This window comes from Micromonospora sp. LZ34 (assembly GCF_052981855.1).
In genome coordinates this window covers 1-55149 of record NZ_JBRIQN010000041.1, presented here as the reverse complement: position 1 = coordinate 55149, position 55149 = coordinate 1, and the positions used below count along the sequence as shown (strand labels likewise).

The 55149-nt window shown below is 70.4% G+C and carries 42 protein-coding genes and 3 pseudogenes; 21 read left to right on the top strand and 24 right to left on the bottom strand.

Annotation, left to right across the window (positions count from 1 at the left end):
* Window positions 1–90: 90 nt before the first annotated feature.
* From ACVCAH_RS29950 to ACVCAH_RS29935, 4 genes are all read right to left on the bottom strand, one after another.
* Window positions 91–1659, bottom strand: coding sequence for a hypothetical protein (locus ACVCAH_RS29950; RefSeq protein WP_447139585.1), 1569 nt, complete (start codon window positions 1657–1659; stop codon window positions 91–93).
* A gap of 168 nt (window positions 1660–1827) precedes the next feature.
* Window positions 1828–5439 carry an alpha-glucuronidase family glycosyl hydrolase gene (locus ACVCAH_RS29945; protein WP_447139584.1) on the bottom strand — a complete coding sequence of 1204 codons (3612 nt, stop codon included), beginning with the start codon at window positions 5437–5439 and terminating at the stop codon, window positions 1828–1830.
* A 79-nt stretch (window positions 5440–5518) separates the two neighbouring features.
* Window positions 5519–9199 (bottom strand): alpha-glucuronidase family glycosyl hydrolase, encoded by a 3681-nt coding sequence (locus ACVCAH_RS29940; protein ID WP_447139583.1) that lies wholly within the window; start codon window positions 9197–9199, stop codon window positions 5519–5521.
* A gap of 50 nt (window positions 9200–9249) precedes the next feature.
* A complete protein-coding gene (locus tag ACVCAH_RS29935; RefSeq protein WP_447139582.1) occupies window positions 9250–11016 on the bottom strand; it encodes a glycosyl hydrolase family 28-related protein in 1767 nt (588 codons plus the stop codon).
* Window positions 11017–11304: 288 nt separating this feature from the next.
* Here ACVCAH_RS29935 and ACVCAH_RS29930 point away from each other — a divergent pair, with 288 nt between their 5' ends.
* From ACVCAH_RS29930 to ACVCAH_RS29920, 3 genes are all read left to right on the top strand, one after another.
* The gene (locus ACVCAH_RS29930) at window positions 11305–13590 is read left to right on the top strand and encodes a glycoside hydrolase family 2 protein (RefSeq protein ID WP_447139581.1); all 2286 of its coding nucleotides are present in this window, start codon (window positions 11305–11307) and stop codon (window positions 13588–13590) included.
* A complete protein-coding gene (locus ACVCAH_RS29925; protein WP_447139580.1) occupies window positions 13545–15053 on the top strand; it encodes a beta-xylosidase family glycoside hydrolase in 1509 nt (502 codons plus the stop codon). The genes ACVCAH_RS29930 and ACVCAH_RS29925 overlap by 46 nt, the downstream gene beginning before the upstream one ends.
* 97 nt (window positions 15054–15150) lie before the next feature.
* Entirely contained in the window at window positions 15151–16788 is a 1638-nt protein-coding gene (locus ACVCAH_RS29920) for a hypothetical protein (RefSeq protein ID WP_447139579.1), read from the top strand.
* Between the two features lie 65 nt (window positions 16789–16853).
* Here ACVCAH_RS29920 and ACVCAH_RS29915 read toward each other — a convergent pair whose 3' ends face one another.
* Window positions 16854–17339 (bottom strand): zinc ribbon domain-containing protein, encoded by a 486-nt coding sequence (locus ACVCAH_RS29915; protein ID WP_447139578.1) that lies wholly within the window; start codon window positions 17337–17339, stop codon window positions 16854–16856.
* Window positions 17340–17653: 314 nt separating this feature from the next.
* Window positions 17654–19114, bottom strand: a complete 1461-nt coding sequence (gene uxaC, locus ACVCAH_RS29910; protein ID WP_447139577.1) for a glucuronate isomerase — start codon at window positions 19112–19114, stop codon at window positions 17654–17656.
* Between the two features lie 198 nt (window positions 19115–19312).
* Between uxaC and ACVCAH_RS29905 the strand changes: the two genes are divergently transcribed.
* The 9 genes from ACVCAH_RS29905 (at window position 19313) to ACVCAH_RS29865 (ending at window position 27999) form a co-directional block, all read left to right on the top strand.
* Window positions 19313–20281, top strand: coding sequence for a LacI family DNA-binding transcriptional regulator (locus tag ACVCAH_RS29905; protein ID WP_447139576.1), 969 nt, complete (start codon window positions 19313–19315; stop codon window positions 20279–20281).
* Window positions 20282–20347: 66 nt separating this feature from the next.
* A complete protein-coding gene (locus tag ACVCAH_RS29900; RefSeq protein WP_447139575.1) occupies window positions 20348–21565 on the top strand; it encodes an ABC transporter substrate-binding protein in 1218 nt (405 codons plus the stop codon).
* Window positions 21562–22704 (top strand): ABC transporter ATP-binding protein, encoded by a 1143-nt coding sequence (locus ACVCAH_RS29895; protein ID WP_447139574.1) that lies wholly within the window; start codon window positions 21562–21564, stop codon window positions 22702–22704. The genes ACVCAH_RS29900 and ACVCAH_RS29895 overlap by 4 nt, the downstream gene beginning before the upstream one ends.
* Window positions 22701–23627 (top strand): ABC transporter permease, encoded by a 927-nt coding sequence (locus ACVCAH_RS29890; protein ID WP_447139573.1) that lies wholly within the window; start codon window positions 22701–22703, stop codon window positions 23625–23627. Before ACVCAH_RS29895 ends, ACVCAH_RS29890 begins: the two co-directional genes overlap by 4 nt.
* Window positions 23627–24517: an ABC transporter permease gene (locus ACVCAH_RS29885; protein WP_447139572.1), complete on the top strand. Its 891-nt coding sequence runs from the start codon at window positions 23627–23629 to the stop codon at window positions 24515–24517. The genes ACVCAH_RS29890 and ACVCAH_RS29885 overlap by 1 nt, the downstream gene beginning before the upstream one ends.
* Window positions 24514–25194: a bifunctional 4-hydroxy-2-oxoglutarate aldolase/2-dehydro-3-deoxy-phosphogluconate aldolase gene (locus ACVCAH_RS29880; protein WP_447139571.1), complete on the top strand. Its 681-nt coding sequence runs from the start codon at window positions 24514–24516 to the stop codon at window positions 25192–25194. The genes ACVCAH_RS29885 and ACVCAH_RS29880 overlap by 4 nt, the downstream gene beginning before the upstream one ends.
* Entirely contained in the window at window positions 25191–26399 is a 1209-nt protein-coding gene (manD, locus tag ACVCAH_RS29875) for a D-mannonate dehydratase ManD (protein ID WP_447139570.1), read from the top strand. The genes ACVCAH_RS29880 and manD overlap by 4 nt, the downstream gene beginning before the upstream one ends.
* Window positions 26393–26518, top strand: coding sequence for a hypothetical protein (locus tag ACVCAH_RS29870; RefSeq protein WP_447139569.1), 126 nt, complete (start codon window positions 26393–26395; stop codon window positions 26516–26518). The genes manD and ACVCAH_RS29870 overlap by 7 nt, the downstream gene beginning before the upstream one ends.
* Window positions 26515–27999: a mannitol dehydrogenase family protein gene (locus tag ACVCAH_RS29865; RefSeq protein ID WP_447139568.1), complete on the top strand. Its 1485-nt coding sequence runs from the start codon at window positions 26515–26517 to the stop codon at window positions 27997–27999. The genes ACVCAH_RS29870 and ACVCAH_RS29865 overlap by 4 nt, the downstream gene beginning before the upstream one ends.
* 813 nt (window positions 28000–28812) lie before the next feature.
* On the opposite strand, the gene ACVCAH_RS29860 is transcribed toward ACVCAH_RS29865, so the two are convergent.
* The 8 genes from ACVCAH_RS29860 to ACVCAH_RS29825 form a co-directional block, all read right to left on the bottom strand.
* Window positions 28813–30228, bottom strand: a complete 1416-nt coding sequence (locus tag ACVCAH_RS29860) for an FAD-binding oxidoreductase (protein WP_447139567.1) — start codon at window positions 30226–30228, stop codon at window positions 28813–28815.
* Window positions 30225–31754, bottom strand: coding sequence for a malate dehydrogenase (quinone) (mqo, locus tag ACVCAH_RS29855; protein WP_447139566.1), 1530 nt, complete (start codon window positions 31752–31754; stop codon window positions 30225–30227). Before mqo ends, ACVCAH_RS29860 begins: the two co-directional genes overlap by 4 nt.
* Window positions 31755–31832: 78 nt before the next feature.
* Window positions 31833–32759, bottom strand: a complete 927-nt coding sequence (locus ACVCAH_RS29850) for an AEC family transporter (RefSeq protein WP_447139565.1) — start codon at window positions 32757–32759, stop codon at window positions 31833–31835.
* Between the two features lie 111 nt (window positions 32760–32870).
* A complete protein-coding gene (locus ACVCAH_RS29845; protein WP_447139564.1) occupies window positions 32871–34385 on the bottom strand; it encodes an aldehyde dehydrogenase (NADP(+)) in 1515 nt (504 codons plus the stop codon).
* Between the two features lie 32 nt (window positions 34386–34417).
* On the bottom strand, window positions 34418–35578 hold the full coding sequence (locus ACVCAH_RS29840; protein ID WP_447139563.1) for an L-talarate/galactarate dehydratase: 1161 nt from the start codon (window positions 35576–35578) through the stop codon (window positions 34418–34420).
* Window positions 35579–35609: 31 nt separating this feature from the next.
* Complete coding sequence (locus ACVCAH_RS29835; RefSeq protein ID WP_447139562.1) at window positions 35610–36941, bottom strand: enolase C-terminal domain-like protein; 1332 nt, start codon at window positions 36939–36941, stop codon at window positions 35610–35612.
* A 32-nt stretch (window positions 36942–36973) separates the two neighbouring features.
* On the bottom strand, window positions 36974–37888 hold the full coding sequence (kdgD, locus tag ACVCAH_RS29830) for a 5-dehydro-4-deoxyglucarate dehydratase (protein ID WP_447139561.1): 915 nt from the start codon (window positions 37886–37888) through the stop codon (window positions 36974–36976).
* Between the two features lie 131 nt (window positions 37889–38019).
* Window positions 38020–38913: a LysR family transcriptional regulator gene (locus ACVCAH_RS29825; RefSeq protein WP_447139560.1), complete on the bottom strand. Its 894-nt coding sequence runs from the start codon at window positions 38911–38913 to the stop codon at window positions 38020–38022.
* A 140-nt stretch (window positions 38914–39053) separates the two neighbouring features.
* Here ACVCAH_RS29825 and ACVCAH_RS29820 point away from each other — a divergent pair, with 140 nt between their 5' ends.
* From ACVCAH_RS29820 to ACVCAH_RS29805, 4 genes are all read left to right on the top strand, one after another.
* On the top strand, window positions 39054–40064 hold the full coding sequence (locus ACVCAH_RS29820; RefSeq protein WP_447139559.1) for a Bug family tripartite tricarboxylate transporter substrate binding protein: 1011 nt from the start codon (window positions 39054–39056) through the stop codon (window positions 40062–40064).
* 110 nt (window positions 40065–40174) lie between these two features.
* Window positions 40175–40705 (top strand): tripartite tricarboxylate transporter TctB family protein, encoded by a 531-nt coding sequence (locus ACVCAH_RS29815; protein WP_447139558.1) that lies wholly within the window; start codon window positions 40175–40177, stop codon window positions 40703–40705.
* A gap of 8 nt (window positions 40706–40713) precedes the next feature.
* Complete coding sequence (locus ACVCAH_RS29810) at window positions 40714–42231, top strand: tripartite tricarboxylate transporter permease (RefSeq protein ID WP_447139557.1); 1518 nt, start codon at window positions 40714–40716, stop codon at window positions 42229–42231.
* Complete coding sequence (locus ACVCAH_RS29805) at window positions 42228–42617, top strand: universal stress protein (RefSeq protein WP_447139556.1); 390 nt, start codon at window positions 42228–42230, stop codon at window positions 42615–42617. Before ACVCAH_RS29810 ends, ACVCAH_RS29805 begins: the two co-directional genes overlap by 4 nt.
* Before the next feature lie 228 nt (window positions 42618–42845).
* Here ACVCAH_RS29805 and ACVCAH_RS29800 read toward each other — a convergent pair whose 3' ends face one another.
* From ACVCAH_RS29800 to ACVCAH_RS29790, 3 genes are all read right to left on the bottom strand, one after another.
* On the bottom strand, window positions 42846–43550 hold the full coding sequence (locus ACVCAH_RS29800; protein WP_447139555.1) for a PucR family transcriptional regulator: 705 nt from the start codon (window positions 43548–43550) through the stop codon (window positions 42846–42848).
* A complete protein-coding gene (locus tag ACVCAH_RS29795) occupies window positions 43499–44056 on the bottom strand; it encodes a hypothetical protein (RefSeq protein ID WP_447139554.1) in 558 nt (185 codons plus the stop codon). Before ACVCAH_RS29795 ends, ACVCAH_RS29800 begins: the two co-directional genes overlap by 52 nt.
* A gap of 260 nt (window positions 44057–44316) precedes the next feature.
* Window positions 44317–45207 carry a S41 family peptidase gene (locus ACVCAH_RS29790; protein WP_447139553.1) on the bottom strand — a complete coding sequence of 297 codons (891 nt, stop codon included), beginning with the start codon at window positions 45205–45207 and terminating at the stop codon, window positions 44317–44319.
* 346 nt (window positions 45208–45553) lie between these two features.
* Here ACVCAH_RS29790 and ACVCAH_RS29785 point away from each other — a divergent pair.
* A pseudogene (locus ACVCAH_RS29785) lies at window positions 45554–45691 on the top strand (IS256 family transposase); the annotation flags it as partial.
* A 177-nt stretch (window positions 45692–45868) separates the two neighbouring features.
* Here ACVCAH_RS29785 and ACVCAH_RS29780 read toward each other — a convergent pair.
* From ACVCAH_RS29780 to ACVCAH_RS29755, 6 genes are all read right to left on the bottom strand, one after another.
* Window positions 45869–46369 (bottom strand): inorganic diphosphatase, encoded by a 501-nt coding sequence (locus ACVCAH_RS29780; RefSeq protein WP_447139552.1) that lies wholly within the window; start codon window positions 46367–46369, stop codon window positions 45869–45871.
* A gap of 622 nt (window positions 46370–46991) precedes the next feature.
* Entirely contained in the window at window positions 46992–47525 is a 534-nt protein-coding gene (locus ACVCAH_RS29775) for a DUF5994 family protein (RefSeq protein WP_447139587.1), read from the bottom strand.
* Window positions 47526–47545: 20 nt separating this feature from the next.
* On the bottom strand, window positions 47546–47878 hold the full coding sequence (locus ACVCAH_RS29770) for a lipopolysaccharide assembly protein LapA domain-containing protein (RefSeq protein ID WP_447139551.1): 333 nt from the start codon (window positions 47876–47878) through the stop codon (window positions 47546–47548).
* Window positions 47879–48316: 438 nt separating this feature from the next.
* A complete protein-coding gene (locus ACVCAH_RS29765; RefSeq protein ID WP_447139550.1) occupies window positions 48317–49213 on the bottom strand; it encodes a SigB/SigF/SigG family RNA polymerase sigma factor in 897 nt (298 codons plus the stop codon).
* 167 nt (window positions 49214–49380) lie between these two features.
* Window positions 49381–50109: a GAF and ANTAR domain-containing protein gene (locus tag ACVCAH_RS29760; protein WP_447139586.1), complete on the bottom strand. Its 729-nt coding sequence runs from the start codon at window positions 50107–50109 to the stop codon at window positions 49381–49383.
* A 95-nt stretch (window positions 50110–50204) separates the two neighbouring features.
* On the bottom strand, window positions 50205–50936 hold the full coding sequence (locus ACVCAH_RS29755) for a GAF and ANTAR domain-containing protein (protein WP_447139549.1): 732 nt from the start codon (window positions 50934–50936) through the stop codon (window positions 50205–50207).
* Between the two features lie 560 nt (window positions 50937–51496).
* Here ACVCAH_RS29755 and ACVCAH_RS29750 point away from each other — a divergent pair.
* The 3 genes and pseudogenes from ACVCAH_RS29750 to ACVCAH_RS29740 form a co-directional block, all read left to right on the top strand.
* Window positions 51497–51934: a LapA family protein gene (locus ACVCAH_RS29750; protein WP_447139548.1), complete on the top strand. Its 438-nt coding sequence runs from the start codon at window positions 51497–51499 to the stop codon at window positions 51932–51934.
* Window positions 51935–51937: 3 nt separating this feature from the next.
* Window positions 51938–52297 (top strand): annotated as a pseudogene (locus ACVCAH_RS29745) (DUF5994 family protein); the annotation flags it as partial.
* 30 nt (window positions 52298–52327) lie between these two features.
* A pseudogene (locus tag ACVCAH_RS29740) lies at window positions 52328–52543 on the top strand (SPFH domain-containing protein); the annotation flags it as partial.
* Here the strand turns inward: ACVCAH_RS29740 and ACVCAH_RS29735 are convergent.
* Window positions 52529–53212, bottom strand: a complete 684-nt coding sequence (locus ACVCAH_RS29735; protein WP_447139547.1) for a hypothetical protein — start codon at window positions 53210–53212, stop codon at window positions 52529–52531. The pseudogene ACVCAH_RS29740 and the gene ACVCAH_RS29735 overlap by 15 nt on opposite strands.
* A 517-nt stretch (window positions 53213–53729) precedes the next feature.
* On the opposite strand from ACVCAH_RS29735, the gene ACVCAH_RS29730 reads away from it, so the two are divergent.
* Window positions 53730–54932 carry an Acg family FMN-binding oxidoreductase gene (locus tag ACVCAH_RS29730; protein ID WP_447139546.1) on the top strand — a complete coding sequence of 401 codons (1203 nt, stop codon included), beginning with the start codon at window positions 53730–53732 and terminating at the stop codon, window positions 54930–54932.
* Window positions 54933–55149 lie beyond the last annotated feature (217 nt).

Sequence of the window (55149 nt, the reverse complement as noted above, 5' to 3'; positions counted from 1 at the left end):
CTCGCCGTCCGCTTCCAAGCCGTCCTGACCATCACCATCATCACCGAGTGGCTCTGACCGGCTTATGAAACACGCCTTAGATGCGTCTACTCAATTCGCGAAGGTGACGATCTGGGCGGTGCCGGGCGCGACCGTGACGGCCGATGACCGGTGGTCGACCGCAACTGGCGTCGACTGTGGCGTGCCGGTGGGCATCCCGGTGGGCGATACCGCCTGCTCGCCGAGAGTGATCCGGCTGGCATCCAGTGAGGCGAAGCCTTCGAGGGCCGAGCTGCGCAGCGTCACCGCGCTGGCCGTGCGGTACGACATCGGCAGGTTGAGTGCCACACGTTGGTCGGTGGCGCCCACGGCGGCCGGATCCTGGACGTTGACCAGCACCACGGTCAGCGTTTCCTCGTCGCTCAGCACGCCGTACGCGCGGATCTTGTCGAGGTAGCTGTCGGGGAGATCGAGGTCCACGAACCGTCCGCGGGGAACCTGGCGGAACGCCCAGATGCCGTAGTACAGCGGGGCGGCGGAGAGCTCGTTCGCGGCCAGGGCTGCCTCATCCGCCGCGCAGAAGGCGCCGTAGTACCGGTAGGAGATCGGGTACTCGGCGGAGTCCCGTGCCTTGAAGTCGCCGCACACGGCGGCGGTGTTCGTGTGTAGCTGCAACTTGTGCACACCGCTCTGCGCGGCCTGCAGCAGGTAGTCCAACGACCAGAGGGAGGTGGCGTAGGAGTTGCTCACCTGCGGCATTCCACTGCACGAGGCGCTGTTCGACTCGTTGACGGTGACCGGGACCGTGTCGTGAAGCCGGCGGCTGATCGCCATGATCCCCGCCAGTTTGCTGCGCGTGCTCGTGTGCGTCTCCGGTGACATGAGCTGGTCGATGGTCACCTGCCGGTTGCCGCAGTGGCTCCACGGGTACCAGTGCGAGGCGAGCTCCGCCATGACCTGTTGCGGGTTGGTGGGCGTGTCGGCGAGGGCGGCGGTGACGAACTCGTCCAGCCTGGTGTTCGTCTTCGCGGTGTTCGCCGACGGACCGACCATCTTCATCCGAGCCTGCGGGATTGCGGCGTCAATGGCCACCTGGTACCGCTTGATGGTCTCCCACAGCTGCGGCCCGCTCAGCGTGGTCACGTTGTCGTACTCGTTGCCGACCTCCACGGCCAGCAGGTCGTCGCCGAGCGTTTCGTATGCGGCCTTCACCTCCGCGACGACCTGATCGAGCGTCACCGGGGGCGACGGGTCCCTGGTGGGATTCTTCACCTGAGCCGGATCGATGATCGCCTTGAGCGGGGCGCCGAGCGTGACCTTCCAGCCCGTGTCGTCCAGCAGCTTCTTGAGCTCGTCCAGGTCCTGCTGGTCGACGGTCCCGCCGATGGCCTGCGGCGGCGCCGGTACGTCACTCCACTGGCCGAACGCCGGCCACACCAGGTCCATGGAATAGCCCCCGAGCCGGATCACCCCCTGCGGACCGAGCGTGCGCAGCCGTTGGCTCATCCGCCCGATCGTCAGATAGCCGTGCGCGAAGTCCGCCGACTCGACCGAGAAGCCCTGGAAGTCCGGCCGTAGCTGCGGGTTCTGCCCGTTCACGGTGGCGGTGAGGGTGAGTGAGGTCTGCGCGGTCGCCGGATTGCCGGCGGCGGCGGCCGCGCTGCTGGCAATCGTCGCCAAGCCGGCGACAGCGGCGATGACCGCCCGCCGCAGGATCGCGCCTCGTCTGCTGGTTGCGGTTGTCCGGGAAGGGACGGTGTTGGTCGGCGTGACAGGTGGGGGTGCCGGTTGAGGACTCATGCGAATCGCCTCTCTCTTACGCGACTGCGACCTAGCGATCGCTCTCGTTCACTCGGCGTACGCTTCGACTTCCATGACCCTGCTGTAGCGGTGGTCGTTGGTGTCCAAAACGACCACGCGGAGCGCGCTCGCCGAAGTCGGCGCAAAGGTCGACTCCACGACGCCGGCGAGGTTTCCACGGACTTCTGCCACGATCTGCCACGCGCCGTCGACCTGCAGCTGGACGTCGTAGTCGCGGAGGCCCCAACTCGACGCCGGGTACTGGGGATTGTCCAGCGTGTAGATCTTGACCCGGCCGAGACGCACCGGACGGGCCCAGGTGGCGGTGAGCGAGTCGGGGAATGCTCCGGGTGTGCCGTCGTTCCACCCGCCCGCACCGTTGTTCCAGTGCGCGGAGTCGGTGATTCCGTTGTTGGCCAACGACGGCGAGGAGTTCGGGTGCGTGCTGGCCGCGGACATCGTGGCGACTCGCGCCCAGTTGTCGGTCGCCACGAGCGCCACTGTTGCCGACTCGTCGCCGACCCGGAAGGTCAACGTGCCGTCCTGCGCGTCGCCATCCCGCACCACCGTCACTCGGGCGTCAGCGGTACCGCCGGCCGGCACGGTCACCGGCGGGGACTCGATGGTCGCCCGGTAACCCGGGCCGGCGGCCACCTCAGGCCGTACGACCACACCCGATTCGGTGGTGTTCTGCAGTTGGAACACCACCTGCGTGGGCTGGCCGGGCAGGGTCAACAGCTCCTGCGGGGAGGCGCCGGTCACCACGACGGGTGGCAGAACCGAGTCGGGATCCACCATGGCGAGTGCGTTCAGATGCCAGTACTCGCCGGGGACGCTGGACAGGCGGAGGTCGACGATTTTCCCGGACGGTCCGCCGTCGAGCGTGAAGGTCAACCACTCAAACTCGTTGCCGGCGAGCGAGCGACTGCGGGCGATCTCGACGCCGTCGACGCTGACGATGGTGGGCTGCGAGCGAACAACATCGCCGATGAGCAGGTAGGTGGGGTACGAGCCCGGGGGCACGGCGATGCGCAGGGTGCGGGCCGGGACGTCGGCGCAGAAGTCGCGCCGCAAGGGGTCAAGGGCCGACCCGCGGTCGCGCTGCTGCGGCGGGGTCCCGACCCAACCGATGCCGCGCTGCGCATCCCAGGCGCTCTGCGGGGTCAGCCGCTCGTAGCCTTGCAGCAACGGGCTGGATGGGGACCCGGCGTCGAGGGCGCGTACGCAGCGCCGGGCGATCGGAGCCACCAGCAGGCTGGTGTCCGTACCGCCGAGGACCGGCAGGCCACCCGCCTGCACCTCCGCACTCACGGATACGATCGCTCCGACCGCCGGTGGACTGATGGGCAGGTCGAGAACCTCGAACTCCCGTGTTTCGATCACCCGGTTCGCTGTTCCGGCCATCCAGCCGTCGGGTGTCGTGAGCCGCGCGACAACCTCGATCTGGTCCGGCGAGGCATTACCGATCTCGACCGGGAGGCGGTTCGGCCAGCCTCCGAGGACCAGCGCCACGTCGGGATCGGCGAGTTTGATCTGCACCCACGAGCGCCGTTCGTCGAGCTCCCGGCTGAGAGCGAAGAAGTAGGCGACGATGGTGTCGCGCCAAACCGTGGCATGAGCGACCTGCGCGTCAAAGCGCTCGGCGACCTCCGCGTGCCGCTGGCCGTCCACCCATCGCCCGAGGCCGTCCCAGGTGCGGCGCTCGCCTTCAGCGGCCGCGAGCCCGTCGAAGTGGGTGTCATAGATGTGTTGGATCACCGTTTTGCCCGAATGCAGCCGGTGGGTGTACGGCACCCGGTGCATGAACAGGAGTAGCTCGTCGGGAACGGACTCGAGCGACTCGTAGATTCGTTTCCACGGCTCGTGATAGAGGCCGGTGTACCCGGTGCCCGTCGCGACCGTCCGGTCATAGCCCACGGATGTGCTGTCGGCGTGCTGCCCGCTCTCAGGGCTGGGATCGTAGTGGGCGCCGTTGCCGGCAACCATGTTTCCGATACCGAGTGGCGACGTGTAGTCCTCGAACGTCGCCCACGAACCGAGCAGCATCGCGGTCAGCGGCTTGACGAGCTGCGGGTGGGAACCGAAGGTCATCCGGACCCATTCCTCGCTGATCTGGTCGGCTGAGAGGCTGGGGTCCCAGGCAAGACGCCCGTAGCCGTAGGAATTGGCGGCCGCGAGGTGGTGCCCGGTCCAGTTTCGGTCGTCTCCGAAGTTGGATACCCCGGACATTCCGCCGTGGATCGCGCCGAAGGCAGACGTGTCCACGACACGGGCCACCGTCGTCCCGGCACCCTTTGCGAACGTGTCGAAGTCCAGGACCTTCTTCCACCAGGGCACGAGGTAGCACAGGTGGGTGGAGTGGCCGGTGTGCTCCTGTGTGACCTGCAGCTCCAGGGTCATGTTGGTGCGGGGCATGGCTCCGAAGAGCGGGTGCACGGGTTCCCGGACGTGGAAGTCGACCGGCCCGTACTTGGCCTGTACGACCGCGTTGTCAGCGAAGCGGCCGTCCAGGGGCGTGAAGGTGCGGTACGCGTCGGTGGAGACGTCCCCGTCGCTCAGGTCGTAGACGAATGCCCGCCAGATGACCAGGCCCCCGTGGGGCGCGACGGCTTCCGCGATCACGTTGGCACCGTCGGCGTGCGTACGGCCGTACTCGACCGGGCCCGGCTGACCCTCCGAGTTGGCCTTGACGAGGAAGCCGCCGAAGTCGGGAATCCGGTCGTAGATCTCCGCCGCCTTGTCGCGCCACCACGCCTTGACCCTCGCGTCGAACGGGTCGGCGGTGGGGAGTCGACCGAGGAGGATCGGACTGGCGAAGTTGGCCGACAGCATCAGTGTCACGCCCCACGGCCGCAGCGCGTCGGCCACGGCGGCGACCTGGTCCAGCATCACCGCGGTGAGGAACTGAGGATTGGCGTTGACATTGTTGACGACGGTCCGGTTGATCCCCAGCGATGCCAGGGATCGCGCGTAGTCAGTGACCCGGGGTGACAGCCCGGGCACCGACCACTCGAAGAGGGACCCGCCGGCGTACCCGCGCTCCACGGTGTCGTTGATGTTGTCCCAGTGATTGAGGATGCGCAGAGAGTTCACCGGCCGCTCGCGGACGTCCAGTCGACCGATCCGCTCCTCGGTCTGCAGGAGCCGCAACAGGTGGAAGCTGCCGTACAGCACCCCACGGTCGCCTGCGCTGGCCACCACCAGAAGGTCCTCGCCACCGCGACGCACCTGGCGCAGGACGAAGCCCTCCGGGCCAAGTTCAGCCAGGTCCGCGGCGGGCACGGTCTCCCGTACGACGGTTGAGCTGCTCGGGGTGCCCAGCACGACAGCGCCGGCGCCGGCAGGCTCGGACGCTGTGGGGATCTCATGGTCCAGCAGTCCGGCAAGCCCCCGCGCCAGCTCCGCACCCGCGGATCGCAGCACCGGCGAATCGCCCTGACGTACGACGTGTGTGAAGGTGCGCCGATACTCCGTACGTCTGGCTGGATTGCCGACCCGTCGGTACCGCAGCCACAGCTCGTACCCGTTCTCGGTGGGCATCTCTTGCGGCGCCCGCCCGGGTTGAGCCTGCGCCGACCGCGCCCCCGTGGGCGGCAGCCATGCGCTGGCCGCAACTCCCGCGCTGGCGGTGAGCAGGTTTCGCCTGGTCAGTCCCGACATCGTCTCCCCCAACTCGTCCGAACTGCCGGAACCGGGCTGAGGTTCGCGCCCTGTCCCGGACCTGAGCTGCTGGTCCTCGTCATCGCGCCCTTTGCATCACGAGCGCGACCAGGCGCCAGTACCGGTCGCGTTGGGAGCCGACGAGTTCCAGATCGGCGGTACGGCCTTCGACCCCGCCGTTCAACGAAAACGTGAACCAGCGGAACTGCCCCTGCGGGATGATCTCCGCGCCGGAGGAGCCGAGAACGGTGTCGTTCTCGCGGATGGTCGTGGTGCCCGCGGGCGCGAAGGCGTCGCCCGTCAGGACGTGGACCTGGTGCATGCCAGGTGGCACCGCCACCCTCAGCACGTAGGGTGCGTCGCGGCCCAGCACGAAGTCGCGCCGGAGGTCGTCGAGCAGGTTCCGGTCGCGGACGTCGGGCTTTCCCTCGACCCAGCCGTACCCCCGGGCTGGGTCCCAGGTGTGGTCGGGCGCGAGTCGCCGGTACGTCGCCAGTACGGGGCTCGCCTCGCTGCCGGCGTCCAGCGCGAGCGGTACCTCGTTGCCGGGTGGCACGGCAACCACCGACAGGTCGCGCTCTCCGTCTGCCACCTCGACGTCGGCGGTCACCCGGACGCGCACGGTCGTGATCGTGGGGACCAGAGACGGCGTGGCCCTGACCCGCACGGTCTCCTCCGTCCCTGGCGGCAGCACGTGGGTTACCGGCTCGGTCACCCAGCCGTCCGGCACCTCCAGCTTGATCGTGATCGGGACGGGTTGGTTCCCGGTGTTCGCGACGGAGACGGCGACCTCGGCCGCCCGTCCGCCCAGCCATACCGACTCGGCCTCGACGTCGGTCAGTACGGCTGGCGGCAGGACCGAGTCGGGATCCACGATGACCAGCGCGCAGAGGTGCCAGAACTGATCGGGGACGCTGTCGAAGGTCAGGTCCACGTCACGACCGATGGCGCCGCCGTCCAGCGTGAACCGGACCCAGGCGAAGGAGCCGCCCGGCAGGTGCGGGCTTTCCGCCACCCGCTCTCCGTCCACGGTGATGAATGTGGGGTACGAGTCCGGCCCTCCGTCCCCGACGAGCACCGCGACGTCGTGGCGCCCGGCGGGAACGGCAACCCGGAGGGTGCGCGCGGGGTAGTCGCCGCAGAAGTCGCGTCGCAGGGCGTCCCACGCTCCTCCCCGGTCGCGATCCTGGGGAAGGGCCCCGACCCATCCGAAACCGCGCTTCGGGTCCCAGGCGGTGGCGGGAGTCAGCCGGTCGTAGTCGCGGACCAGGGGACTGCTGGCTGAGCCGGCGTCGAGTGCGAGCAGGCAGCGTCTGCCGGCGGGGGTCACGACGAAGAGCTTGCCGGTGCTTCCGAGGGTGTCCAACTCTGTGGGCTCGAGGGCGAGGTCGAGGGCGAGGATGTCCGAGGTGAGGGGCGGCTGCACCGGCAGTTTCACCGTCGCGAACACCGTCGACGGGATCCTCCGCTCGCCCCGCGACGCGTTCCAGCCATCGTCAGGGACCACGACGCTGGCGCGAACGGTGAGGTCATCGACGGTGGCATTGCCGATCTCGACCGGCAGGCGGTTCGGCCACCCGCCGAACAGCACGGCCGAGGCTCCACCCAGATCCGTCTGCAGCCACGCGCGGCGATCGTCGAGCCGCCTGCTGTAGCGGAAGAAGAACGAGACCACGATGTCGCGCCACAGCCGAGCGTGCGCCAGTTGGGCTGCGAAGGTGCTCAGCACGTCGGCGTGTCGCTGCGCGTCGACGTCGCCGGCGATCCGTTCCCAGGCGTCGCGGTACGTGCGCGCGCGGTCGAGTCCTTCGAAGTGGCTGTCGTAGATGTGCTGGATCACGGTTTTGCCCGACTGAAGCCGGTGCGTGTACGGCACTTTGTGCATGAAGAGCAGCAGTTCGTCCGGGACCGAGTCGAGCGACTCGTAGATGTCGGCCCAGTACTTGTGGTATAGGGCCGTGTATCCGGTCCCGGTGGCCGCCGTGCGGTCGAAGCCGGTGCCGGTCGCGTCGGTGAAGTGTGACAGGTTCAGCGTCGATCGGGGGTCCGGATCGAAGTGCGCGCCCAGCGGGTAGGTGAGGTATCCCATGCCCAGGGGCGAGGTGTAGTCCTCGTAGGTGCGCCAGGAGCGCAGCAGCACCTGGGTGAGGGCCGCGACGACGGGACCGTCTGTGCCGAAGGTCATTTGCACCCACTCCTGCGCGATCTCCCTCGCGCCGAGCGTCGGGTCCCAGGCGAGCCGCGCGTAGCCGTGCGTGTTGGCCGCCCCTAGCTGGTAGCCGGTCCAGTCACGGTCGTCACCGAAGTTCACGACGCCCGCGAAGCCGACGTTCGTCTGGCCGTAGGCGTTGCCCCCGACGATGCGGGCCACCGTGGTGCCGGGGCCTTCCGCGTGGGTGTCGAAGTCGAGGACTTCCTTCCATTGCGGGACGAGGTAGCACAGGTGGGTGGCGTGCCCGGTGTACTCCTGGGTGATCTGCAGTTCGATCATCTGGTTGGTGTTCGGCATGGCCCCGAACAGCGGATTCACCGGCTCGCGGACCTGGAAGTCGATCGGGCCGTTCTTCGTCTGAACCACCGCGTTGGCGGCGAAGTCGCCGTCGAGCGGCGCGAAGACGCGGTGCTGGTACTCGGCCCAGTCACCGAACCCCTCGTGCACGAACGAACGCCAGATAATGATGCCGTTGTGCGGGGCGACGAGGTTGGCGAGCATGTTGGCGCCGTCGGCGTGGGTGCGTCCGTAGTCCAACGGACCGGGCTGGCCCTCGGAGTTCGCCTTGACGAGGAACCCGCCGAAGTCGGGAATGGCCTGGTAAATCTCCGCCACCTTGTCGCGCCACCAGGCTTGGACGCGGGGGTCGAACGGGTCCGCCGTTCTGATCGGATCAGCACCACCGGAGGTGAGGATCATCGGGCTGGCGTAGTTGGCGGACAGGTAGAAGGTGACGCCCCAGTCGCGCAACAGCCCAGCCAGCGCCGCCAGGCCCGGGATGCGTTCCGAGGCGAGGAACTGAGCGTTGGCGTTGACGTTGTTGACGACCGTGCCGTTGATCCCGACCGATGCCAGCGCTCGCGCGTAGTCGGTGTAGCGCGGATCCAACGTCGGCAACTCGTCCCAATTGAAGATCGAGCGCCCCGCGTACCCGCGCTCCACCGACCGATTCAGGTTGTCCCAGTGGTTGACCATGCGCAGCGGGTTCGCTGGCCGCTCCCGGACGTTCAGCTGGATGAGCGGTTGTTCGGTCTGCAGCAGCCGTAGGAGGTGGAAAGCGCCGTACAGCACCCCGCGCTCTTCGACGCTGGCCACGACGATGAGGTCGCGGTCGCGGATGTGCCGCAGGAGGTATCCCTCGGCGCCCAGCTCGGTCAGCTCCCCCGCAGGTATCTCAGACCGGATCAGCGCTGAGCTGGCAGGGGTTCCGAAGACGATCGCCCCAGGCTGGGTCGGCTCCGGCGCTGTCGGCGCATCCCGTTCCAGGAGACCGGCGAGGCCGCGGACCAGCTCGCTCTCCGCCGAGCGCAGCAGCGGGGTGTCGCCCTGCCGGACGAGCTGGGTGAACGCTCGCTCGTACTCGCGTCGGCGTTCGGGATGGGCCACCGGTTGGTACCGCAGCCACAACCGATAGCCGTCTTCCAACGGCAGTCTCTCACCAGGGCTCGCGTACGCCGGCCGCGGCTGTGCTCCCGCCGCCCCGAGGTAGGCGCTGAGGGCGACTCCTCCGCCGGCCTTGAACAGGGTTCGACGCGTCACTTCGGGCATGCGGTCTCTCCGATAGGCAGGGCTGGGATGGGGGCAAGGGAAACGTCCGGCTAGCGCTGTGCCCGCTGCGCGGCGTAGAGGTCGTCAACGGAGGGCGCCGCGCCGTGCTGGGCGAGCAGCGACTCCAGGTCACCGGAGAAGTCGCGGGGCAGTCCGCTGCTGGTGTCGGCAACACCCTGCACGCCGACCGTGGCGCTGCACGGTGCGACGTCCGAAATGGCGATCGCGTATGAGCGGTCGTTGGTGATCCGGACGTTCCAGTGGGCCGTCCGCGCCCCGAACAGGGGGCCGGAGGCGGAGGATCCGCCCACGCGCCCGTTGTTCTCGACGGTGATGTCCGTGCGGACATTCTCGAAGGGCAGCGCCCGATGGGTGTCGAAGGTCCCCTCCGCCATGCGCCCGCGGCGGTAGACGTTTCCGGACGACAGCCCTTCCACGTTGAGTCCGTGGTGGACCGCGTCGGACGGCACCGCGACGGTGAACCGCTCAATCTCGAAGTTCTCGATCAGGTTGTCGTTGGACTGCATCCGGCAGGCGAAGCTGTGATGAGCCGCCCGTCCGCCGACCACGACGTCGGTGATCGTGACCGACTTGGCGGACGTGAGCCCGAAGCCGAGGTCGCAGTTCTCGACGCGTACGTTCCGCGCCCAGCAGTCGTGAACCGCCTGGAAGCAGACGCCGTTCGAGCCGGGATGCTTGTTGTGCGCCGTCTGGGGGATCAACTCGTTTCTCACGGTGAGGCGCTCGACGCCGGCGTCATGGACCGCAGGGCCGATGTCGCGCAGCCGGGCGGGCCACCCGGGCCGAAGGTCGTACTTGAGCGGCTGCGTCAGCATGACCAGGCGCTCGCCGAGCGTGGCCTCCACTCGAACCGGCCACTGCAGCGTCGCGTACTGCACGTACTGCCCGCCGGATCCCGTCACGAGCTGGGGTGCCCGGCGTGGCCAGTCGTAGTCCCGGGTGCCGGGGATGTCGCCGGCCAGGTGCTTGAGCAGGCTGGCGTCCGGCGGGTTCTCGCACTCCAGCACGACCATGTCACCGGGCTTCAGCCGGCCGGTGTCGGACACGACGAGGGTCCGCTGGCCACGGGACGCCGCGCCGACCTCGGCGAGCACGTCGCCGAGCAGCCTCCCCTCCGTTCCGGCGTAGTCCTCAGCCTCGCACTGGGCGCGACGCTCAGCCGAGACGAACCAGATCTGTCCGCCGGTCCAGGACCAGCGGCTGTTGCCGTTGGACTGCCGGCTCGGTCGGTAGCCGTCGTCCAGCGGGCGGGTGAAGTGCAGCACGGTCGAGTCGCGGCTGGCTCCCCGGAGCACGACCCCGGACCAGTGCATCCAGACCGGGCCAGACAGCGTGTAGGTGCCCGGGGGCACGAAGACCACCCCTCCACCGCGCTCGCCCGCCTGGCGGACGGCGGCGTTGAACGCTGCGGTGGAGTCTGTCCCGTCCGGGCGCGCGCCAAAGTCGGTGACCGTGCCGATCACGGGCGGCGTTGGCGGCCGATCGCCCAGCCGGTACCCCGCGCCGGAAACGTCCGGCAGGACCGGGTGGGAGCCGGGGGCGCGCCTCCACTGGTCAAGGAGAGCAGCGGAGGCGTCGCTTGCGCGCGTATCGGCCGTGACGTCGGCGCCCCGGGCCGGGCGAGGCGTGCTGGACAGCGCTGTGGCGGCGGTGGCGGCCGCCCCCAACCCGAAAAGCCGCCGCCGACTGATGCTGGGGTGCGTGATCGACATGGCATCTCCTCCGAACCCTCGTCGGGCACCACGGCGAGTGAAATCGTTTGCAGCCACAACATCAAAGAGTTGGTTGGGGGTCAATGCATCCAGAGACTGAAACTTGTTTCAATCCCTGGATGCTCTCACCGGCCATGGTGAGGTAGCCGAGGTCCGCACCCCGCCTGGCCAGTGCTCCGACGCCGAGCTCCGGCGAGGGGTGATCGACTTAGAAACTTGTTTCATCACCACGGTGCATTGACCTACCCGCATCCCGTTTGCTGCGATAGCCGAACCGGCAAACGATTTCAGGACGTTGCGATGCGCGGGCCTGGCGCAGGCGCCTGACAGACCTGAAGGCCCGTCTCCCGACACACATCCGAGGACGTTGTCATGAGGATCCGGCTCCCGAACCCGTTCGCCGCTTGCCTGTCCGCCGGCGCCGTCGTGCTGGCGCTGGTACTGGTCGCGCCCGCCGGCAGCACCGCCGCGGCCGAGCCCGCGCTCCGTTTCATCGCACCGGGCGACGGCAGGCTCATCGGTACGGTCGATCTCCGGGTCGAGGCTCCCGCGGATACCACGGCGGTGCGGTTCTACCTCGACGACGTGCAACTGTCCGAGCTGACCGATCTCTACGCCAGACAGACGAAGACCGCCCCGATCTGGGCGACCGCGACCGACGTCGGGTGGTTCCCCAACGGCTCGCACCGGCTGAGGGCCGAGGCCGACACCCCGTCCGGCACGCTCGCCGTGACCAGGCCGGTTGTCACCGAATCCGCGCCGACCGGGCCGGGCGTCAAGAGCCTCAACGGAGGGTGGCGGTTCTCGACCGAGAGGGACCTGCCCGGCGGCGCGCTGGACGGCGACGTCCCGCAGGCCGTCCGGCCGGAGTACGACGGCGGCACCTGGCCGTCGATCGTGGTGCCCAGCTCGTTCGGCGCGGTGAAGGCAGCGTGGAACGACGACGACGGCCTGGTCGGGGTCTACCGCCGGACGATCGACCTCGATGCGCCGGACCAGGGGGACCGGACCGCTCTCGTCTTCGAATCGTGCTTCTGGTCCTGCAGGTACTTCGTCAACGGCGTGGAGGTGGGCACCAGCACCGGCGGCTATCTGCCGACCCGGCTCGACGTCACCGACGCGGTCCGACCGGGAACGAACACCATCGCGGTGATGGTCGAGAACCGGGTGTTGACCATGGGCGAGTACGCCCGCCCGGTGCAGGGCCTCTACTGGAACTGGGGCGGTCTGCTCCAGCAGGTGAGACTGGAGCGCAGCCCTGCGGTCGCGGTGACCGACACCCGGGCCGAGGGCACCCTGGACGGGCGGCTGACCCTGCGCCCGACCGGCGTCAACGCCACCGTGGCCGCACAGCAGGTAACCGCGATGCTGACCGTCAACGGGCCCGACGGGTCACCCGTGCTCGGCCCGCAGAAGGTGCAGACCACGGTGCCCCCTGGCGGAGGCTCCGCCACCCCGATCACCGTGGAAGTACCCGACCCCGAACCGTGGGATCTCGACCACCCCAATCTGTACACGGTGCACCTGCGCCCCCTCGGCGACGCCGCCGGGCGGGAGCTTGTCGAGCAGACCGGTTTTCGCACCGTCGCCGTTCGCGGCCTCGACCTGCTGCTCAACGGCAAACCCGTCCAGAACCTGCAGGGCTTCAACCGCCACCTCGACTATCCTGGACTGGGCCGAACCCAGCCGGACGGGCTGGCCGAGCGCGAGCTCAAAGCGCTGCACGACAAGGGCTTCCGCATTTTCCGACCGGCCCACTACCCCGCCACTCCCGCGGAGCTCCACGCCGCTGACAAGCACGGCCTGCTCGTCATCGAGGAGATCAACAACATCAGCTCGCAGCCGGGCAGCTTCCTCGGGAGGCCCGACGTGCAGGAGTTCGGCAAGCGGACCCTGGCCCGGATGATCGACCGGGACCGTAGCCACCCGAGCCTGTTCGCCTGGTCGGTCGGGAACGAGAACGCGACCGAGACCGATGGCGCGGTCGACTACGTGCGCAACGTCATCGCGTACGGGCGCACTCTCGACCCGACCCGGCTCTACACCCAGGTCTCCCATCGCCACACACGGGATCGGGCCTACCCCCACCAGGACTTCTTCGCCACCAACTACTACGCCGGCTGGTACTCCACATTGGGGAGCCTCACCTCCCATCTCGACTCGTTGCAGAAGATGAGCGGCAAGCCGCTCCTGCTGACCGAGTACGGGGCCGAGGCGGTGTATCAGCGCGCCGGCCTGGATCGCGGGACCGAGTACTACCAGGCCTCACTGGTCGACGAGCACAACCGCCTGCTCAACGACCGCCCGCACCTCATCGGCAAGATGTACTGGACCTCGACCGAGTTCTGGTGCACCCCCACCTGGGGCGCGGGACAGAACCCCGAACCGGTACCGCCCTTCCACACCAAGGGACTCCAGACCTACTTCCGGGCAAATAAGCTCGGTTGGCGGGTCATGTTCTCGCCGGTGCGGATCGTCCGGACCAGCGTTCTTTCGGCACCCCTCGACCGGCCGGGGACGCTACGCCAGCGGGTGACCATCGCCGACGCACGTGGCCACGGCGGCAAGGGAACGTGGTGGTCGAGCCGCCACCGGGCTTCACCGCACCACCCGTGCCCTTCACGGTGGCCCCCGGTGCCACGACCACGGTCGACGTGACGCTGACGGGCACGCTCACCGCCGCCGACACGATCTCGACCGGCTTCGTGCGGGCCGTCGTCGACTCCGACACCGAGGCCCTGCCGGCGCCGTTCACCATCCGCAGCACTGACACCGTCACCAGCCCGGCCGGCGACGACTTCGGTTCGGGCGCGCTGGACTCCGGCTGGCAGATCGTCCGCCCGGACGACTCCGGCTGGAGCCTTCACGACCGGCCGGGCTCGCTGCGCCTGTCGACGCTCCCCGGTGGCGAGACAGGCGCCACCAACGACGGCCGCAACCTGCTGGTGCGTACCAACACTCCCCAATCCGACTTCACCACGGCCGCAACGCTCGCCGCGCCGCAACTGTCGGCGGACTTTCAGCAGGTCGGGCTCTATGCCTACGTCGACGACGACAACTACGTGAAGTCCGCTCTCGGCTGGGTCGACGGACGGCGAGCACTGGAGTTCCTGGCCGAGTCGGGCGGCAAGGTCGGCACCCGCATTTCGATCCCGTACGCCGGAGAGTCCGCGCACGTGCGCCTGGTGCGCCGCGGCGCGAACCTCACCGCCGAGTACTCCAGCGACGGCCAGGACTGGTACACCCTCGCCGACGCAGGTCTCGCCGGAACGCCCAAGGTGGCGGTACAGGCCGTGGGCGGCAGCGCGAGTCCACCCGTGGTCTCGACGTACGTCGACGACCTCACGGTGCTGACCTCCGGGCAGGTGGAGGTCCACGACCTGACCATCGCTGGCCAGCCGCTGTTCACGGGCGAGGCCGCACAGGCGACGGTCACCGTCGCCAACGGCACCGACCGCCCCGTGCCCGTCAACGCGCGCCTGGCCGTCCCCGACGGCTGGGCCTCGGGGAACGCCTCGCAGTCCGTGCCGGCGTACGGAAAGGTGACGCTCCAGGTTCCGGTGACCTCCGCCCAGGCACCGCAGGTCGCGACCCTCACGCCCGAGGTGACCGCCGAAGGCGCACGGGTGTACGGCAAGCCCGCAACGGAGGTCGTGACGGCGCCGCGGGGTGACCGTGTCTCACTCGCCCTCGACGCCGGCACGCCGAGCAGCGCGCTGCTGCCGACGTACCAACGGCTGTCGCCCTCGGAGGGATGGGATCCGGCCAGGGGTTACGGCTGGGTCGGCGCCGCGCCGCAGGCCCGCGACCGCGGGCGACCGGACGACCTGCGCCGCGACATCGTGACGAACACGGCATCCGCCACGCTCCGGATCGCGGTACCCGCCGGCAGCCATGACGTGTACCTCCTGATCGGGGACGCGAGTTTCGCCGCAGACGCGATGACGGTGTCCAGCGGGGGCCGCACCCTTGCGCATCTGGCCGCTCCGTTGCCGACCGGGAACCACCGCTGGCTGACGTTCTCCATAGACGGGGGCGCAGGCGGCCGAACGATCGACCTCGACCTCGCGGCCGACAACGCCGGTCAGTTCTGGCGCTTCGCCGCCCTGGCCGTGGAGTAGGCGGCGGAGAGGACAGCACAAGATGAGGTACGAGAGGCAGGTCTCGCAGATGTCTTTCACCCGTTCGTCAAGAGCATCGGCTCGACGCGTCCGGATCGTGGCCGTTCTCGCCGCCGCAGCCCTGCTGGCTTGGCCTGGAGTGAGCGTCGCGGAAGCCGGTGGCAGCGAAGCCAACCCCGCGCAAGCCTCCGTAAGGCTGGACCCGCGGCGGATGGTGGGCGGCGGGAACATTCCCGCTCACTTCGTCGGCTTCAGCGTGGAGTGGTCGCTGATCGAGCGTTACATGGGCCCGGCTGCCCGGCCGGCCTTCGCCAACCTGCTCAGCAACCTCGACAGTGGCGTACTGCGGATCGGCGGGTCGTCGCAGGACGTCACGCCCTTCGACGCGGCGGCGGCCAACACCAACCGGGTGATCACCCCGGAGGATCTCGGGTATCTCCGCGCCACCCTCGACGCCGCCAACGGGAACGACGCCGCGGGCAACGGCGCCCCGAGTTGGGGCGTGATCCTCGGCACCGCGCTGGCGCCACCGACCGCGCAGCGCCCCTGGCGGGGGCCGGAGCATGCACGGGCTTTCGTCACGCAGGGCGTCAAGCCGGCGTTCGCGGGCGCCGACAGCGACGTGGCCGGGATCTCGCTCGGCAACGAGCCGGATCTCTCCTACCGCAACAATCCGCAGGCGTACCTGAGGGATTTCGCCGCCTTCTCAAACGCCGGTGTCACCCAGTCGTACCCGATCGTCACGCCGAACACGAGCGAGCCCATCGCGCCTTGGACCGGCATCGCTGATCGCAGCGTGGACACCCGGTTCTTCTGGGACTGGCCGGCCATTCTCGATGCCACGGCGCCGGAGACGAAGGCGAAGGCCGGGGTGTTCGGGGCGTGGGCCGCCGATCATTTCTATCCGCTTGCGCGCACCTGCACCTCGGATCCGTACCGGTGCCCGTCGATCCCGGCGCTGCTCTCCGACGAGCGGCTGGCGAACTTCAACTACCAGGTGTACACCCATGCCAGCGAAGCGGCCCGCCATGGCCTCGGTTACCGGCTCGAAGAGCTCAACACCGCCGCGGGCCGTGGCGCACCTGGCGTCAGCGACGTCGCGGCCAGTGCCGTCTGGGCGCTGGACGCGATGTTCAATGCGGCGTGCCCGCAGCCGCCCCACGCCCCATCGGTCAACGCCGACTGCGGTACCGGCGCGATCGGGGTGAACTTCCACAACGCGGAGGTGCGGGCGTTCTACTTCCCGGAGGAGGGCAACGGCTACTACAACGCCATCAGCTTCGACCCGTCCCCGGCCATGGGCGCGCCGACCCCGGCGCCCGAGTACTACGCCACGCTGCTGTTCTCGCGGTTCGCGCAGGGCACGAGCGGGCTCCGGCCGGTGCCCGTGACGGTGAACGAACCGCACGGCGCGCAGGTGAAGGCCTGGCGCGTCGACGCCGGCGGGTCGGAGCGACGGCTGTTCCTCATCAACAAGGGTGACCAGCCCGTGTCACTGGACGTGGCTGCCCCCGGCGCCCGGTACGAGATCAGCCGGATGACGCCCGACGACCCGACTGGTGCCGGGCGCACACTGGACGCACCCGCCGTACGCATCGACGGGCGGGCGGTATCCGCCGACGGCACGTGGCCGGGGTTTCAGCCGACCGTCGGTGCGATCAAGGCAGAGCACTTCCAGGTCACACTGGGCGCCGGCGAGGCGGCGGCCGTGACGCTGCACGGCCACGATGGGTGACGCAGTCCGCAATCCAGTGCGGTGTCCACCAACGTCCACCGGGTGTCCGGTGGTGTTGTGGATCCTCACCGTGAGGGGGTGAGCGACTCCCCACCGGGTGGTTGGGGGGCGGGCCTCCGCGGGTCAACTGATCCTCGCGCCGCCGGCGAGCGGCGGGAGTCACGTAGGGAGCGGCCGGCGCCGGGGAGGCGCCGGCCGGCTCGACGGTGCGTGACCACCTCGGGCAGCACGACGGCTGTGGGGGTGGTGGGTCCGCCGCCCGGGGTGCGGGTGGCGATGGTGGCGGCCGCGACGAGGTCGCGGTGCCCGGAGAATGCGCAGTGGGGGCAGGTCAGGGTCCGCCCGCGAGGTTCGGGTACCCGGCGTCGGCAGGTGGGGCAGGTGGAGGACGTGCCGCGTTCGTCGACGAGCCGGGGTGATGCCCGCTTGGGTGGCCTTGTGTCGGGTGAGGATCTGGATGAGCGGCCGATCTGCCACTGCCGTAGTCGCAGGTTGTGCCGCCGCCCCGCCGGCAGGTCGAGCAGGCCGCGGGGGTCGCCGACGTGCAGCACCTCGACCCGCTGGCGTACGGCCAGGTGATGACGCTTCGGGCGGCTTCGTGCTGGGCCTGGCGGACCCGCCGCCGACGCCGGCCCTCCACCAGCCGCGCCCGACTATTCGCGCCACCGACCTGAGCCCCGCTGACCCAGTACGGCTACATCGCGGTCCCCCGGCCGCACAACTGATGAGTTGCAGCACGACCAGGTGGCCTGATGGGTGACCTTCGGGCTGCCGCAGCTGCGGCCCGCAGCACGCCCGTTTCGCCGCCCGCCCGGCTTGCCTGCTCCTGGCAAGCCGGGCGACGTGCTCGGCCCGCGGGAGTGCTCTACGACAGGGCCGCTGCAACAGACCGGGTGTCGGTCCGGCCGGCGGCGGGAGGCGAATACGCCTGCTGCGGCAGGCGGTACGCCAGGTCGGTGGCAGTGTCGATGGCTTCGTCCTCCGAGAGCCGGTGCTCCACCACGAGGCGGCCCAGGTAGCCGGCGTCGACGCGCCGGGCGAGGTCGTGGCGTGCGGGGATGGACAGGAACGCCCGGGTGTCGTCAACGAAGCCGGAGGTGTTGTAGAAGCCGGCCGTCTCGGTCACCAGTTCACGGAAGCGGCGCATCCCGTCCGGGCTGTCGAGGAACCACCACGGCGCGCCGAGCCGGACGGAGGGGTAGACGCCGGCGATCGGTGCCAGTTCCCGGGAGTAGGTGGACTCGTCGACGGTGAACAGCACGAGGCGGAAGTTCGGATGGTGCCCGAACGCGGTGAGCATCGGCCGCAGGGCACGGGTGAACTCGGTCGCAACCGGGATGTCGAACCCGCGGTCGGGGCCGAACGCGGCGTGGACGGCCGGATCGTGGTCGCGGAGCACTCCGGGGTGGATCTGCATGACCAGCCCGTCGTCACAGGACATCCGGGCCATCTCGAAGAGCATGTGATCGGCGAAGGCGGCGGCGGCACTGCCGCTCACGCCGCCCTGGTACGCCTCGGTGTAGATCCGGCGGGCCTCGGCGAGTGGCAGGGGTTCGGCGGCAGCGGTGAGGTGGCCGTGATCGGTGGCCCGGGCTCCGGCCAGCGCGAAGGCCTCGCGTCGGCTCCGGAGTGCGGCGAGGAAGCCGTCGTAGTTGCCGGTGTCGATTCCCGAGATCTCCTGGAGCAGCTGTACTCGCCGGACCCATCCGGTGGACCCGACATGGGTCAGTGCGTCCGGACGGAACGTGGGTATCACCCGTGTGCCGAGCCCCGCGGCCCGGAGCCGGGCGTGGTCGTCGAGCGTCGAGGTGGCCGGATCGGTGGTCGAGATCAGCTCGATGTTGAAGGTGTCGAGCAACGCCTGTGGCCGGAAGTTCCGCTCCGCCAGCCGGGCGGCGATGAGGTCGTAGAGCGTGTCGGCGGTGTCGGGGCCGGGAGCGACGTCAATGTTGAGGACCTCGACCAGCTCGTGCTCCAGCCAGTAGCGACTGGGCGTGCCGCGGAAAAGGTGCCAGTGGGCGCAGAACCGACGCCAGATCTGCCGGGGGTCCGTCTCGACCGCACCGCCGTCGCCCCGGGGGACGCCGAGTTGCTCCAGCGGCACGCCCTGCGAGACGAGCATCCGGGTCACGTAGTGGTCGGGCACGACCAGCAGGTGCGCCGGGTCGGAGAAGGGTTCGTCGTCGGCGAACACCGCCGCATCCACGTGTCCGTGCATGCACAGCAGCGGCAGCTCACGGGTCGCCTGGTAGATCCGCCGGGCGACGGCCCGGGTGCGGTCTTCGGCTGGCAGGCCTCGGTCGGGATGCAGACGCAGCTGTGCCAACGCAACTCTCCTCGGCGCTTGGGAACAACCTCTGCAAAGGATTGCAGCAACGCCGTTACGCCACAAGAGGCCAGTCTTCAGCCTGCGGAAACATCGACGCAGCAAAGTATTGACACAAGCATGCAAGCGGTTTCACACTGCCGTTGCACGCCGTTCACGCGATCGAGGGGGTGGGCCTTGCGAGCAACGATCCGCGAGGTGGCACGCGAGGCGGGCGTCTCCCCGTCCACGGTGTCCCGGGCGCTGTCGACGCCCGAGATGGTCAACTTCGCTACTCGGGAACGGGTCCTGCGGGCGGCTCACCGGCTCGGCTACGCACCCAATCGCGCCGCCCGCGGTCTCACCACGGGCCGCACCGGCAACCTCGGGCTGATCGTGCCGGACCTGGCCAACCCCTTCTTCCCGGGCGTGGTCAAGGGCGTGCAGGCCAGGGCGAGGGAAGCGGACTACGCCGTCTTCCTCGCCGACACCGATGAAGACCCGGCAGCCGAGGCGGGGCTGGTCCGCGCCCTCGCCAAGCAGGTGGACGGACTCATCCTCTGCTCACCCAGAGCGCACGAGGACGAGATCCGCGACCTGGCCGAACACGCGACTCTCGTGATGGTCAACCGCCGCTTCGGAAACATCCCGTCGGTCGTCTTCGACAACGCGGACGGAATGCGGCAGGCGGTTGCCCATCTCCAGGCGCTCGGCCACGAGCGCGTCGCCTGGGTGGGCGGGCCACGCACCTCCTGGTCGAACCGGGACCGGCTCCGGGGCGTCCGCGCCGCGACCGCTGCGGCCGACATGGAACTGCACGTGACCGGTCACTTCCCGCCCCAGTTCGAAGGCGGGGTCGCCGCCGCCGACCTCGTCATCGCCTCCGGCGTCACGTCGGTCATCGCCTACAACGACCTCATGGCACTCGGCCTGCTCGGCCGCCTGCGGGACCGCGGCGTGCGCGTGCCGCAGGACATCAGCGTGATCGGCATCGACGACATTCACATGGCGGCGATGTCGGCACCGGCACTCACCACCGTCTCCCTTGCCAAGGAGCAGGCCGGACGCACCGCCGTCGACCTCCTGCTCGCACTGCTGGTGCAGCCCGACGGCGTGCGCAACGCCCGCCGGGAGTTGCCGACCCAACTCTTCGTGCGCGGCTCTACCGGGGTCGCGCGGACCACCTGACCAGCCCCGGCCGACAGGCCACGGCCACACCTCGCGTGCGGGGTGACCGAGGAAGGGACAGTTTCCATGGGCATTACCCGGCGGAGCACCCTCATCGCCGCAGCATCGTCCGTACTCTTCACCGCCGCCTGCGGCGCGCCGGACAACTCCGGCGGAAGCAGCGGCGACAGCGACGGCGCCGTACCGGACAAGCCGAAGAAGGCCGTCACACTCAACGTCCTCGACGTCGCCGGCAATCTCCAGCTGACCCAGGAGATGATCGACGAGTTCGTCGAGAAGCATCCGGACATCATCTCCCGCGTCACCTACTCCAAGGCACCGGCACCGGAACTGGCCGGCAAGATCAAGGCACAGCAGAACGCCGACCGGGTGGACATCGGCCTGGTCCTGACCGGCGTCGACGGACTGGCGGCCGGCATCGACCAGGGCCTGTGGCTGGACCTGCTGCCCACCCACGCGGACCGGCTACCCGGCATGAAGGACTACCTCGAACCGGCGGCGGCGATGCAGAAGCTGGCCGGCAACTCGGGAGTCACCGTCACCTACTACCCGTCGGGCCCGCTCCTGGAGTACCTGCCGGCGAAGGTCCCGAACCCGCCCACCACCGCGGAGGCACTCCTCGCCTATGCCAAGGCCCACCCCGGCAAGGTCCAGTACGCCCGCCCGTCGAACTCCGGGCCTGGGCGCACCTTCCTGATGGGGCTGCCGTACATCCTCGGCGACAAGGACCCGAAGGACCCGATTAACGGGTGGGAGAAGACCTGGGCCTACCTCAAGGAGCTCAACCAGCACGTCGCCTACTACCCGAGCGGTACCACGGAGACGATGAAGAACCTGGCCAACGGATCCGTCGACGTGATCGCGTCGACCACCGGCTGGGACATCAACCCGCGGGTGCTCGGAACGGTGCCCAAGGAGGCCAAGGTCAGCTCCCTGCAGGGGTTCCACTGGGTGACCGACGCCCACTACGCCGTCGTGCCGAAGGGTGCCTCCACCGACATCCAGGCCGCTGTCCTGGCCCTGTTGGCGTTCATGCTCACGCCCGAGCAGCAGGCCAAGGCGTTCGACCAGGGCTACTTCTACCCGGGACCGGCGGTGAAGGGAGCCGAACTGTCGATGGCGCCGCAGAAGAGCCAGGACGCCATCCGCGAGTTCGGCCGGCCGGAGTACGACGCGCTCATCGCGAACAACCCGACCGCGGTCCCCTTGGAGGCGAAGGCCCTGGTGGCGGCGTTCGACCGCTGGGATCGCGAGATCGGCAGCGGAAAGGTCAAGCAGGGATGACCAAGACCAGCTCCGGCTTCTCGGAGCTACGACTCGACGGCGTGTCCCGCCGCTTCGGCAGCCAGGACGCGCTCAGCGACCTGGACCTGACCATCCGGGCCGGCGAGTTCATCGCGCTGCTCGGCCCCTCGGGCTGCGGCAAGTCCACCGCCCTGAACTGTCTTGCCGGACTGCTGCCCCTGACCGGGGGCAGCATCTGGCAGGACGAGCGGCGCATCGACACGCTGCCGCCGGAGCGCCGCGGTTTCGGGATGGTGTTCCAGAGCTACGCCCTGTTTCCGCACATGTCCGTACGCGCCAACGTCGCGTTCGGACTGCGGATGCGGCGACTGCCCAAGGACGAGATCCGGCGCCGTACCGAGGATGCCATCCGTCTCGTCCGCCTCGAGGAGCACGCCGGCAAGCTGCCCGGTCAGCTCTCCGGCGGACAGCAGCAACGGGTGGCCATCGCCCGGGCGGTCGTGCTCGAGCCGTCGCTGGTGCTGATGGACGAGCCGTTGAGCAACCTCGACGCCAAACTGCGTCTCGAGATGCGTACCGAGATCCGGCGGCTGCACCAGTCGCTGGGGCTGACCACGGTCTACGTCACGCACGACCAGGAGGAGGCGCTCTCGCTGGCCGATCGCCTCGTCGTGCTGCGGGACGGCCGGGTACAGCAGATCGGATCCCCGGAGGAGTTGCACACCCGACCGGGCAACTGGCACGTCGCGGATTTCATGGGTTACCGGAACCTCTGGCCGATGCGCGCCACATCGAGGGTGGACGGGTTGGTCACCGTGGAGGCCGACGGGTTGCGGCTGGTCGGCGAGCCGGTCGGCCGCATCGCGCCGGGCGACGCGGTCATCGCCGGCGTACGACCGGAGGACGTCCGGGTCGTCACACCGGGCGCGTCGGACGCGGTGCCGGCCGAGATCGAGGTGGTCGAGTACCAGGGCCGGGAGCTGGCGGCGGAGGCCCGCACGGCCTCCGGCCTGCGGGTGCACGTCCGCACCGAGCAGCGGGTCGCGCCCGGTGACCCGGTCGCGCTGAGCGTGGCCCCGCAACGGCTGCTCGTCTTCCCGGTCGAATCGGACGAGCGGCCCGCCGCCCCCGGTGACCGGGTGGACGCGGTGGTGGAGGAACCGGGGTTGGTCGGATGAGCACCACGGGAAGGCGCGCGACGCGCCCCGCCGGTGCGCCGCAGTCACCTAAGGCGCACTGGCGGCACCGGCTCGCCGAACGCGGCGTCGACCAGCAGTTGTGGCTGCTCGCGCCCGCGGTGCTCTTCGTCGTCCTGCTCTTTCTGTACCCGTTCTTCTACGGGCTGGGCCTCTCCTTCCAACCCACCGAGGGTGGCCCGTTCAGCGACTACGCCCGCTTCTTCGGCGACGCGTACCAGCGGGACACCATGTGGATCACGCTGCGCATCGCCCTTCCGGCGGCGCTGCTCAACGTGCTCGCCTCGGTGCCCATCGCGTACCGGATGCGGGGACGGTTCCGGGGCAAGCGGCTGGTCACCATCCTGCTGGTGGTACCCATCACGCTCGGGACCGTGCTGACCGCCCAGGGCCTGCTGAACTTTCTCGGGCCCACCGGATGGTTCAACCGGGTGCTGATGGCGCTGCACCTCACCGACGAACCGGTGCGGCTGGTGCACAACTACTGGGGCGTCTTCTTCTCGCTGATCATCACCGGGTTCCCGTTCGCGTTCCTGCTCGTGCTCTCCTACCTCACCGGCATCGACCCCACCCTGGAGCGGGCGGCGGCCACGCTGGGCGCGGGCTGGTGGCAGCGGTTCCGCATGGTCACCCTGCCGCTGCTGATGCCCGGGCTGGCCACGACGTTCTGTCTGACGTTCGTCCTGGCCTTCAGTGTGTTCCCGTCCGCCGTGCTGGTCGGCAATCCGGCCGGCGAGACCCGGGTCATCTCCATCGCCGCCTACCAGGCCGCCTACGAGCAGTACGACTACCCGTACGCGTCGGCGATCGCCATGATCATGGGACTGATCGAGCTGGTCGTCATCGCGGTGGTGCTGCTCGCCCGGACCCGCTTCTACACCGGATCGACGGGAGGCAAGGGCTGATGAGCACTGTCACCGAGGTGCGCCGGGGTGGCGCGACGGACTCCCGGGACGTACGGCCGCGGCGCCTGGTCGCGCGGCCCGCCGCGTGGCTGGTCTGGGGCGCGGTCATCTTCTTCTTCCTCAACCTGCTCGGCGTCGTCGGATCCGTCCTGGTCAGTTCCTTCGGCCAGCGGTGGTTCGACACCTGGTTCCCTGACGGCTACACCACCAAGTGGTACGGGGCGGCGTGGAGCGACTTCGCCCTGCTGGACGTCATCCTGGTCACCGTGCAGGTCTCGTTGCTCGTCGTGGGGCTTTCGCTGATCATCGGAGTCCCGGCGGCGTACGTGCTAGCCCGTCGCGACTTTCCCGGCAAGCGCCTGGCCTACCTGGCCTTCCTGCTGCCGATCCTGATGCCGCCGATCACCTACGGGATCCCCCTCGCGACGGTGCTCTACAAGTTCGGCTTCGCCGGGCACCTCTCCGGCGTCGTCCTGGCGAACCTCGTTCCGTCGGTCCCGTTCGTGATCCTCACCATGACGCCCTTCATCGAGCAGATCGACCCCCGGATCGAGAGCGCCGCCCGGATGTGCGGGGCAGGCCTGCGGTCGGTGTTCCTCCGGGTGCTGGCTCCACTGCTGCTGCCCGGGATGCTCGCCTCGGCCATCCTCGTCCTGGTCCGGACCGTGGGCATGTTCGAACTCACCTTCCTCACCGCCGGCCCCGACTCCCAGACACTCGTCGTCGCGCTCTACTACTCGATGTCCGCCGCGGGCATCCGGGCGCAGCAGTCCGTCGACGCGATGGCCGTCATCTACACGTCGATGATGCTGGTCCTGCTGGTGATCGCCCTCCGGTACGTCAACCCGACTCAGCTCGTCGCCCGGGTGAAGGAGGACCCGGACGCATGAGTGAGCGCAGTGACCATCTCATCGGGCGCGGCGCAGTCCGGTCTCCTGGCGACACCGACCGGGGCGAGGGGGCCTGGAGCCTGCTGCGCGGCCAGCGCGTCCTGCCGGTGCTGCGGCTGCCGTCCGCGGCGGAGGCCACCGCCGCGGCGACGGCGATGTTCCACCGTGGCCTGAACGTGGTCGAACTGACCGCGACCACCCCCGACTGGGCGACGGCGGTCCGTGACGCACGCCGTGGGGCACCCGCCGGCGCTCTGGTCGGGCTCGGCACCGTGACGACCGAAGCGCTCGCGAAGCAGGCGGTGGAGGCGGGTACCCAGTTCCTGGTCAGCCCGTGGCCGGCCCCGGACGTGCGGGCGGTCGCGGAGAGCGCCGGGCTGCCCTTCCTGGAGGGAGCGTTCACCCCGGGCGAGGTGGCGGCCGCCGCCGCCCGTGGACCGGTGAAGGTCTTCCCCGCGCACATGGCCGGCCCGACCTTTCTGGCGAGCCTGCGGCAGGTGCTGCCGGCCGCCGACCTCGTACCCACCGGCGGGATCGCCCTCGATGCGGTGCCGGACTGGCTGCGCGCGGGCGCGTGCGCGGTCGGCGTCGGCAGCGACCTGCTCCGGCCGGGCGCGGCGGAGCGGCTGCGGTCGCTGCTCGCCACACTGGAGCACGTCGGCGAGGAGGCCGGATGAAGATCGTCGAGGCCCGGGTCATCGTGACCTGCCCGGGGCGCAACTTCGTCACCCTGAAGATCGTCACCGACGAGGGCCTCACCGGCGTCGGTGACGCCACCCTCAACGGCCGGGAGCTGGCCGTCGCGTCGTACCTGCGCGACCATGTCGTACCGCTGCTGGTCGGGCGCGATCCGGCGCGGATCGAGGACACCTGGCAGTACCTGTACCAGGGGGCGTACTGGCGGCGCGGGCCGGTGACGATGAGCGCCATCGCCGCCGTGGACACCGCGCTGTGGGACATCAAGGGCAAGGTCGCCGGGCTTCCCGTCCACCAGCTGCTCGGCGGTCGGTCCCGGGAGGGCGTGACGGTGTACGGGCACGCCAACGGCGAGACGGTGGACGACGTGCTGACCGAGGTGGCGCGCTTCGTCGACCTGGGCTACCAGGCGGTACGGGTGCAGTGCGGCGTGCCGGGGCTGGCCAAGACGTACGGCGTCAGCGGCGACAAGATGTTCTACGAGCCGGCCGACGCGGCACTGCCCAGTGAGGCGACCTGGTCGACGGAGCGCTACCTGGCGCACATCCCCACGGTCTTCGCCAAGGTACGCGAGGAGTTCGGCCCCACCCTGCGCCTGCTGCACGACGTGCACCACCGGCTGACCCCGATCGAGGCGGCCCGGCTCGGGCGCAGCCTGGAGCCGTACGCGTTGACCTGGATGGAGGACCCCGTCCCCGCCGAGCTGCAGGACGGCTTCCGGCTGATCCGCCAGCACACCACGACACCGATCGCCACCGGCGAGATCTTCAACTCGGTCTGGGACGCCACGCAGCTCATCCGCGAGCAGCTCATCGACTACATCCGGACGACGGTGGTCCGCGCCGGGGGCATCACCCACCTGCGTCGGATCTTCGACTACGCCGCCCTGCACCACGTGCGCAGCGGCTCGCACGGCGCCACCGATCTCTCCCCCGTCTGCATGGCCGCCGCGCTGCAGCTCGACATCGCCATCCCGAACTTCGGCCTGCAGGAGTACATGCGGCACACCGTGCAGACCGACGAGGTGTTCCCGCACGAGTACCACTTCGCCGACGGCTACCTGCATCCCGCGGAGGCGCCGGGGCTCGGGGTGGACATCGACGAGGAGGCGGCCGCTCGCTTTCCCTACTCCCCCGCCTACCTGCCGGTGAACCGGCTCGAGGACGGCACGGTGCATTCATGGTGAGCAGAATCGTCCCGGACGTGCTCGTCCTCGGCGAGATCGAAGGCCGGGCGGGCGAGCACGCGCACGTGCACGACCTCGGGCTGCCGGGGGACGCCGAGCAGCTCGGGGCGGTGCGGTGAGCACCGAGATGGCGGCCGGTCAGCGGCTCGCGCTCGACGCGCTGGACCGGGTCGCCGGGCAGGGCCGGGGCTGGATCGGCCCGGCGGTAGATCCGCGCGCCCTGCGGGTCGGGATCGTGCACCTCGGGATCGGGGCTTTCCACCGCGCGCACCAGGCGGTCTTCACCGAGCTGGCGGCCGCGGCGACCGGGCGGCAGGACTGGGGCATCGCCGGCGTCACGCAACGGTCGGCGTCCGTACGGGACCAGCTTGTGCCCCAGGGCGGTCTGTACACCGTGCTCGAACGGGGTGCCGACGCCGCCCCGCCGCGGGTGGTCGGCAGCGTGCGGGACATCGTCTTCGGCGGCGGTGATCCGGCAGCCGTCATCGACCGGATCGCCGACCCCGCCGTACGCCTCGTGACGCTGACCGTGACCGAGAAGGGCTACCGGCGCGACGGTGCCGGCCGGCTCGACCGGTCCGATCCCGAGGTGGTGGCTGACCTGGCCGGCCGACCGCCCCGGACCGTCGTCGGCCAGTTGGTGCGGGGGTTGCAGCACCGCCTGGCCTGTGACGCGGGACCGGTCACCGTGCTCTGCTGCGACAACCTCGTCGGCAACGGCGATGTCCTGCGCGGGCTGGTGCACGACTTCGTGGCGGCGCTGCCGTCGGCCGAGGCCAGCGGCCTGGCCGACTGGATCGTCGCCGCGGTGCGCTTCCCGTCCTGCATGGTCGACCGGATCGTGCCGGCCACCACCGACGAGGACCGCGCCGACGTTCGCGCGGTGCTCGGCCTTGAGGACCGGGGCGTCGTGGTCGCCGAGCCGTTCAGCCAGTGGGTCATCGAGGACGACTTCGCCGGCGACCGGCCCGCCTGGGAACGTGCCGGCGCGGTACTGACCAGGGACGTCGCCGCCTGGGAGGCGGTGAAGCTGCGAATGCTCAACGCGAGCCACTCGCTGCTCGCGTACCTGGGCGCCCTGCGCGGGCACGACACGATCGCAGCCGCGCTCTCCGACGACCGGCTCGCGGCGGCGGCCGAGGCCCTCATGGTCGAGGACGTGACCCCCACCCTTCGGGCGCCCGACGGGCTCGACCTGACCGATTACCGTTCCCAGGTGCTGACCCGCTTCGCCAACCCGGCACTGCGGCACCGCACGGTGCAGGTCGCGATGGACGGGTCGCAGAAGCTGCCGGTGCGACTGCTGGGCACGGTCCGGGACCGGCTCGCCGCCGGGGTGGTGCCCCGGCACGCCGCGCTCGCGGTCGCCGCCTGGATGGTGTACGTGTCGCAGGGCCGGGATGTGCGGGGGCGGGACCTTCCCCTGGACGATCCGATGGCTGACCGCCTCCGTACCGCCACGGCGGCGGCCGGCGGCGAGCCGGAGCGCGTCGTGGACTCGCTGCTGCGGCTACCCGAGGTCTTCGGTGCGGACCTTGCCACCCACGACGGGTTCCGCGCCGCGCTGGTGGAGCACGTCGGGCGGTTAATGAAGGGCTGAGCCCTCGCCCGCCGCACGCAGGGAGGCTGGGCTGTCCGAACAAGACAGACAGCCCCGACAGGCGCACCACGATCTATCACGTCGCGCTCGAGGCCGGGGTGGCGCCGTCGACCGTGTCGCGCGCGTTCTCCAAACCGAGCCGCGTCAACTCGGACACGGCAACGCATCCGTCAGGTCGCCGAGCGGCTCGGCTATCGCACGAACCCCTTGGCCCGGGCGCTGACGACCTCCCCCACGCACATGATCGCCCTGGTCATCGCGGACATCACCAACCCCGTGTTCGCGGAGATCGTCCCGCGGCCCAGCACGCCGCGGCAGCCGCCGAGCTGACGACGGTGTTGATCGACGCGCAGGAGTCGGACCGTCTGGAGCGGGTCGCGCTGGAGCGAGCGTTGCCGCATCGACGGCAGTGTTGGCCAGCAGCCGCATGTCGGACTCGGCCGTCCGGATGTTGTCCAAACAGCGCCCGGTGATGGTGCTCAACCGGTCGATCCCGGACGTCCCATGTGTCGTGACGGACAATCCTCGCGGTGTCCGCCAGGCCGCCAAACACCTCGGCGAGCTGGGATCTTGCTGGGGGTTGGCACCGCTGGAGCGCCCGTCCGGCGCCCAGGTCGACCGGTCCGGCGCCAGCCGCCGCACCTGTTCCGACTCCAGCCGGGTAGGCCACGGGCGACTGGCAGGATCTTCCAACCTCGGCCACGAGGACATGGCGATGATGGCCAACTTCGAAGTCGTCTCATGCGAAGGAGCGCGGCGGTTCACCGCAACGCCGTTCGTCGTCAGTGTGGATGTCACACCGTCCGTCCGGCGTCAGCCCGGAAGCACCTTTCCGGGGTTCATCAGGCCCAGCGGGTCGAACAGCTGCTTGAGCCCGCGCATCAGATCCAGCTCGTCAACGTCCTTGTAGTCGGTGATGATGTCCCGCTTGGACTGCCCGAGCCCGTGCTCGGCGCTGATGCTGCCGTCGAACGCGCACGTCGAGTCGTAGATGACGCGAGCGAGGGCACCGGCTCGCGCACGGAACTCGTCGTCGTCGCTGCCCACCGGTTTGCTGAGGTTGTAGTGCAGGTTGCCGTCGCCGATGTGGCCGTACGTCACGATTCGAATGCCCGGGACGGCTTCCTCGAGCGCCCGATCGGTGCGTTCCACGAAAGCCGGGATGCGACTGACCGGCACGGTGACGTCGTGCTTGAGGCTGGGGCCCTCGTGGTTCTGCGCCTCGGAGATGCCTTCGCGCAGCACCCACAGGGCGGTGGCCTGCGCCGGGCTGGAGGCGACGACGGCGTCCACCACCACGCCCCGCTCGAACGCCTCGCCCAGCGCGGACTCGATCACCGCGTCGAGGCCGGCGTCGGGCAGCGTGTCGCTCAGCTCCACGAGTGCGCACCAGGGGTGGGGGTCGCCGAACGGGTCGCGCGCGCCCGACGAGTGGCGCAGCACGAACTCCAGGCTCTGCCGGGACATGATCTCGAAGCCGGTCAGCCGGTCGCCGGCCAGTTCCCGGAGGACACCGATCAGGTCGACCGCCGCCTGCGGGCCCGGCAAGGCCACCCACGCCGTCGCGCGGCTCCGGACAGCAGGAAAGAGCTTCAGCACGGCGGCGGTGATGACCCCGAGCGTGCCCTCCGCGCCGATGAACAGCTGCTTGAGGTCGTAGCCGGTGTTGTCCTTGCGCAGCCCGCGAAGCCCGTTCCAGATCCGCCCGTCCGGGAGCACCACCTCCAGCCCGAGGGTCAGGTCGCGCATCGTTCCGTAGCGGAGCACGCCGGTCCCGCCGGCGTTGGTCGCGAGGTTGCCGCCGATCGTGCAGCTTCCTTCCGCGCCCAGGGAGAGCGGGAAGATCTGACCGGCGGCCGCCGCCGCCTCCTGCACCGACCGCAGGACCGCGCCGGCCTCCACGGTGATGGTCTGGTTGGCGACGTCGAGGTCGCGGATGCGTCGCATCCGCGTCAGTGAGAGCACCACTTGGCGGCCGGAGGAGTCCGGGACGGCGCCGCCGCACAGCCCCGTGTTGCCGCCCTGTGGGACCACCGCGACGCCCGCCTCGCAGCACAGCGCGACAACCGCGGCCACCTCCTCGGTGGTGCCCGGCCGCACGACGGCCGCGGCGGTTCCCGCGTACGCGTTGCGCCAGTCGGTGAGGTAGCCGGCCATATCGTCCGGGCCGCTGATCACGCCGGAGGGCCCGACCGCCTGCCGCAGCCGGCCGATGAGGTCTGCGGTCACGAAGCCGCCACGTCCTTCCCGTGCACCGTGGTGCTCGCCGGCACCAGCCCGAGCACCCGGCGGGCACGCGTCACCACCTCGCCGAGCCGGTCCGGGTCGAGCTGCCGCACCGTCCGCGCCGACGGTGCGAGCCCGTCCAGCTGCGCCGCCCACTCCGGCATGCGCTCGGGAAAGCTCGCCGCGAGCACGTCGAGCATCGTCGAGGCGGCGGTCGAGGCGCCGGGCGAGGCACCGAGCAGGGCGGCCAGCGAGCCGCCCGCGGAGGTGACGATCTCGGTGCCGAAGCCGACCATCGTGCCGCGTCCCCCGGTCTTCTTGAGGACCTGGACGCGCTGCCCCGCCGTGATCAGCGTCCAGTCGTCCCCGCGCGCCGACGGCACGAACCGGCGCAGCGCGGCGGTTCGTGCCTCCGCCGACTGGGTCACCTGCCGCAGGAGGTAGGCCACCAGCGAGCGGTTGTCCCGTGCCGCGGCCACCAGGACCGGGAGGTTGCCGGGCCGGACCGATCGCAGGAGGTCGGTCGGCCGGCCACGGGTGAGGAAGCGGGGCGAGAAGGCCGCGAACGGTCCGAAGAGCAGCGCCTCCTCCCCGTCCACCACCCGCAGGTCGAGATGCGGTACGGAGATCGGCGGGGCACCCGCAGGCGCATGCCCGTACACCTTTCCCCGATGGGCTGCCACGAGCTCGGGCCGGTCGGTGCGCAGGAACTGACCACTGATCGGGAAGGCGCCGTAGTGCCGGATCTCCGGGACCCGGGCCGACTGCAGCAGCGGCAGCGTCCCGCCGCCGGCCCCGACGAAGACGTACCGGGCCCGCAGCCGCCGGCGATGCCCCGTCCTGCGGTCGCGGACCCGCACCACCCAGGTCTGCCCATGCCGACGCAGGGAGGTGACCTCCTGGCGGGTCCGGACGACGCCGTCGCGCTGGCGCAGGACCGACAGCAACTGCCGGGTGAGGACGCCGAAGTCCACGTCGGTCCCCCGGGTGGAGCGGGTGAGCGCCACCGGTTCGTTCCCGGTCCGGCCCTGGAACATCAGGGGCAGCCAGGAGGCGAGGACGTCGGGGTCCTCGCTGAACTCCAGGTCGGCGAAGAGCGGATGGCCCCGCAGGGCCTCCCACCGGGCCCGCAGGTAGGCCACGCCGTCCGCACCGCGGCCGAAGCCGAGGTGCGGGACCGAGCGGATGAACGCCTCGCGCGGTCCGAGCACCCCCCGCTCCACGAGACGGGCCCAGAACACCAGGGACGAGACGAACTGCTCGCCGATCCGCACGGCGCTGGAGGCGTCCAGCGTGCCGTCGGGCCGCCGTGGCGTGTAGTTGAACTCGCAGAGACCGGCGTGGCCGGTGCCGGCGTTGTTCCAGGCGCTGGAGCTCTCAAGTCCGGCCTCGTCGAGCCGCTCGACGAGGGTGATCCGCCAGTTCGCCTGCACCTCGCTCAGCAGCACGCCAAGGGTCGCGCTCATGATCCCGCCGCCGACGAGGACGACGTCCCAGTCCTCGCTCGGGTCGCTCCTCGACACGATCACAATCCCCACGCTAGAAGCCCGCGGCGATGCCTGTCCAAGTCCGCCAGGGCATGGGTCGATACCCCTGCGACATGACGATCAGCCGAGCAGCATGGCGATCCCGACCAGCACGGGCACGGACAGGACGGTCGTGAGCAGCACGGCGTCCCGCGCCAGCAGGGTGCCCCGGTCGTAGGACGAGGCGTAGACGAAGACGTTCTGCGCCGTCGGCAGGGCCGAGGTCACGGTGACCGCCAGCAACGCCACCCCCGAGAGGCCGACGGCCCACCGACCGAGTGCGTAGGCCAGCGCCGGCTGGGCGAGGGTCTTGAGCGCCACGGCCAGCCAGACCCGGGGGGCTGTGTCGCCGGACGCGGGGCGGGGTGCGCCGTGCAGGCTCATGCCGTACGCCAGCAACGCCGCGGGAACCGCGAGCGCGGCGGTGAGCTCGATCGGCTCCAGCACCAGCGACGGCAGGTCCACGCCGGTGGCCGCGACGAGCACACCCAGGGCGCAGCCCACCACGACCGGCGTGCGGAGCGGCTGGGTGAGCAGCCGCCAGCGGGGCGGAGCCTCGCCCGACGTGTGCGAGCCGGCCAGCACGGCCAGCCCCACCGGTGCCATGACCAGTACCTGGAACAGCAGCACCGGGGCCACGAACGACGCGTCGCCGAGGACGTACACCGAGATGGGGACGCCCAGGTTGCCCGCGTTGACGTAGGACGAGGCGAGTCCGCCGACCGCCAGTTGGGCCGGCGGCTGCCGCCAGCGCCACCGGGCCAGCGCGGTGTACAGCAGCGCGCTGAGCACCGCGCTGCCCGCAGTGGCCACCAGGGCGGCCGACAGCAGTGCCGCCGGATCGGCCTCCGCGAGGGTGAGCAGCAGCAGCGCGGGAGTCGCCACGACGTAGGACAACCGCGACAGCACGCCACTGGCGTCGGCGCCCAGCGTGCCCGTCCGGCCGATGACCCAGCCGACGGCGATCACCGCGAGCAGGGCGGCGAAGCCGCCGATGACGGCGTTCACCCGGCCGTGCCCGCGGCTGCGCGACTCACGCGAGCGGCGGGTGCGCGGCGTCCGCCACCTGCCCGGGGGTCCCCAACGGCGTTGGCGGGAGCAACCGGACGACCGGCGTGGTCATCGGGGCAGCTCCAGGACGCCGTCGACGCGTCGCGGGATGTCGCGGTAATCGTCGGTGAGCTCGGGCGGGAGCAGGTGGGCGGGCGCCCCCTGCCAGGTGACCGGCCGCAGGAACCGCCGGATCGCGGTGGTGCCGACGGACGTGTGCTGCGAATTGGTCGACGGCCACGGCCCCCCGTGGTGCTGCGCCCAGGAAACTGCCACACCCGTGGGGTAGGCGTCGTAGATGAGTCGTCCGGCCCGCGGGCGCAGCTGCTCGGAGACCGCCAGCGGCAGTTCGGTCTCGCCCTGGCCACGCAGCACGGTCGCGGTCAGCGACGAGGGCATCGCCGCCAGCGCGCTGAACAGCTCCGCCTCGCCGTCGTAGCGGGCCACCACCGACACCGGCCCGAAGCACTCCTCGGTGACCTGCGGCGGCAGCTCGCGCGCCGACGTGGCCAGCAGCAGCGGCGCGACCTGGAAGCCGTCCCCCTGCGGCTGCGCACCGCGGGCCAGCACCTCCACGCCCGCAGCCTCGGCGAGGCCACCGGCGATGTGACCGTACGCGGCGGCGATGCCCTCGTTGAGCAGCACCGGAGAGCCAGTCCCCCGAACCGCCTCGGCCATGGCGGCGACCACGGTGTCGCCCTCGGCGCCGGACGGCACGAACACCAGGCCGGGCTTGGTGCAGAACTGGCCGCCCCCGAGGGTGAAGGAGCCGACGAGCTCGGTGCCGATCGCAGGCCCGCGCTCGGCGGCGGCCCCCGGCGTCACCACGACCGGGTTGAGGCTGCTGAGCTCCCCGAAGAACGGCACCGGGTCGGGGCGCTGCTCGATGATCCGCAGCAGCGCGCGCCCACCGTTGACCGAGCCGGTGAAGCCCACGGCCCGGACCGCCGGGTGGGCGACGAGGTCCGCGCCGGCCGGGACGCCGTGGACGAGGCCGAGGGTGCCGGCCGGAGCGCCCGCCTTGTCCGCCGCTGCCAGCAGGATGTCGAACACCAACTGCGACGTCGCGGGGTGGGACCCGTGCGCCTTGACGATGACCGGGCAGCCGGCGGCGAGGGCGGAGGCGGTGTCGCCGCCGGGTACGGAGAAGGCCAGCGGGAAGTTGCTGGCGCCGAAGACCGCGACCGGGCCGATTGGGACGAGCATCCGGCGCAGGTCCGGGCGGGGACCCATCGGGGTGTCGCCGGCGTGGTCGATCGTCGCCTCGAGGTAGCTGCCCTCGTCTAGGACCTCGGCGAACAGCCGCAGTTGATAGCAGGTGCGGGTGAGTTCCCCGTTCAGCCGCACCGGCCCGAGCGCCGTCTCGCGGTCGGCGACGGCGACGACGTCCTCGCGCCGGTCCTCCAGCGCGTCGGCGAGGCTCCGCAGCAGCGCCGCCCGCCCGGCGCGGCCGAGCGCCTCCAGGCCGGGGGCCGCGGCGAGGGCGGCGGCGCAGAGCCGGTCCACCTCCGCCGAGGTGGTCTCCCGCGCCACCTCCTCGACGGGCTGGCCGGTACGGGGGTCGATGCTGACGACTGCGGCCATGAGGGGTTCCTCCAATGCTGCGGTGGGGTGGTTCAGCGGGACGTGTCGACGTGGACGCGGTCCACGGTCCAGGCGCGGGCCTGCTCGCTCAGGGTGATCCCCAGCCCGGGGCGGTCCGAGATGTACATGCGCCCGCCGTGCGTCTGCAGGCGCTCGTTGAACAGCGGGTACAGCCAGTCGAAGTGCTCCACCCACGGCTCGTGCGGGTAGGCGGCCGCGAGGTGCGCGTGGATCTCCATCGCGAAGTGCGGCGCTAGCTGCAGGTTGCTGTGGTCGGCGAGGGTGGCGAGCTTGAGGAACTGGGTGATGCCGCCGATGCGCGGGGCGTCCGGCTGGAGGATGTCCACCGCGCCGACGCGGATGAGCTCGTAGTGCTCGGCGACGCTGGTGAGCATCTCCCCGGTGGCGATTGCGGTGTCCAGCGAGCGGGCGAGCTGGGCGTGGCCCTGCGCGTCGTACGCGTCCAGCGGCTCCTCGATCCAGACCAGGCCGAACTCCTCCAGCGCCCGGCCGACGCGCATGGCCGTCGGCCGGTCCCACTGCTGGTTGGCGTCCACCATGAACGGCACGGCGTCGCCGAGGTGCTCTCGTACGGCGCGGACCCGGCGCAGGTCCTCCGCCGAGTCAGGCTGACCGACCTTGATCTTGATGCCGCCGACGCCCGACTCGAGGGTGCGGGTGGCGTTCTCCAGCACCTGCTCGATCGACTCGTGCAGGAAGCCGCCGGAGGTGTTGTAGCAGCGCACCGAGTCGCGGTGCGCGCCCAGCAGTTTGGCCAGCGGCAGCCCGGCGCGCTTCGCCTTGAGGTCCCACAGCGCCACGTCGATCGCCGCGAGCGCCTGGGTCGCCGCGCCGCTGCGGCCGACCGAGGCGCCCGACCACACGAGCTTGGTCCACAACCGGCCGATGTCGCTGGGGTCCTCGCCGATCAGGTCGGGGGCGACCTCCCGGGCGTGCGCGAACTGCGCCGGCCCGCCTGCCCGCTTGGAGTAGCTGAAGCCGATGCCCTCCAGTCCAGCCTCGGTACGGATCTCGGCGAAGAGGAACGCGACCTCCGTCATCGGCCGCTGTCGGCCGGTGAGCACCTTCGCGTCGCTGATCCCGGTAGGCAGCGGGAGGGTGACCGACGAGAGGGTCACCGATTCGATCCGGTCGAGGACCGCGAGGGCCGCGGCAGCGGTGGCGATCGTCATGTCTCTCCTTCTTCGGACGCCAGGGTGGCGGTCAGCGGACCAGGCAGGGACGCTTGGGGTCGAACGCCCAGCCGGGGACGAGGTACTGCATCGCCACGGCGTCGTCGCGGGCGCCGAGGCCGTACTCCAGGTACAGCTCGTGTGCCGCCGCCAGGGCGTCGCGGTCGAGCTCGACCCCCAGCCCGGGCGCGGTCGGGACGGCGATCTGGCCGTCCTTGATCTGCAGCGGCCTGCGGGTGAGCGCCTGCCCGTCCTGCCAGATCCAGTGCGTGTCGAGGGCGGTGATCTCGCCCGGGGCGGCCGCGCCCACGTGGGTGAACATCGCCAGTGAGATGTCGAAGTGGTTGTTCGAGTGCGAACCCCAGGTCAGGCCGAAGTCGTCACACAGCTGGGCGACCCGGACCGAGCCGCGCATCGTCCAGAAGTGCGGATCGGCGAGCGGGATGTCGACTGCGTTCGACCGTACCGCGTGGGCCAGTTGGCGCCAGTCGGTCGCGATCATGTTGGTGGCCGTCGGCAACCCCGTGGCCCGCCGGAACTCCGCCATGACCTCCCGCCCCGAGAACCCGCCCTCGGCGCCGACCGGGTCCTCGGCGTAGGCGAGCACCCCGTGCAGGTCGCGGCAGAGCTCGACGGCCTCGGTCAGCAGCCAGCCGCCGTTCGGGTCGAGCGTGATGCGGGCGTCGGGGAACCGCTCGGCGAGGGCGCGGACCGCGGCGACTTCCTGCTCACCGGCCAGCACGCCGCCCTTGAGCTTGAAGTCGGTGAACCCATAGCGGGCCTGCGCCGCCTCGGCCAGCGCCACGATCGCGTCGGGGGTCAGCGCCGGTTCGCGGCGCAGCCGCTCCCAGGCGTCGGCCGGTTCGGCCTCAGCGAGGTAGGGCAGGTCGGTGCAGCGGCGGTCACCGATGTAGAAGAGGTAGCCGAGCATCGGGACGGCGTCGCGCTGCTGCCCGTCGCCGAGGAGCTCCGCCACCGGCACACCGAGGTGCTGACCCAGCAGGTCGAGCAGCGCCGACTCCAGCGCGGTCACCGCGTGGACCGTCGTGCGCAGGTCGAAGGTCTGCAGTCCCCGCCCGCCGGCGTCCCGGTCGGCGAACGTCTCGGCGACGGCGCGCAGCAGCCGGCCGAACTGTGCGACCGGCTGCCCGGTCAGCAGCGCGCCAGCGTCGGAGATCGTGCGCCGGATCGCCTCGCCGCCGGGCACCTCGCCGACGCCGACCCGGCCCTCGCTGTCGGTGACGACGGCGATGTTGCGGGTGAAGAAGGGGCCGTGCGCGCCGCTGAGGTTGAGCAGCATGCTGTCGTGCCCCGCGACGGGCACCGCCTCGACACGGGCCACGGTCGGGGTGCGGCCGGTCATCGCCGTCCTTTCGCTGGTGTGGGTGGGCCTGGTCAGTAGGTCTTCTCGATCAGGGTGGTCAGCTCGGCGAGCTCGGCTTCGGTCAGGTCCGACAGCGGGGGCCGGACCGGGCCGCCGTCGCGTCCGACCGCGGTCAGGCCGGCCTTGACGATGGAGACCGCGTATCCCTTGGCCCGGTCCCGGATGTCCAGGTACGGGATCACGAAGTCGTTCAGCATCCGGTAGACCGCCGGCCGGTCCTGGGCGCGGACGGCCGCGTAGAACCGGAGCGCGAACTCGGGCAGGAAGTTGTACAGCGCCGAGGAGTAGGTGCTCACGCCGAGCTGGAGCAGCGGCAGCGCGAACGTCTCGGCCGTCGGCAGCCCGCCGACGTAGATCAACCGGTCGCCGACCCGGGCGTAGGTGCGCGTCATCTGCTCGATGTCGCCGACGCCGTCCTTGAGTCCGATCAGGTTGGGGTTGCGGTCGGCGATCTCGGCCACGGCGGCGTCGGTGAGCACGGCGTTGGCGCGGCTGTAGACGACGACGCCCAGGTCGGTCGCCCGGCACACCGCACCGATGTGCTCGACCAGGCCCTTCTGGCCGGCCTCGGTGAGGTACGGCGGGAACAGCAGCAGGCCGGAGGCGCCGGCGGCCTGGGCGGCCTGCGCCTGGGCGACGGCGACGGCGGTGCCCCCGGTGGCCGGCGCCATGACGGGGACCTTGCCGGCCACCTCGTCGACGGCGACCCGGACGACGCGGTCGATCTCGGCAGAGGTGAGCGAGAACCCCTCGCCCGTGCCGCCCGCGGCGAACAGGCCGGCGACGTCGAAGCTCGCCTGCCAGGCCAGGTGCTCGCGGTACCGGGCCTCGTCGAACTGCAGGTCGGCATCGAAGTGGGTGACCGGGAACGAGAGCAGGCCCGACTTCAGCCGGTCAGCGAGAACGTCCGGGGGCAGCAGCGTCACGGTGATCGTGTCCTTGGGTCCGGGTCCGCGCCGGAGTCAGGCGGCGGCGGAACGGTGGTCGCGATCACGGTAAGAACCGGCAATGATGCATGTCCAAGAGCACTTCCGCATTGAGCGATACCTGCGGGGTATCAGGATCCGTCGGCTCGCCGGTCCAGCACGGCGAGCGCCCGCCACAGCGCGGGGTTCTTCGAGTTCCTCGCCCACAGCAGGTGGAGCTCGACCGGCTCGGGCGTGGGCGTCTCCAGCCGGACGAACCCCACCCCCTCGATCGGCAGCCGCGCGGCGGACGCGGGGACGAACGCGACACCACGGCCGGCCGCCACCAGCCAGAGCATGGTGAGTACCTGGCTCACGGTGTGCACGGTGTTCTCGGCGGCGATCGGCACCACGCCGGCGACCAGGTCGTAGAAGTACTTCGCCTTGGTCGGCGAATGCATGACGACCGGTTCGCCCGCCAGGTCCCCCGCCGTCGCCGGCCGATCCAGCTCCAGCAGCCGGTGACCCACCGGCGCGGCGACGAGCAGCGCCTCCCGGTGCAGTACCCGCGAGCCGAAGGTCTCCTCGTCGAAGGGCGGGCGGGCCAGCCCGAGATCGACCTCCTCCTTGAGCAGGCCGGCGACCTGCTCGCGGGTCACCATCTCGGCCAAGTCGACGTCAACGTCGGGCAGCTCGCGGGTCAGGTCGTTCAGCAGCTCGCCAAGGACCCCGTACGCCGAGGCGGCCGTGAACCCGATCCGGACCATGCCGCTGGCCCCGGACGACACCCGTCTGGCCAGCTCAGGGGCAGTGTCGGCGAGAATGAGCAGCCGGCGGGCCTCGACCAGGAACGCCGCGCCCGCCGCGGTGAGGGTGACCCGCCGGTTGTCCCGCTCCAGCAGTTGGGCACCCACCACCCGTTCCAGCTTTTGAATCTGACGACTCAAGGGGGGCTGTGTCATCTGCAGTCGGGTGGCCGCGCGACCGAAATGCAGCTCGTCGGCTACAGCCACGAAACCGCGAAGTTGCTCCAGCGTGAACGCCATGTCAAGAAGGTATCAATTGATGCTCCATTGGATTTGGACAGGCATGAGGCGAGGTTCCTAGGCTCCGGTCAACACGCGTCCGTGACCCGACTCACAGAGCCCCTGCCCGGAATACACGGCCTCTCGCAGAGGAGAACGACATGACCATCAACCACCGCGTGCGCCGGTGGGCGACGAGCGGCGCCGGGCTGGCCCTGGCCTTCTCGCTCGCCGCCTGCGGCGGCAACGTCGGCGGCGGTTCCGATGCCTCCGGCGACTTCCCGGGTGACAAGCCGATCACGATCCTCGTCGGCCAGGACCCGGGCGGCAGCACCGACCTCATCGCCCGCGCGCTGGCCGACCAGGTCTCCGACGATCTCGGCGTCGCGGTAACCGTGGAGAACAAGCCAGGCGCCAACGGTGGGCTGGCCGCGAAGGAGCTGGCCGGCAAGAAGGCCGACGGGCACACCCTGATGGTCTACAACGGCAGCCTCGCCTACATCACCCCGCTGGCCGTCGCCGACGGCCAAGCGCCCGACATCGCGGACTACGAGATCGTCACCGGCATCAGCCAGGACGACTACGTGCTCGTGACCGCGCCCAAGTCCGGGTTCAAGACCGTCGACGACCTGGCCAAGGCCGGGCGGCCGATCACCTTCGGGACCACCGGTGTCGGCACGGGCAGCCAGCTTTCGCAGGAGCTGCTCTTCGCGCAGGCCGGCATCGACTCCAAGGCGGTTCCGTTCGACGGCGGGTCGCCCACGCTCACCGCGGTCCTCGGCGGCCAGGTGGACGTCGGCTCGATCCAGCTGGGCGAGGCGATCGAGCAGATCGAGGCGGGCAAGCTCACCCCGATCGTGACCTTCGCCGAGAAGCGGCCGACGTACCTGCCCGACACGCCCACCGCGGTGGAGGCGGGCCACGACGTGCCGGTCCAGCAGTCGCGGGCGATCTTCGCCCCGAAGGGAACGCCGAAGGAGGTCGTCGACTCCCTCCGCACGTCGTTCGAGAAGGCGTTCCAGGCCGAGGCGTACAAGAAGTTCAACGAGGACAACCTGCTGACCCCGAACGAGGTCGACGGCGAGGAGCTGCGCAAGCAATGGACCAGCAGCCTGGAGGAGTACCGCAGCGTCCTCCAGAAGCACAACATCAACCTCGGTGGAGCGAAGTGACCTCTGGCAACGACGGGAGGACCCGTACCCCGGGGAGCCCCGGCGGCCGTCCGGCCGCCGGGGCTTCCCGGGGGGCTCGGGAGGCCGGCCCGCCGAGCACCGCGATCGACGTGCCCCTGCCCGGCGAGCCCGGCCCCGAGGAGCTCAGCCTCGAGGAGGCGATCCACCGGGTCGAGGAGGCCGAGCACGAGGGGCGTCCCCCCGCCGCCGGCCAGCTGAGCAATGTCCTCACCGCTGCCGCAGTCGTCGCACTCGGCATCGCCGCGCTCGTCGGCTCCGCCCGCCTCGGACTCGGGACCGCCCGCAGCCCCGAGTCCGGCACCTGGCCGCTGCTGGTCAGCGGCGCGCTGGTCGTGCTGGGCATCGCCCTGCTCGCCACGGCCCGGCGCACGAGGGACGCCGAACGCTTCTCCGGGGCAAGCTGGCTGGTCCTCGCCGGCCTGGCCACCATGGTCGTCTTCGTCGCGGTCATCGAGACGATCGGCTTCGAGATCCCCGCCGCGCTGCTCGCCTTCGTCTGGCTGCGGTTCCTCGGCCGGGAGGGCTGGCGCACCTCGATCGTCACAAGCATCGCCGTGGTGGTCGCCTTCTATCTCGTCTTCGTGGCGGCCCTCGCGGTCCCCATCCCGCACCTCTTCTAGGAGCGTCCGTGGACTTCGCCCCGGTGCTCGACGGCTTCGGCGTCGTTCTGGAACCGACCAACCTGCTCTACTGCCTCATCGGCGTCGTCATCGGCATGCTGATCGGCGTCCTGCCCGGCCTCGGCCCGGCGGCGACCATCGCGATCCTGCTCCCGGTCACCTTCGGCATCGAGCCGGTGACCGCGGTGATCATGCTCGCCGGCATCTTCTACGGGGCCCAGTACGGCGGCACCATCACCTCCGTCCTCCTCCGGCTCCCCGGCGAGGCGTCCTCGGTGGTGACCGTCTTCGACGGCCACGCGCTGGCCCGCCAGGGCCGGGCCGGCACCGCCCTCGGCATCGCCGCCGTCGGCTCCTTCATCGGCGGCACGGTCTCGATCATCGCCCTCACGCTGGTCGCCCCGGTGGTGGCAGGCTTCGCACTGGACTTCGGCCCACCCGAGTACACGGCCCTGGCGCTGCTCGGCATCCTCCTGGTCGCCACGGTGAGCAGCGGCGGACGGCTCAAGGCCGTGATCGCCGCCTGCGTCGGACTGCTGCTGGCCACCGTCGGCCGGGACAGCTTCACCGGCGCCGAGCGGTTCACCTTCGACAACCTGTCGCTCGCCGACGGCCTGGACTTCGTCCCGATCGCCATGGGGCTCTTCGGCCTCGGCGAGATCCTCTACAACCTCGAGGAGCGCCACCGCGCGGTGCAGGCGCCCACCACCGTGGCCAACGTGTGGCCGTCCCGCGCCGACCTGCGCCAGTCGTCGGGGGCCATCGGGCGCGGATCCGTCCTGGGCTTCGTCCTGGGGATCCTGCCCGGCGGCGGTGCCACGCTGTCCTCCCTGGCCGCCTACGCGCTGGAGAAGCGACGGTCCAAGAACCCCGAGCGGTTCGGCAAGGGCGCCGTCGAGGGCGTCGCCGCCCCGGAAACGGCGAACAACGCGGCCGCGACCTCGTCGTTCATCCCGCTACTGACGCTCGGCATCCCGGCCAACGCGACGATGGCGGTCATCTTCGGCGCGCTGCTGATCCAGGGCGTGAGTCCCGGCCCTCAGCTGGTCAGCCAGGAGCCCGAGCTGTTCTGGGGCGTGGTCAACTCGATGTACATCGGCAACATCCTGTTGCTGATCATGAGCATCCCGCTGGTCGGCCTGTTCGTGAAGATCCTGAGGGTACGGGCCACGATCCTCGCGCCCATCACGGTGCTGATCACGCTGGTCGGCGTCTACACGGTGAACAACGACGTCTTCGACATCGTGCTCGTGATCGTCTTCGGTGCCCTCGGGTACCTGATGAAGAAGTTCGGCTTCGACCCCGGCCCGCTGGTGCTGGCCTTCGTGCTGGGCTCACTGTTGGAGGACTCGCTGCGCCGCTCACTGCTGATCTTCGACGGCAACGCGACCGGCTTCTTCACCCGGCCGATCTCCGGGACCCTCCTCGCCCTGTTCCTGCTCGTGGCTCTGCTCCCGCCGATCCGGTCCGCGCTGGCCCGCCGGCCCGCCACGTCCAAACCAGACAACGCTAAGGAGCTCGTGTGACAGTTCTCGTCGCCTACGTCCCCACGCCCGAAGGGAACGCCGCTTTCACGGCGGCCGTCGAGGAGGCCGGACGCCGCCAGGAACGACTGCTGGTCCTCAACACCCCTCGCGAGGGTGCGCCGGTCAGCGCGGACGTCGCGAGCGAAGCGACCGTCGCGGATCTGATCGAGCGTGCGACGGCGGCCGGCGTCGACGTCGAGATCCACCAGGAGGCGCACGCCGGCGACCTCGCCGACGAGGTCGTCCGCGTCGCCAACGCGGTCGACGCCTCGGTGATCGTCGTCGGTCTGCGCCGCCGCTCACCGGTTGGCAAGCTGATCATGGGCAGCGCGGCGCAGCGCATCCTGCTCGACGCCGACCGGCCCGTTCTCGCCGTCAAGCCCTGACATCGGCCATCCCTTCCTCCCTGAAGCAGAGCAACAGGACATCCGTGAACTCTTCAGGCATAACTTGAAAACGACGCCTCATCGGGGCCAGCGGAGACCACCACGCCGCAGCCGCTACACATGCCGTCGGGCCCTCGGACGTACCGGGAGGATTGCCTCGGCCGGTGGCCACGGCTGATCGGGAGGCGGAGCCGGGCATGGCAGGCTCTCGCGCCCACGCGCGATCGGTCACAGGAGAGGCGCGAAGGCCCCGAGTTCACGCAGCGCCATCAGGACATCGGCACGCACGAGCTCCGACGGGCCGGATACCCGCAGCGCCTCGGTGATCTGGCGCATGCGGTAGGTCACCGTGTTTTCGTGCACCTCGAGCGCTGCGGCGGTGGCTCGGGTGGACAGGCCGCACCGCAGGTAGGTCGCCAACGTTTCGATCAGCTGCGGCCGGGCAAGGATCGGGCCGAGCGCGCTGCGAATCACCTGCAGTGAGTCGAGCGGGTTCTCCAGCAGGAGCACGTCGGCCGCGACGGTGGCGAACTCGACGACGGCCGGGCCGGACGGACGCCGGCGCCGGACTTCGAGAGCGGCTACGGCCTCGCGGCACGAGCCGGCGACTTCCCCGAAGCGGGGCCGGGGTAGGCCGACGCCCACGACGAAGGTGTCGTGCTTCGAGCGTTGCATGACGGGGGTGAGGATGTCCGTCAGCCCGGGGACCTCCGGCGTGACGATGACGATGGCGTCTCCGCGCGATCCGACCACTGTCCGGCTGTGCAGCTTCGGTCTGATGGCGTCGAGCACCAGCCGCTGAGCCCGTGCCAGGCGGTGGGGGTCGTCGTCACGGACCACCCGTACGGCCAGTGCCCGTTGCTCCTCCTGAACGGCAACTCCTACCAGCCGTGCCCGGTCCTCGATGGCCCACGGGGTCCAGGGGCTCCGCACCCGGTCAGCCGCGACACGAGGTCGGTGGCGATCTGCTCCAGGTGCGCCGCCACCTCGGTCCGGGTACGCCGGTAGGCCTCCGTCGACGCGGCGGTCAGCGCGTCGATCGCCGTCGCGAGCTGGCGTGCCACGTGGCGATGTTCCTCGGCCGGGAGCGGCGGACCGAGGGTCGCTATCCGGAAGAGGACCTCCCGCTCGGCCTTGTGCCAGGAGGTCACGACGGCCTCGATCGGCACGCCCTGGATCGCGCGCCGCTCCCCCATCTCCGCGGCGGTGGTCAGCTCCTCCTGCTGCGGGGTGCGCCGCTCGGCAACAGCGAGCAGCAGGGCTGTGATGTTCGGGATGATGACGCTTGCCAGGTCGTCCAGCTCCATCCGGTCGTCGTCATAGCCGGGCAACTGACGCCACACGTCGCCGACCAGAGCGCGGGCGATGTCGTCGACCTGGCCGTCTGACGACGGGAGTGCACCCGCTATCGCCAGCCCTCGGTCGGCGAGACGGGCCATCAGGACGGTAATGGTCTTGACGTCGGCGCGACGGAAGAGGTGCGCCGGTACAAGCCGGAGGAAGGCCTCGCGGTCTGTGCCGTCCTTGTTCAAGACGACGAAGACGTGACTCGCGCTGGACCGCCAGAATCGTGCCGAGCCCGGCGGATACCCCAGGCGGCAGCAGCAGTGTCGGCGAGCGGTGGGCTCCAGTCGGCGCTGATTGTCCCATTGAGTCTTGCGATCTCACTCAGGAGTAGCACGAGATCCTGCCTGGGGTGCTACAGATCGGCCAGTGCCCGCTCGGCTTCGACGCGTACCGCCAGCTGATGCTCGTTGTCGGCGTCAACCGTGGCGGCGAGCACGTGGCGCAGCGTCTCCCGGTACGCAATGTCCCATGCGTTTTCCGCGGAGCACGACAGGTCCGGCTTTACGCCAGTGCCTTCCCAATTCGTGCCGGTCACGGGGTTTATCGAGCGGGCGCATGGCACTCGGACGTCGATGTGCGGATTCACCTGGTAGGTGTCCGACGGGTGCGCGCCACCGCGAGTGGTCTCGCCGATCAGCGTCGCCCGACACTGCGCCTGCAGGTTGTAGCAGATCTCCTCACCAGCGGAGAACGTCTGCGCACTGGTCAGCACAAGGACCGGCCGGTCGAGGTAACGCGGAGCGGGAAGGTGAGGCAGTGTCCAGAACTGGCGGATGCGTCGGGTCGTGCCGTCGTAGACGTCGTTGAGGTGCACGGGCTTGTCGGGCAGGAAGTAACTGCAGAACAGGGCCACCGAATCGGGTGTCCCGCCGCTGTTGCGGCGGAGGTCCAAGATCAGCGCGTGCGTATGCGCGACGAGCTGCATCGCAGCCGCGTACGCCGAGGCGGTCCAGGCCGGATCGCCCACGCCGCGCATCTCAATCAGCCCGACGTTACCCGCGAGGCGCTCGACCCTATGGATGCCCTCGGCATTGAGCCGGTACCGCTCCCGCCGTGCCTCCACCTCACCGGCGTCGTCGTCAGCCCGATCCCAGGCGGGACGGCTCCGCTCGTGCCAGATCAGACGCAGGTGACGGTCGGCGCAAACCGATTGAAGATCATCCGTGAGCGTGGCGCACAACTGCGGACCCGAGAGCTCGTCGTACCGACCATCATCGAGATGCCGCCGCACGACGGTCGTCATCTCGGCGGCTCGTTCGGGAAAGACGTAGTGGGCAGTGATCCGGGCCAAGGCCCCAGTAACCGTGTCTGCGTTCCTCATCGGCGGGCAAACTACCGGCCAGCAGCGGGGAGCAACAACGGATTTTGCAGTCGAGTCACGCGCCGAGAGACTCGAGATCCGCTGCACCGGCGCCTACGTCAGCCCCCGCCCGGTCAAACGACCCCTGCCCGGGGCGGCGCCGGGACTGTACAAATAACGGCTGATCGACCGATCAAGGGAGAGACGCCAGATGACGACCGAGATCACCTCAGGGCAGGAGCCGGCCGGCGGGTCGGTGGGTGCGGTCACGGATGAGCAGTTGATCGCGATGCTGGTCGATCGGGCTCGTGGGGACGGGTTGAAGCTCACCGGCGAGGGTGGGCTGCTGCAGCAGCTCACCAAGCGGGTCCTGGAGTCTGCGCTGGACGGCGAGATCACCGACCACGTCGGCTACGACAAGCACGATCGATGCTGCTCACGAATCCTCCCGGCAATCGACGCTCAAGCACGCCGCCGGGGTCTGGAGCAAACGCTTCCCTGAGCCTACTCCGCCACCCGTCCGGCATACCTGAACGGCGCTACCAGACGCCCGGCCGGACGGCGAGTGGGCGGACGAGGGTTCCGGGGGCTCGGCCTGGCGTGGTCATCTGGCAGAGGTCGGCTGGCGGGCGCGTTCCTGTGAGCGTCTGATCTCCGCCTCGGCTTCGGTCCGGCCGGCCCAGATCCCGCGTTCGACGTCGACGCTCTTGCCCGGCTCCAGGTCCTTGTACACGTCGAAGAAGTGTTTGATCTCCAGCTTGTGGAAGTGTTCCAGGTCCGTGATGTCGCCCAGGTGCGCGAGGCGGGGGTCAGCCGTGGGCACGCACAGGACCTTCGGGTCGGGCCCCTTCTCGTCCCGCATGCGGAACATGCCGATGGCCCGGCATCGGATGAGGCAGCCGGGAAAGGTCGGTTCCTGTACCAGCACCAGCGCGTCGAGGGGGTCGGTGTCTTCGCCGAGGGTGTCTTCGATGAAGCCGTAGTCGGCCGGGTACTGAGTCGCGGTGAACAGGGTGCGGTCCAGTCGGATCCGGCCGGTCTGGCGGTCCATCTCGTACTTGTTGCGTGTTCCCTTGGGGATCTCGATGGTGACGTCGAACTCCATGCGGCTGCTCCGCCCTTCGGACCTTCAGTCGGTGACCGGCTATCGGCCTGGTCGGTGATGAACACGCCGATCTCGCTGCCGTGCGAGCGTCGAACACCGACAACAACGCGGCGGGCCAGTAGCTGTAACGGCTGGTTCGGCGGGGGCGAAAGCAGGCATGCGAAAGCGTTCCGCCGCGGTTGGGGACCGCCGGATCCGACCGACCCGGGACCGCTGGGCGGTTAGGTCAGTTCGCCCGGGAGCGAGATGATCAACAAAGGTAGGAGCAGGGCGAGGACCAAGAGCAGCCCCCGGATGCGGCCGGCGCGGCGGCGGCGTGTCCGGTATGCGAGGGACGAGACATCAGCCGGGCATTTCGGCCCGTAAGCCGGGCAAGGTACTGCCTCAGTAGGCGGGACACCTGCATCTGGGACAGGCCGGGATCCGGGTCTGTCTTTCCTGGCCGTAGAAACGCGAGTCGTGAGGGTCCTTACAGCCGTCGGCGGAATCATTGCGCCGCGGCTGGACCGACCGGCACCGGCGCCCGCAGCGGCGCCAGCACCTGGTGCAGCAGCTCGGCCAGGTCCTCCAGCGTGTCGTAGGAGATCGCCCGGTCCCGGTCGGCCCGGGCCGGCCGGAGCGTTCAGGTCCGGGCCGGCGCTGTGGGTTGTCGATCGGGGTGAAGGTGGCCGCCTTCGCTCTCCCAGACGCCTACGTCGTCGCTGTGTCGTGCCAACCGTCGCGAGCGAGGAATGGGCGGTGTGGGCAGGATATCGGCGGCCCGGGTGGTGTTGCCGGGGCGGGAAGCGGCCAGCATGGCGGCCGTCGCCACAGCGTACGCAGTCTCCGGCGGTATCACGGCCAGGTCGATCCGCAGATCCCGCGGGCCTGTGACGATCACCAGCGCGGCCCCGAGGCTGGTGAACCAGCCCACCCGCACCGTGGTGCCGCCGACTCCGATCCGGCAGGGATGCCTGTCCCAGGCCGCCGGCTGCAGCATGATCCGCTCGATCACGCCGCCGCGCTGGGCGGTGAGCGCGATGACCAGGCCGCACAGTTCGACGACCGGGTCGCGTGAGGCTGGCCACCAACCGCCGTCGAGAATCACCCGGCTGGACGGGGAGTCGGCCAGCCGCAGGCGTGCTGTTGGCGGTTCCCGGGTGCAGACCCACGTCATGCGGTCCTCGGCAGAGCGGATCATGAGATCCGTCCCTCCGGTACGCCGGCGCCCGGGTCGGTGCCGGTGGGGTCTGGACGGGTGATGGTGGCGGTGGTGTACGGGGTGCCGTGCCTGCGGGTCAGCAGCCGCAGCTGGATGATGCGCCGCATGGTGGCCTGCATGGTCACCAGCAGCACGCCGAACACCGCGGCGAGCAGCAGCGCCACTCCCACCGGCAGTTGCCCCCGCGCGCCGAAGAAGTGCACGTCCGTACGCTGACCGTTCTGGAGGATGAAGATCAGTAGCAGGAGCAGCACCACGGCGGACGCCGCGAACTCGACCAGCGCACCCCCGGCGCGGACACGCGGCACAGGGCGGCGTCGGTTGTTGATCTCGGGTCCGGACTGACCGTTGGTTGAACGGGCGGGCCTGATGAACCTGGCCATTGTGGACCTCATCTCGACGGTGGTGCGCAAAGTCCGCGAACCGGAGCCGCCGAGGGCCAGAACGACATCCTCAGCCTACTCTTTGCCCGGGCTATTCCGTACGCCCGAGATGTCGGACCTGCCGCTCCGGGCAAACACTCCTGCAGGTGGAACAGCCTGGCCCCCGCTTCCCGACCGGGTCGCTGCGGTAGCCCGTCAGTACCTGGTCAGCGGCCACCTAACAGTGTCGTCAACAGCAACGGCAGGAGCAGGACGGTCACGAGCAGGATCACCCACACCCGACCCGAGCGCCGTTCGACGGCCCGCTTCAACCGTGCGCCCAGCCGCACCGGGATGGATCCCCCTGTGCGGATGACGGAGGACTCAGTCGTGACGGACGGACCAACTGTCATCGAGGTCCTCCCGTGATGGTTTGACGCTCTCCTCCGGGCGACCGGATGCGACCGAGACGGCGGCCCGCCAACTGGGCATTTCGGCCCTAAGCTGGGCCAGGGAACGCTTCAGCAGCCGGGACACGTGCATTTGCGATATTCCGACTTCGGTGGCGATCCGCGCCTGGGTCATGTGGCGGTAGAACGACATGGTGAGAATCCGACGCTCACGCGAGGGAAGTGCGGCGAGTAACGGCAGTAGTGTCAGGTGATCGTCCACGCCCGCGTAGCCGGGATCGACGGCGCCGATGAGTTCGATGGCCTCGACGTCGCCGGCACCGCGGTGGGGCGCGTTCAGGGACGCCAAGCGGTAGGCCTGCGATGCGGTGAGGACGGCCAGGACCTCGTCGACGCTCACTTCCAGGTGGTCGGCGAGTTCCGCGGTGGTCGGGTGGTGGCGCTGCCGCTGCGTGAGTTCGCCCGTGGCGGCTCGCACCATGCTGTTCAGCTCCTGGGCTCGGCGCGGTACCCGCATCGCCCATGTCGTGTCGCGGAAGTGCCTGCGGAGGGCGCCGAGGATGGTCGGGACCGCGTAGCCGGAGAACGGCACACCTCGGCTGACGTCGAAGCCATCGACGGCCTTAACCAGGGCGAGAGCCGCGACCTGCGCCAGGTCGTCGTAGGGCTCTCCGCGTCCGGTGTATCGGCGAGCCAGTCGGCTGGCCATCGGCAGGTCAGCCTCGATGATCCGGGCCCGGAGCCTCGCGTGCTCGGGATGGTCGCAGGTCAGCGCGGCAAGTCGACGGAACAGCTGTTCGCGGGTCGCCGACAGCTCACTCGGCGGCGGGAGGGGGGAAAAGGTGCTCGCGGTCGTGCTGGGGATGACCATTGTTGAACGCCCCTCACGGGCTGGCGGCGGCGAGACTGACGGCCACCGGGGGCCCGGGCGACACCATCACCGTACGCCCTATCGCCCCGGCGAGCATCGCGTAATTTGTCCGGCGGGACCCGACCAGCGGAAGAAGCCGCTCCAACGGCATCGGCCTGAGCCAACGGTCAGCCGAGTTGCCTGGCTGCCGCCCCCGGTGTGAGCTGCTCGGAACCGTCGACGATCGCCTGAGCCAGGTCGGACAGCCGTCGGTTGTGCCTGCGGGCGCCGTCGCGCAGCAGCGCGAAGGCCTCGCCCACGTCGACGTGGAGGCGCTCGGCGAGCACACCCTTGGCCTGCTCGATCAGGACGCGGCTGTTGAGTGCGGTCTGCAGTTGTTCGGTGAGGATGTCGCGGCGGTGGATGGCGCGTTGCTGGAGCAGGCCGATGGTGGCCACGTCGGCCAGGGTCTGGCCGATGCGGAGTTTGCCTTCGTCGAGTGCGCCCGGGTGGGTGTCGAAGAGGTTCAGCGCGCCGATGACCTCGGAGCGTAGGCGCATGGGTAGGGCGTGTACCGCGGCGAAACCGACCTCGGCCGCGGCGGCGGTGAACCGCGGCCACCGGCCGGCGGCGGGCAGGTCGACCACCGACACCGGCCGGCCGGTGCGGAAGCAGTCCAAACACGGCCCCTGGGCGGTCTGCAGCTGGAACAGCTCCAGCAGCCGCGTGCGTTCGGAGGAGGCGGCCACCACCTGCAGGGTGTCCTGCTGGTCGGTCAGCAGCAGCCCGGCCGCCGAGACGCCCAGCAGCTGGACACACCGCTCGGTGAGCACGTGCAGGAACTCGATCACGTCGAAGTCGTCGACGAGTGTGTCGGCCATTTCCACGAACACGTCGGACAACTGGATCTCGGCCATGTCACTCACCCTCGTCGTACGATAGTCCCGCCGGCTCTCCGGCGGTACGGGGCCGTGGTCGGCGCCGCCGCCCCTCGACGACCGGGTTCCGTCTCTCACCCGGTCCCGCCGTCGCACGCGTCGTCGGTGGAGTCGAAACGCAGCCGGCGGGCAACCACGTCACCTGCCACATCCCGCAGCCGCCGGCCGTGGGAGTAGGCGAAGGCGCGTAACCGGATGAGGGCCACCGCCGCGGTCACCCCCAGCTGGACCGTGATCATCCCGGTGGCCTGGTGCACCTCGGGATGCTGCAGACCGGCCTGCTCCGGCCAACCCTCGTCCTGGGCCGACCGGTGGCGCCACCCGCCGTCCAGCAGTACCGCGCATGCCGTGTCCGCCAACACCAGCGCGTCGGCCAACTGCTCGCCGTCGAGGCCGCCGGCCCGCGCGCGGTAGAGGTCCAGCACGCCGAGACGGATCCCGCCGACCTGGAGCGGCAGCGCGAACACCGCGTGGACCCCGGCGAGCACCGCCGCCGGAGCGAACGCCGGCCAGCGGGCCAGACACTCCGGCGCCGCCAGATCGGCGACCAGATCGGGACCGCCGGAGCTGGCGTCCACGCACGGACCCTCACCGAGGGTCAGGGTCAGCTCCTCCAGATCCGAGGCGGTCCGGTGACTGGCGCACAGCACCTCGCGCGGGGTGGCGCGCAGCGTCACCGCGACGGCCGCGGAGTCGACCCCGGTGGCCGAGACCGACGCGGCGCAGACGTGGTCGACCGCGACCGTCCCACCGCGGGCCACGTCGACGACCAGGGTCCACAGCCGGGTCCTGCGTGCGGACTTCATCGATCCGCCGCACCGGCGGCGGTCCCGCCACCGCGATTCGAGCCGGGAAGCCGCTGCGCGCTCACCGGGGAGACAACTCGGAAGCGGAGACGCGTGGCCCTGGTTCGCTCGTCCACAGCTGGCTCCGACCCGATCGTCCTCAGCGGACATCCGCCCTGCGGCCACCGGGATCCGGGGCGACGCTCACACCGTACTCCTGAGCGGCGCCCCTGCGCGGTCTGTCACCCGTCGGCGTGGACCGCGAAGGCGGTAGCCGATGATCGCCGGCAGGCACGCAGAAGCGTACGATGATAGTTGTCGCTCGGGACCCCGGTGGCTGACAGTTCGCCGCCGGCGGACGCACCCCACCGATCGAGGTCCCCCGTGTTGGCCGCCCGACGCGCGACATCAACTGGTCACGTCGCCGGCCTCCTCGTGCGCCCCCTGGGCCCGGCCCATCCCGTCGCACCGGCGTTCCGGACTCGGACACCGCGTCACACGCCCGCCATCGCCCATGCCTGCGCTGGCTCCCCACGGCAAGTCAGGCATGTCAACTGCTCCTTGGAAGGCGGCGGTTTGTGATGACCGCACCGCAGAACCATCTTGATCCGGCTCCCCCGATCAACGGCCACGACGGCACCGACACCGCTTCCCGCCCCACGCCGGACCGACCGGCGACGACACGCTCGCGGATCGGCGGCCTGTGGGTCGCCGCAGTGGTGTTCGCGTTCGTGCTCCTGCTGCTCCTGATCTTCGTACTGCAGAACGGCCAGCGTGCCGAGGTGTCGTTCCTCGGCGCGCACGGACACCTGCCCATGGGCGTGGCCCTGCTGCTGGCCGCGGTCTTCGGGATCCTGCTCGTCGCCCTCCCCGGCACCGCCCGCATCGTGCAACTCCGGATGCTCCAACGCCGTCCCGCCGGAAACCCCGACGCCCGACCCAGGCCCGGTCCGCTCTCCCCGACGGTGACCGGCACCGCCCGCGTTACGCCGCCGCGTACGTACCGCCAGGACAGGTGAGCCATGCCCACCACCGTGATCCCCCCGTCGCCGCCCTCCCGGCCCAGACTGTCCCTCGCTCCCACCAGGGGCCGGACGGTCCTGGACGGCGGATGGTGGCCCCGTTCCTGGGACCCGGTGGCCGAACTCCCCGGCCTCGTCCTCGCCCTGACCGAACGGCATGGCCGGATCCGGCACATCATGCTCAACATCCACACCTGGGACAGCCGGATCCGCCGGTTGGCGGTCGGACCGGACGTGGTCCGGATCGGCTGGTTCAACACCCTCGACCCCGCCCTGCTGGTCGCCACCACCGGCCGCGACGACCAGGTCGACCTGCTCGTCGTGCCACCCGGCACGACACCCACGGCGGCCGAGCGGGCCATGGCCACCGCCGCCGATCTGGCCAACCTCAGCATCATCGACAAACCCACGGAAGGACCGTGGGGTGTGAAGGTCGAACGTGTCGAGGTCAAGGACGTCGCTCTGCCCGAATCCATGAAGCGGTCCATGTCCCGCCAGGCGGAGGCCGAACGCGAACGCCGCGCCCGGGTCATCGCCGCGGACGGCGAATATCAGGCTGTTGCCGCGTTGGCTCGTGGGGACCGGCCGGTCCTACTTCAGCCAGGCGGTGCGTCGTACCAACGGGATCTGGGCCCAGATGGCGCCCAGGCCGAGGGTGCTGCCGGCGCCCAGCAGGGCCAGGACGATCAGCACGGCGGCATAGATGAGGTGGTCGTCCATGAACGGATTGCTGGCCGGCGGGAGGAGCGCGGTCCACATCATGAAGGTCAGCAGCGCGCCGCCACCGGCTGCCAGCCGCATCGCGACACCCAGGATCAACGCCCCGCCGATGGCGAGCAGAGCGCCCATGAACAGCAGGTCGATCAGGCCGGCACCGGCGATCGAGTGGTAGAAGCCCATGAACGGGCCCTTGGCGGCGGAACCCAGGAACCCCTCCGTCGGGCTACCACCGTTGACCCAGGACTTCGCGGCGGTCGTCTCGTGCCCCAGGCCGAACATCTTGTCCAGGAACGCCCACAGGAAGATCCAGCCCAACGCGAGCCGGATGCCCGCGAGCAGATACCGGACCGCCGCGCTCAGGTGTGGGCCGACCTCGACCCTGGGGGCCGGCGCCGATGCACGGCCACCGTCGGTGGTGGTACCGATCGGCCTGACCTGCTCCCTAGCGGGGTGGTGCCCGGTAACGTCCGGCACCAGCGGCGCCAGCCCGGCGCTCGGCACGGTAGTGCGTACGGTGCTGTTGTGGTCCTTGGCGATGTAGGCCATCGCGCTCACGATCCTTCGATGCTCGTCGAGCAGTCCCACGACGGGAACGGCCGTGGGTGGGGTCACGTGGTCGGGCCGGCGAATCGGTGCCACAACCGGTCGGCCGGCCCCCGCGCAGCGCGGTGCGACAGCAACGGGATCTGGTCGGCTCGCGGGGCGGATCGACGGCGGCGGGCGGTCAGCCACCGGGGGCCCGAGCAACACCCTCACCATACGCGCCGTCAGCGGGAAAGGCTTCGCATTGACCGGGGCGAATCAGCCGGGCTGGTGGGGAAGCGGGTTCGACCCGATGATCGCCGCCGGCGGTGTGGGAGCGTAGGCTGCGGGTGTCGCTCGGGACCCCGGTGGCTGACTGTCCACCACCGGTCCTGGTTGAGGCCCCGATGACGGCCCGATCCCCGTTCTGGGAAGCAATCGCGGCGCTACGTCGCGGACCACTCCTGCCGCCGGCCTCGCCGGTCGCGATGAACCGATGCCGCCAACCGCTGGGCCTCGGGCCGCGCCCGTCATCAGCCGAGCGAGGTGCGTGACCGGCATCGCCAGACGACATAGAGATCCACGAAGGGATGCTGTCGTGCCGACGCAGACTCAGCCGACCGACGCTCGGGCCGTGATCCAGGCGCTGGTCGGAGCAGCAACCGTGGCGGGCTACGCGCCGTCGATCCACAACACTCAGCCATGGCGGTGGAGGGTGGGCGGGACCCGGTTGGACCTCTTCGCCGATCGCGCCCGGGCGCTCGCCGTCACGGACCCTGGCAGCCGGCTCGCGACGCTGAGCTGCGGGGCAGCTCTGCAGCACGCCCGGATCGCCCTGGCGGCCCAGGGCTGGCGCGCCATCGTGACCCGGATGCCGGATCCGACCGACCCCGACCATCTCGCGCAGCTACGCGTCGTCGGGCGGGCGCCGGTCGAGCTGCGGGCGGTCCGCCGTACGCACACCATCCGGCTGCGCCACACCGATCGCCGTCCCGTCACCGGCCCGGCGGTCGGACCCGACGACCTGCGCGGCATCACCGCCGCGGTGCAGGCCGAAGGAGCGTGGCTGCACATCCTGCGACCGGACCAGGTGCTGGACCTCGCCGCCGCAGCCAGCCACGCCCATCAGGCGGAGACCGCCGATCCGGCGTGGCGGGCGGAGCTGGCGTACTGGATTGGTGGCACCCGACCAGGTGGCGTCGGTGTTCCCGACGACGCGATCCCCCTCCGTGCTCCGCAGACGACCGTGCCCGGCCGCGACTTCGGCCCCCACGGCGACCTACCCCTGAGCGCCGAGCACGACCGCAATGCCAGGTACGCGGTGCTCTACGGTCCCAGTGACCAGCCAGGGGACTGGCTGCGCGCGGGCGAGGCCCTGTCGTCGGCCTGGCTCACCGCGGTCGAGCTCGGGGTGTCCGTCCTGCCGCTCAGCGCCGCCGTCGAGATGGCCGGCACCCGCCAGTCGGTGCGGCGGCTGGTGGCCAACCTCGGTCATCCGTACCTGGTTATGCGTCTGGGGATGCTCGACGCCGACGCCGCGGGGCCGCCGCACGCGCCGCGACTGCCCGCCCAGCAGCGCATCGACCGGCCGCCGCCGAAGGCATTCCGTCCCGGCCCGGCTGAAGTCGACAGGCCCTCCGGCCCGAAGGGTGGCGGCCGACATGACCCCGCATCACCACCCGACACCCCGCTAACCAATACCGGCCCGATCACCGTACGTCCGGACAACGCCTGTGAGTTCCCGCCGCTTTGATGGAGCGGTGGTTACCTGCTGCCGGTTGGTGCAGGGGTGGCGATAGCTGGCTCGCTCTGGCGGGCCGCGTTCGGCGACGGCGGCGTCGCGGGTGTTGAAGCCAGTGCGACGGAGCTGGCGGCGCTTGCCGTGCTGACACCCTGACCCGAAAATCGGTGAAGGAGTGGGCAGGTGGCAGCACCCGGCGGAGCGTCAGCGGAGCCGGGTGCGGGCGGCT

Coding starts and splice junctions, on each gene's coding strand:
- ACVCAH_RS29835 (WP_447139562.1), bottom strand. CDS start 36,941: ATGACCGGCCGCACCCCGACCGTGGCCCGTGTCGAGGCGGTGCCCGTC.
- ACVCAH_RS29765 (WP_447139550.1), bottom strand. CDS start 49,213: ATGGTCATCCCCAGCACGACCGCGAGCACCTTTTCCCCCCTCCCGCCG.
- ACVCAH_RS29820 (WP_447139559.1), top strand. CDS start 39,054: ATGACCATCAACCACCGCGTGCGCCGGTGGGCGACGAGCGGCGCCGGG.
- ACVCAH_RS29840 (WP_447139563.1), bottom strand. CDS start 35,578: ATGACGATCGCCACCGCTGCCGCGGCCCTCGCGGTCCTCGACCGGATC.
- ACVCAH_RS29760 (WP_447139586.1), bottom strand. CDS start 50,109: ATGGCCGAGATCCAGTTGTCCGACGTGTTCGTGGAAATGGCCGACACA.
- ACVCAH_RS29895 (WP_447139574.1), top strand. CDS start 21,562: ATGACCAAGACCAGCTCCGGCTTCTCGGAGCTACGACTCGACGGCGTG.
- ACVCAH_RS29795 (WP_447139554.1), bottom strand. CDS start 44,056: ATGGCCCGTCTCGCCGACCGAGGGCTGGCGATAGCGGGTGCACTCCCG.
- ACVCAH_RS29900 (WP_447139575.1), top strand. CDS start 20,348: ATGGGCATTACCCGGCGGAGCACCCTCATCGCCGCAGCATCGTCCGTA.
- ACVCAH_RS29780 (WP_447139552.1), bottom strand. CDS start 46,369: ATGGAGTTCGACGTCACCATCGAGATCCCCAAGGGAACACGCAACAAG.
- ACVCAH_RS29845 (WP_447139564.1), bottom strand. CDS start 34,385: ATGGCCGCAGTCGTCAGCATCGACCCCCGTACCGGCCAGCCCGTCGAG.
- ACVCAH_RS29930 (WP_447139581.1), top strand. CDS start 11,305: ATGAGGATCCGGCTCCCGAACCCGTTCGCCGCTTGCCTGTCCGCCGGC.
- ACVCAH_RS29755 (WP_447139549.1), bottom strand. CDS start 50,936: ATGAAGTCCGCACGCAGGACCCGGCTGTGGACCCTGGTCGTCGACGTG.
- ACVCAH_RS29885 (WP_447139572.1), top strand. CDS start 23,627: ATGAGCACTGTCACCGAGGTGCGCCGGGGTGGCGCGACGGACTCCCGG.
- ACVCAH_RS29940 (WP_447139583.1), bottom strand. CDS start 9,199: ATGCCCGAAGTGACGCGTCGAACCCTGTTCAAGGCCGGCGGAGGAGTC.
- ACVCAH_RS29890 (WP_447139573.1), top strand. CDS start 22,701: ATGAGCACCACGGGAAGGCGCGCGACGCGCCCCGCCGGTGCGCCGCAG.
- ACVCAH_RS29880 (WP_447139571.1), top strand. CDS start 24,514: ATGAGTGAGCGCAGTGACCATCTCATCGGGCGCGGCGCAGTCCGGTCT.
- ACVCAH_RS29870 (WP_447139569.1), top strand. CDS start 26,393: ATGGTGAGCAGAATCGTCCCGGACGTGCTCGTCCTCGGCGAGATCGAA.
- ACVCAH_RS29945 (WP_447139584.1), bottom strand. CDS start 5,439: ATGTCGGGACTGACCAGGCGAAACCTGCTCACCGCCAGCGCGGGAGTT.
- ACVCAH_RS29775 (WP_447139587.1), bottom strand. CDS start 47,525: ATGACGTGGGTCTGCACCCGGGAACCGCCAACAGCACGCCTGCGGCTG.
- ACVCAH_RS29750 (WP_447139548.1), top strand. CDS start 51,497: ATGACCGCACCGCAGAACCATCTTGATCCGGCTCCCCCGATCAACGGC.
- manD (WP_447139570.1), top strand. CDS start 25,191: ATGAAGATCGTCGAGGCCCGGGTCATCGTGACCTGCCCGGGGCGCAAC.
- ACVCAH_RS29825 (WP_447139560.1), bottom strand. CDS start 38,913: ATGGCGTTCACGCTGGAGCAACTTCGCGGTTTCGTGGCTGTAGCCGAC.
- ACVCAH_RS29790 (WP_447139553.1), bottom strand. CDS start 45,207: ATGACGACCGTCGTGCGGCGGCATCTCGATGATGGTCGGTACGACGAG.